Annotated in this window: 54 protein-coding genes, 2 other RNA genes and 2 pseudogenes (2 of these 58 cut by a window edge); 29 read left to right on the forward strand and 29 right to left on the reverse strand. The window is 57.8% G+C overall.

Features of this window, described 5'->3' with window-relative positions:
* Positions 1–74, reverse strand: partial view of a benzoate/H(+) symporter BenE family transporter gene (locus tag C9990_RS07790; RefSeq protein ID WP_106802952.1) — the start only. 1117 nt of this gene lie to the left of the window's left edge; 74 of the gene's 1191 nt are visible here — the first part of the coding sequence; its start codon is at positions 72–74; the stop codon falls past the left edge of the window.
* Positions 75–299: 225 nt separating this feature from the next.
* Between C9990_RS07790 and C9990_RS07795 the strand changes: the two genes are divergently transcribed.
* A complete protein-coding gene (locus C9990_RS07795) occupies positions 300–1064 on the forward strand; it encodes a GntR family transcriptional regulator (RefSeq protein ID WP_017477154.1) in 765 nt (254 codons plus the stop codon).
* 138 nt (positions 1065–1202) lie between these two features.
* On the opposite strand, the gene guaD is transcribed toward C9990_RS07795, so the two are convergent.
* The 4 genes from guaD to xdhA form a co-directional block, all read right to left on the reverse strand.
* Positions 1203–2507, reverse strand: coding sequence for a guanine deaminase (gene guaD, locus C9990_RS07800; protein WP_106805611.1), 1305 nt, complete (start codon positions 2505–2507; stop codon positions 1203–1205).
* A gap of 7 nt (positions 2508–2514) precedes the next feature.
* Positions 2515–3372 carry a xanthine dehydrogenase accessory protein XdhC gene (gene xdhC / locus C9990_RS07805; protein ID WP_065909550.1) on the reverse strand — a complete coding sequence of 286 codons (858 nt, stop codon included), beginning with the start codon at positions 3370–3372 and terminating at the stop codon, positions 2515–2517.
* A 123-nt stretch (positions 3373–3495) separates the two neighbouring features.
* Positions 3496–5895 (reverse strand): xanthine dehydrogenase molybdopterin binding subunit, encoded by a 2400-nt coding sequence (gene xdhB / locus C9990_RS07810; protein ID WP_065909552.1) that lies wholly within the window; start codon positions 5893–5895, stop codon positions 3496–3498.
* A complete protein-coding gene (gene xdhA / locus C9990_RS07815) occupies positions 5888–7336 on the reverse strand; it encodes a xanthine dehydrogenase small subunit (protein ID WP_106802953.1) in 1449 nt (482 codons plus the stop codon). The genes xdhB and xdhA overlap by 8 nt, the downstream gene beginning before the upstream one ends.
* A gap of 280 nt (positions 7337–7616) precedes the next feature.
* Here xdhA and C9990_RS07820 point away from each other — a divergent pair, with 280 nt between their 5' ends.
* The 10 genes from C9990_RS07820 (at position 7617) to C9990_RS07855 (ending at position 19426) form a co-directional block, all read left to right on the forward strand.
* On the forward strand, positions 7617–8276 hold the full coding sequence (locus C9990_RS07820) for a GntR family transcriptional regulator (protein ID WP_065909555.1): 660 nt from the start codon (positions 7617–7619) through the stop codon (positions 8274–8276).
* 2 nt (positions 8277–8278) lie between these two features.
* Positions 8279–11767 carry a chromosome segregation protein SMC gene (gene smc, locus C9990_RS07825; protein WP_106802954.1) on the forward strand — a complete coding sequence of 1163 codons (3489 nt, stop codon included), beginning with the start codon at positions 8279–8281 and terminating at the stop codon, positions 11765–11767.
* A 313-nt stretch (positions 11768–12080) separates the two neighbouring features.
* Positions 12081–12944 (forward strand): cell division protein ZipA, encoded by an 864-nt coding sequence (zipA, locus tag C9990_RS07830; protein WP_106802955.1) that lies wholly within the window; start codon positions 12081–12083, stop codon positions 12942–12944.
* Between the two features lie 87 nt (positions 12945–13031).
* Positions 13032–15401 carry an NAD-dependent DNA ligase LigA gene (ligA, locus tag C9990_RS07835; RefSeq protein ID WP_065909562.1) on the forward strand — a complete coding sequence of 790 codons (2370 nt, stop codon included), beginning with the start codon at positions 13032–13034 and terminating at the stop codon, positions 15399–15401.
* Positions 15402–15552: 151 nt separating this feature from the next.
* The gene (locus C9990_RS07840; protein ID WP_065909563.1) at positions 15553–16716 is read left to right on the forward strand and encodes a putative zinc-binding metallopeptidase; all 1164 of its coding nucleotides are present in this window, start codon (positions 15553–15555) and stop codon (positions 16714–16716) included.
* Positions 16717–16858: 142 nt separating this feature from the next.
* An RNA gene (gene ffs, locus C9990_RS07845) (signal recognition particle sRNA small type) lies at positions 16859–16955 on the forward strand.
* A gap of 143 nt (positions 16956–17098) precedes the next feature.
* On the forward strand, positions 17099–17506 hold the full coding sequence (locus tag C9990_RS33045) for a DUF6538 domain-containing protein (RefSeq protein WP_371920692.1): 408 nt from the start codon (positions 17099–17101) through the stop codon (positions 17504–17506).
* 56 nt (positions 17507–17562) lie between these two features.
* Positions 17563–17916 carry a hypothetical protein gene (locus C9990_RS32690; RefSeq protein WP_256595065.1) on the forward strand — a complete coding sequence of 118 codons (354 nt, stop codon included), beginning with the start codon at positions 17563–17565 and terminating at the stop codon, positions 17914–17916.
* Between the two features lie 69 nt (positions 17917–17985).
* Positions 17986–18441, forward strand: coding sequence for a hypothetical protein (locus tag C9990_RS32695; RefSeq protein WP_256595066.1), 456 nt, complete (start codon positions 17986–17988; stop codon positions 18439–18441).
* 220 nt (positions 18442–18661) lie between these two features.
* A complete protein-coding gene (locus tag C9990_RS07855) occupies positions 18662–19426 on the forward strand; it encodes a hypothetical protein (protein ID WP_157955052.1) in 765 nt (254 codons plus the stop codon).
* Between the two features lie 147 nt (positions 19427–19573).
* Here the strand turns inward: C9990_RS07855 and C9990_RS07860 are convergent.
* A pseudogene (locus C9990_RS07860) lies at positions 19574–19711 on the reverse strand (Bro-N domain-containing protein); the annotation flags it as partial.
* Positions 19712–19724: 13 nt separating this feature from the next.
* A complete protein-coding gene (locus tag C9990_RS07865; protein ID WP_371920693.1) occupies positions 19725–20249 on the reverse strand; it encodes a ribonuclease H in 525 nt (174 codons plus the stop codon).
* 243 nt (positions 20250–20492) lie between these two features.
* Between C9990_RS07865 and C9990_RS07870 the strand changes: the two genes are divergently transcribed.
* A complete protein-coding gene (locus C9990_RS07870; protein ID WP_106802958.1) occupies positions 20493–21266 on the forward strand; it encodes a DUF5677 domain-containing protein in 774 nt (257 codons plus the stop codon).
* An 84-nt stretch (positions 21267–21350) separates the two neighbouring features.
* Here C9990_RS07870 and C9990_RS07875 read toward each other — a convergent pair whose 3' ends face one another.
* From C9990_RS07875 to C9990_RS33050, 4 genes are all read right to left on the reverse strand, one after another.
* Positions 21351–22163 (reverse strand): competence protein CoiA family protein, encoded by an 813-nt coding sequence (locus C9990_RS07875; protein ID WP_106802959.1) that lies wholly within the window; start codon positions 22161–22163, stop codon positions 21351–21353.
* 494 nt (positions 22164–22657) lie between these two features.
* Positions 22658–23392, reverse strand: coding sequence for an IS21-like element helper ATPase IstB (gene istB / locus C9990_RS07880; protein ID WP_106802960.1), 735 nt, complete (start codon positions 23390–23392; stop codon positions 22658–22660).
* Positions 23386–24945, reverse strand: coding sequence for an IS21 family transposase (gene istA / locus C9990_RS07885; RefSeq protein ID WP_106802961.1), 1560 nt, complete (start codon positions 24943–24945; stop codon positions 23386–23388). The genes istB and istA overlap by 7 nt, the downstream gene beginning before the upstream one ends.
* A 224-nt stretch (positions 24946–25169) precedes the next feature.
* Positions 25170–25352 carry a helix-turn-helix domain-containing protein gene (locus C9990_RS33050; RefSeq protein ID WP_106802962.1) on the reverse strand — a complete coding sequence of 61 codons (183 nt, stop codon included), beginning with the start codon at positions 25350–25352 and terminating at the stop codon, positions 25170–25172.
* Positions 25353–25451: 99 nt separating this feature from the next.
* Here C9990_RS33050 and C9990_RS07895 point away from each other — a divergent pair, with 99 nt between their 5' ends.
* The gene (locus tag C9990_RS07895) at positions 25452–26465 is read left to right on the forward strand and encodes a hypothetical protein (protein WP_106802963.1); all 1014 of its coding nucleotides are present in this window, start codon (positions 25452–25454) and stop codon (positions 26463–26465) included.
* Positions 26466–26636: 171 nt separating this feature from the next.
* On the opposite strand, the pseudogene C9990_RS07900 reads toward C9990_RS07895, so the two are convergent.
* Positions 26637–26729: pseudogene (locus C9990_RS07900) on the reverse strand (integrase); the annotation flags it as partial.
* A gap of 17 nt (positions 26730–26746) precedes the next feature.
* A complete protein-coding gene (locus tag C9990_RS07905) occupies positions 26747–28681 on the reverse strand; it encodes a hypothetical protein (protein ID WP_106802964.1) in 1935 nt (644 codons plus the stop codon).
* Between the two features lie 677 nt (positions 28682–29358).
* Between C9990_RS07905 and C9990_RS32535 the strand changes: the two genes are divergently transcribed.
* From C9990_RS32535 to C9990_RS32250, 6 genes are all read left to right on the forward strand, one after another.
* On the forward strand, positions 29359–30051 hold the full coding sequence (locus tag C9990_RS32535) for a reverse transcriptase domain-containing protein (protein WP_218277271.1): 693 nt from the start codon (positions 29359–29361) through the stop codon (positions 30049–30051).
* Between the two features lie 18 nt (positions 30052–30069).
* Positions 30070–30843, forward strand: coding sequence for a hypothetical protein (locus tag C9990_RS32540; RefSeq protein ID WP_218277272.1), 774 nt, complete (start codon positions 30070–30072; stop codon positions 30841–30843).
* Positions 30844–31124: 281 nt separating this feature from the next.
* Positions 31125–31661, forward strand: a complete 537-nt coding sequence (locus tag C9990_RS32240) for a hypothetical protein (RefSeq protein WP_157955054.1) — start codon at positions 31125–31127, stop codon at positions 31659–31661.
* A 241-nt stretch (positions 31662–31902) separates the two neighbouring features.
* Positions 31903–32586 carry a hypothetical protein gene (locus tag C9990_RS32245; protein ID WP_157955055.1) on the forward strand — a complete coding sequence of 228 codons (684 nt, stop codon included), beginning with the start codon at positions 31903–31905 and terminating at the stop codon, positions 32584–32586.
* 402 nt (positions 32587–32988) lie between these two features.
* Positions 32989–33609 (forward strand): tyrosine-type recombinase/integrase, encoded by a 621-nt coding sequence (locus C9990_RS07915; protein WP_106802965.1) that lies wholly within the window; start codon positions 32989–32991, stop codon positions 33607–33609.
* Between the two features lie 298 nt (positions 33610–33907).
* Positions 33908–34342, forward strand: coding sequence for a hypothetical protein (locus C9990_RS32250; RefSeq protein ID WP_157955056.1), 435 nt, complete (start codon positions 33908–33910; stop codon positions 34340–34342).
* Positions 34343–34660: 318 nt separating this feature from the next.
* On the opposite strand, the gene C9990_RS32430 is transcribed toward C9990_RS32250, so the two are convergent.
* From C9990_RS32430 to C9990_RS07960, 6 genes are all read right to left on the reverse strand, one after another.
* Positions 34661–35437 (reverse strand): hypothetical protein, encoded by a 777-nt coding sequence (locus tag C9990_RS32430; RefSeq protein WP_162946111.1) that lies wholly within the window; start codon positions 35435–35437, stop codon positions 34661–34663.
* Positions 35438–36552: 1115 nt separating this feature from the next.
* Positions 36553–36780: a hypothetical protein gene (locus C9990_RS07945; protein WP_106802970.1), complete on the reverse strand. Its 228-nt coding sequence runs from the start codon at positions 36778–36780 to the stop codon at positions 36553–36555.
* Positions 36781–36843: 63 nt separating this feature from the next.
* Positions 36844–37065 (reverse strand): hypothetical protein, encoded by a 222-nt coding sequence (locus C9990_RS32255; protein ID WP_157955057.1) that lies wholly within the window; start codon positions 37063–37065, stop codon positions 36844–36846.
* Between the two features lie 160 nt (positions 37066–37225).
* Complete coding sequence (locus tag C9990_RS07950; RefSeq protein WP_106802971.1) at positions 37226–37609, reverse strand: hypothetical protein; 384 nt, start codon at positions 37607–37609, stop codon at positions 37226–37228.
* 184 nt (positions 37610–37793) lie between these two features.
* Positions 37794–38474 carry a serine protease gene (locus C9990_RS07955; protein WP_106802972.1) on the reverse strand — a complete coding sequence of 227 codons (681 nt, stop codon included), beginning with the start codon at positions 38472–38474 and terminating at the stop codon, positions 37794–37796.
* Between the two features lie 63 nt (positions 38475–38537).
* Positions 38538–39200, reverse strand: a complete 663-nt coding sequence (locus C9990_RS07960; protein WP_106802973.1) for a tyrosine-type recombinase/integrase — start codon at positions 39198–39200, stop codon at positions 38538–38540.
* A gap of 1091 nt (positions 39201–40291) precedes the next feature.
* Here C9990_RS07960 and ffs (C9990_RS07970) point away from each other — a divergent pair.
* An RNA gene (ffs, locus tag C9990_RS07970) (signal recognition particle sRNA small type) lies at positions 40292–40388 on the forward strand.
* A gap of 86 nt (positions 40389–40474) precedes the next feature.
* Here ffs (C9990_RS07970) and C9990_RS07975 read toward each other — a convergent pair.
* Positions 40475–41032 carry a hypothetical protein gene (locus tag C9990_RS07975; protein WP_065909565.1) on the reverse strand — a complete coding sequence of 186 codons (558 nt, stop codon included), beginning with the start codon at positions 41030–41032 and terminating at the stop codon, positions 40475–40477.
* 258 nt (positions 41033–41290) lie between these two features.
* Between C9990_RS07975 and C9990_RS07980 the strand changes: the two genes are divergently transcribed.
* Both C9990_RS07980 and C9990_RS07985 read left to right on the forward strand, forming a co-directional pair.
* On the forward strand, positions 41291–42337 hold the full coding sequence (locus tag C9990_RS07980) for an N-acetylmuramidase family protein (RefSeq protein ID WP_065909567.1): 1047 nt from the start codon (positions 41291–41293) through the stop codon (positions 42335–42337).
* A gap of 1 nt (position 42338) precedes the next feature.
* The gene (locus C9990_RS07985) at positions 42339–42926 is read left to right on the forward strand and encodes a hypothetical protein (protein WP_106802975.1); all 588 of its coding nucleotides are present in this window, start codon (positions 42339–42341) and stop codon (positions 42924–42926) included.
* A gap of 56 nt (positions 42927–42982) precedes the next feature.
* On the opposite strand, the gene C9990_RS07990 is transcribed toward C9990_RS07985, so the two are convergent.
* Together C9990_RS07990 and C9990_RS07995 are read right to left on the reverse strand one after the other, a co-directional pair.
* The gene (locus C9990_RS07990) at positions 42983–43885 is read right to left on the reverse strand and encodes a DUF2167 domain-containing protein (RefSeq protein ID WP_065909570.1); all 903 of its coding nucleotides are present in this window, start codon (positions 43883–43885) and stop codon (positions 42983–42985) included.
* 61 nt (positions 43886–43946) lie between these two features.
* The gene (locus tag C9990_RS07995) at positions 43947–44810 is read right to left on the reverse strand and encodes a LysR family transcriptional regulator (protein WP_065909572.1); all 864 of its coding nucleotides are present in this window, start codon (positions 44808–44810) and stop codon (positions 43947–43949) included.
* Positions 44811–44911: 101 nt separating this feature from the next.
* Between C9990_RS07995 and C9990_RS08000 the strand changes: the two genes are divergently transcribed.
* Positions 44912–45871 carry a DMT family transporter gene (locus C9990_RS08000; protein ID WP_106802976.1) on the forward strand — a complete coding sequence of 320 codons (960 nt, stop codon included), beginning with the start codon at positions 44912–44914 and terminating at the stop codon, positions 45869–45871.
* Here C9990_RS08000 and C9990_RS08005 read toward each other — a convergent pair.
* Positions 45785–46156, reverse strand: a complete 372-nt coding sequence (locus tag C9990_RS08005) for a VOC family protein (RefSeq protein WP_106802977.1) — start codon at positions 46154–46156, stop codon at positions 45785–45787. The two genes, C9990_RS08000 and C9990_RS08005, sit on opposite strands and share 87 nt — an antisense overlap.
* Before the next feature lie 54 nt (positions 46157–46210).
* Positions 46211–46978 (reverse strand): ABC transporter substrate-binding protein, encoded by a 768-nt coding sequence (locus C9990_RS08010; RefSeq protein WP_065909580.1) that lies wholly within the window; start codon positions 46976–46978, stop codon positions 46211–46213.
* Between the two features lie 133 nt (positions 46979–47111).
* Here C9990_RS08010 and dnaX point away from each other — a divergent pair, with 133 nt between their 5' ends.
* The 5 genes from dnaX (at position 47112) to C9990_RS08035 (ending at position 52782) form a co-directional block, all read left to right on the forward strand.
* Positions 47112–49166, forward strand: a complete 2055-nt coding sequence (gene dnaX, locus C9990_RS08015; protein WP_106802978.1) for a DNA polymerase III subunit gamma/tau — start codon at positions 47112–47114, stop codon at positions 49164–49166.
* A gap of 43 nt (positions 49167–49209) precedes the next feature.
* The gene (locus C9990_RS08020) at positions 49210–49548 is read left to right on the forward strand and encodes a YbaB/EbfC family nucleoid-associated protein (protein WP_003193199.1); all 339 of its coding nucleotides are present in this window, start codon (positions 49210–49212) and stop codon (positions 49546–49548) included.
* Between the two features lie 182 nt (positions 49549–49730).
* Positions 49731–50765: an NADP-dependent oxidoreductase gene (locus C9990_RS08025; protein ID WP_065909583.1), complete on the forward strand. Its 1035-nt coding sequence runs from the start codon at positions 49731–49733 to the stop codon at positions 50763–50765.
* Between the two features lie 66 nt (positions 50766–50831).
* The gene (recR, locus tag C9990_RS08030) at positions 50832–51434 is read left to right on the forward strand and encodes a recombination mediator RecR (RefSeq protein ID WP_015885312.1); all 603 of its coding nucleotides are present in this window, start codon (positions 50832–50834) and stop codon (positions 51432–51434) included.
* 199 nt (positions 51435–51633) lie between these two features.
* Positions 51634–52782 carry an acyl-CoA dehydrogenase family protein gene (locus C9990_RS08035; RefSeq protein WP_106802979.1) on the forward strand — a complete coding sequence of 383 codons (1149 nt, stop codon included), beginning with the start codon at positions 51634–51636 and terminating at the stop codon, positions 52780–52782.
* 235 nt (positions 52783–53017) lie between these two features.
* Here the strand turns inward: C9990_RS08035 and C9990_RS08040 are convergent, their stop codons facing one another.
* On the reverse strand, positions 53018–53566 hold the full coding sequence (locus tag C9990_RS08040; RefSeq protein WP_065909587.1) for an adenine phosphoribosyltransferase: 549 nt from the start codon (positions 53564–53566) through the stop codon (positions 53018–53020).
* Between the two features lie 81 nt (positions 53567–53647).
* Positions 53648–54382 carry a fumarate/nitrate reduction transcriptional regulator Fnr gene (fnr, locus tag C9990_RS08045; protein WP_065909589.1) on the reverse strand — a complete coding sequence of 245 codons (735 nt, stop codon included), beginning with the start codon at positions 54380–54382 and terminating at the stop codon, positions 53648–53650.
* 152 nt (positions 54383–54534) lie between these two features.
* Here fnr and C9990_RS08050 point away from each other — a divergent pair, with 152 nt between their 5' ends.
* The gene (locus tag C9990_RS08050; RefSeq protein ID WP_106802980.1) at positions 54535–54999 is read left to right on the forward strand and encodes a hypothetical protein; all 465 of its coding nucleotides are present in this window, start codon (positions 54535–54537) and stop codon (positions 54997–54999) included.
* Positions 55000–55006: 7 nt separating this feature from the next.
* On the opposite strand, the gene hemN is transcribed toward C9990_RS08050, so the two are convergent.
* From hemN to ccoS, 3 genes are all read right to left on the reverse strand, one after another.
* Positions 55007–56389 (reverse strand): oxygen-independent coproporphyrinogen III oxidase, encoded by a 1383-nt coding sequence (hemN, locus tag C9990_RS08055; protein ID WP_106802981.1) that lies wholly within the window; start codon positions 56387–56389, stop codon positions 55007–55009.
* A gap of 103 nt (positions 56390–56492) precedes the next feature.
* The gene (locus C9990_RS08060; protein WP_106802982.1) at positions 56493–57176 is read right to left on the reverse strand and encodes a sulfite exporter TauE/SafE family protein; all 684 of its coding nucleotides are present in this window, start codon (positions 57174–57176) and stop codon (positions 56493–56495) included.
* A protein-coding gene (ccoS, locus tag C9990_RS08065) for a cbb3-type cytochrome oxidase assembly protein CcoS (RefSeq protein ID WP_065909596.1) crosses the window boundary here: on the reverse strand, positions 57169–57369 show its 3' portion. 18 nt of this gene lie beyond the right edge of the window; 201 of the gene's 219 nt are visible here — the last part of the coding sequence; its start codon lies beyond the right edge, outside the window — the gene reads right to left on this strand; it ends in the stop codon at positions 57169–57171. The genes C9990_RS08060 and ccoS overlap by 8 nt, the downstream gene beginning before the upstream one ends.

Raw genomic sequence — 57369 nt, forward strand, 5'->3', positions numbered from 1 at the left:
ATGAAGCCGGCGACGACGGCCGACGCAGAAGTGTCGGCCAGCGGGCGCAAAGGCGCTTGGGTGGCGTCGTTCATGGAAAGGTGATCCTTTTACCTGGGTTTTGCCGGTAACGGCACGGTTTCAAGCCTAAACTCAAACGTGACGATTCATTGCAATACAGCCGTGACCGCAAACAGCCGTACAGTGTGTTGGCGCTGTGGGTTGTGTACAATGTGCCCTGTTTTTAGGTGATACTTGCCAGCGACCCGCTGTTGCCGTATTACCCTTAATTCGCCGCCGTTCTCCAAACCCGAGTGCCCATGAACGAACAGTTGCAACCTCTCAAGAAACAACCGCGAGCCGGCAAGGCCGGTCGCAGCGGAACCCAGGACGATATCGTCTACGCGCATATCTTCGAAGCGATCCTCGAACAACGCCTGGCGCCCGGAACCAAGTTGAGTGAAGAGGCACTGGGCGAAATCTTCGGCGTCAGCCGCACCATCATTCGCCGTGCACTCTCGCGCCTGGCCCATGAAGGCGTGGTGTTGCTGCGGCCCAATCGGGGTGCGGTGGTGGCCAGCCCCAGTGTCGAAGAAGCGCGCCAGGTGTTCCTGGCCCGGCGCCTGGTGGAGCGAGCGATTACCGAGCTGGCAGTGCAGCACGCCACGGCCGAACAATTGGCCGAGCTGCGTCAGATGGTCAACGACGAGCGCGACAGCTTCTCTCGTGGCGATCGCGGTGCCGGCATCCGCCTCTCCGGCGAATTCCACCTCAAGCTGGCCGAAGCGGCGAAGAATGCGCCACTGATCAGCTTCCAGCGCAGCCTGGTGTCCCAGACCTCGTTGATCATCGCCCAGTACGAAAGCGGCAACCGCTCGCACTGTTCCTACGATGAGCACACGCAGTTGATCGACGCGATCGAAGCGCGCGATGCAGGGTTGGCAGTGAATTTGATGATGCACCACATGGACCACATCGACAGCAAGCTCAACCTCGATGAGGAAAGCGCGTCGGATGATTTGCATGCGGTGTTTTCGCATTTGTTGCAGACCAAGAAGCCGGGGCGCTCTTCGGTCAAGCTCTGATGTGCCAAGCTCACCACTAACAAAATGTGGGAGCGGGCTTGCTCGCGAAAGCGGTGGATCAGTCAGCCTATCCAGGGACTGATACTCCGCCTTCGCGAGCAAGCCCGCTCCCACATTTGTTTTGCGGTGCGGTCAGGATCAGCGTTGATGCACGAGCTGGCCCGCCGCGTAGGTCTGTAGAACCGTCCGATCATCCCCCAGCGTCATCAGCACAAACAACGTCTCGGCAATGTTCTGGGCCTGCTTCAGGCGATAGCTCAGCAGCGGTGTGGCGTTGTAATCCAGCACCAGGAAATCCGCATCGGTGCCGGGCTGCAACGTGCCGATCTTGTCTTCCAGGCGCAGTGCCTTCGCGCCACCCAACGTGGCCAGGTACAGCGACTTGAACGGGCTCAAGCGTGCGCCCTGCAACTGCATGACCTTGTACGCTTCGTTCAAGGTCTGCAGCAGCGAAAAGCTGGTGCCGCCGCCCACGTCCGTGCCCAGGCCCACATTCAGGTTGTGCTTCTCCGCCATCGGCAGGTTGAACAGGCCACTGCCGAGGAAGAAGTTCGAGGTCGGGCAGAACGCGACCGCCGAGCCCGTCTCCGCCAGCCGCGCACACTCGTCGTCACACAAGTGCACGCCGTGGGCAAACACCGAGCGCTCGCCGAGCAATTTGTAATGGTCGTACACATCCAGGTAGCCGTTGCGCTCCGGGAACAGCGCCTTCACCCACTCGATTTCCTGCTTGTTCTCACTGATGTGAGTCTGCATGTAGAGGTCCGGGTATTCGCTCAGCAACTGCCCTGCGAGGGTCAGCTGTTGCGGTGTACTGGTCGGTGCGAAACGTGGCGTCACGGCGTAGTGCAAACGGCCCTTGCCATGCCAGCGCTCGATCAGCGCCTTGCTTTCCTGGTAACCGGACTCGGCGGTGTCGGTCAGGTAGTCCGGGGCGTTGCGGTCCATCATCACCTTGCCGGCGATCATGCGCAGGTCGAGTTTCTCGGCGGCTTCGAAAAATGCATTCACCGACTGCGGGTGCACACTGCCGAACACCAGCGCGGTGGTGGTGCCGTTGCGCAGCAATTCCTTGATAAAAATATCCGCGACTTCTTCGGCGTGGGCCTTGTCGGCGAACTGGCTTTCGCACGGGAACGTGTAGGTGTTGAGCCAGTCGAGCAATTGCTCGCCATAGGCGCCGACCATGCCGGTCTGCGGCAGGTGGATATGGGTGTCGATCAGGCCCGGGGTGATCAGCGCGTCCTGGTAATGGGTGATTTCGATATCGGCGGGCAATGTCGGCAGCACGTCGCTGGCATGGCCAACTGCACTGATCCGGCCGTTTTCAATTACCAGCAGGCCATCCTCGAAATACTCGTAGGAGGCTTCGATCCCAACGATAGCGGGGTCAGCGAGGCTGTGCAGAATGGCGGCACGGTAGGCTTTGCGAGTCAAAGGCATGGTCATCTCAATTCTTGGCAAAAGAAGTCAAAGCTTGGCTGCGGCGCGAGGCCGGCAGCAGTTTGGCAATGGGTTCGGCGCTCGCAGTGTGCTGGCCGAAATTGGCGTTATAGGTGGCGATGATTTCGCCGGCGATGGAGATCGCGATCTCCACTGGCAATTTGCCCTTCACCTCGGTGAGGCCCATCGGGCAATGCATACGCTGTAGTTGCGCGGTATCAAAACCGCGATCACGCAGGCGGTGTTCGAACTTGACGCGTTTGGTCTTCGAACCGATCAGGCCGAAGTAGGTGAAGTCATTGCGCTTGAGCAGGGCGGCGGTCAGTTCCAGGTCCAGCGCGTGATTGTGGGTCATGACGATGCAGTAACTGCCCACCGGCAGGTCGGCAATTTCGTCGACCGGCTCTTCGCTGACGATTTTACGCACGCCTTCGGGGATATGTTCCGGAAACTCCTGGTCACGGGAGTCGATCCAGCGCACCCGGCACGGCAGGCTCGCCAGCAGGGGCACCAGCGCGCGGCCGACATGGCCGGCGCCGAACACGGCGATCTGCGCCTGCACCTGGCCCATGGGTTCGAACAGCAGCACGGTCACGCCACCGCAGCACTGGCCGAGGCTTGCACCCAGACTGAAGCGTTCCAGATGGGTGTTCTGCTGGCCACGTACGAGCATGTCACGGGCGATCTGCATCGCCTTGTATTCCAGGTGGCCGCCGCCGATGGTGTCGAAGGTCTGTGCGGCGCTGATGACCATCTTCGAGCCGGCATTGCGCGGCGTGGAGCCGAGCTCTTCGATGATGGTCACCAGTACGCAGGGTTCACCGCGGTTCTGCAGGTCGGCGAGGGCGCTGATCCAGTAGTTCATGATTACCTCAACATCTCTGTTGTCAGTCCAACCGCTATCGCAGGCAAGCCAGCTCCCACATTTGATTGGGTTCACACATCAACATGTGGGAGCCGGGCTTGCCCGCGATGGCAGCGCCTGGGTCTAAAGCGAAGCCAGCTCGGTTTGCGTTTCCACAGCTTTTGCAGCAGTCAGTTGGCGCATTTGCTCACACCCCCACAACACGCGCTCCGGCGTCGCCGGCGCATCGATCTGCGGCTGATGGCGATAGTCACCCAGGCTCGCCACGGCGTCCTTGATCGCACACCACGAAGCAATCCCGAGCATGAACGGCGGCTCGCCCACGGCCTTGGAATGGAACACCGTGTCTTCCGGGTTCTTGCGGTTTTCCACCAGCTTCACGCGCAGGTCCAGCGGCATGTCGGCGACGGCCGGGATCTTGTAGCTGGCCGGGCCGTTGGTCATCAGCTTGCCCTTGTTGTTCCACACCAGCTCCTCCATGGTCAGCCAGCCCATGCCCTGGATAAAGCCGCCTTCGACCTGGCCGATGTCGATGGCCGGGTTCAGCGAGGCGCCCACGTCGTGGAGGATGTCGGTGCGCAGCATCTTGTACTCGCCGGTCAGGGTGTCGACGATCACTTCGCAGCACGCCGCGCCGAACGCGAAGTAGTAGAACGGCCGACCGCGCGCCTGGCTGCGGTCGTAGAAGATTTTCGGGGTCTTGTAGAAGCCGGTGCTCGACAGCGACACCTGGGCGAAATACGCCTGTTGGATCAGCGCCTCAAAGGTCAGGATCTGGTCACGCACGCGCACATGGCCGTTATGGAATTCCACGTCCGCTTCGCTCACGTCGTACTTGCGCGCGGCGAATTCCACCAGGCGCTGCTTGATGGTTTCGGCAGCGTTCTGCGCGGCCTTGCCGTTCAGGTCGGCACCGCTGGAGGCAGCGGTCGGCGAGGTGTTGGGCACTTTGTCGGTGTTGGTGGCGGTGATCTGCACACGGTCGATTTCGACCTGGAACACTTCGGCCACCACTTGCGCGACCTTGGTGTTCAAGCCCTGGCCCATCTCGGTGCCGCCGTGGTTGAGATGGATGCTGCCGTCGGTGTAGATATGGATCAACGCGCCGGCCTGGTTGAGGAAGCTTGCGGTAAACGAAATACCGAACTTGACCGGGGTCAGCGCCAGGCCTTTTTTCAGGATCGGGCTGTGGGCGTTGTACAGGCGAATCGCTTCGCGGCGCTCGGCGTATTGGCTGCTGGCTTCAAGCTCGGCGGTCATCTCTTCGAGCATGTTGTGCTCGACGGTCTGGTAGTAATGCGTGACGTTGCGCTCGGTCTTGCCGTAGTAGTTGGCTTTGCGCACGGCCAGCGGGTCCAGCGCCAGGTGACGGGCGATGGCGTCCATCACTTCCTCGATGGCGACCATCCCTTGCGGGCCGCCGAAACCGCGATAGGCGGTGTTGGACGCGGTGTTGGTCTTGCAGCGATGGCCGTTGACCGTGGCATCGCCCAGGTAGTACGAGTTGTCGGCGTGGAACATCGCGCGGTCGACGATCGAGTTCGACAGGTCCGGCGAGCAACCGCAGTTACCTGCCAGTTCCAGGTTGATCCCGTGCAGGCGTCCGCTGTCGTCGAAGCCCACGTCGTATTCGATATAGAACGGGTGGCGCTTGCCGGTCATCAGCATGTCTTCGACGCGCGGCAGGCGCATCTTGGTCGGCTGGCCGGTGAGGCGCGCGACTACGGCACACAGGCATGCCGGGCTGGCGGCCTGGGTTTCCTTGCCGCCGAAACCGCCGCCCATGCGGCGCATGTCGACGACGATTTTGTTCATCGACACGTCGAGCACTTCGGCCACCAGTTTCTGCACTTCGGTGGGGTTCTGCGTGGAGCAGTAGACGATCATGCCGCCGTCTTCGGTGGGCATCACCGAGGAGATCTGGGTTTCCAGGTAGAAGTGTTCCTGGCCGCCGATATGCAGGGTGCCCTGGATGCGGTTTTTGGCGGTCGCCAGGGCGCCCGTCGAATCACCGCGCTGGTGGGTGTGGCTGTCGAGCACGAAATGTTTTTTGCGAAAGGCTTCGACCACGTCCAGCACCGGTTCGAGGTCCTCGTATTCGATCACCGCCGCCATCGCCGCCTGGCGGGCGGTCTCCAGGTCACGCGCGGCCACGGCAAGTACTACCTGGCCGACGAACTGCACGGTGTCGATGGCCAGCAACGGGTCGCCGGGCATCAGCGGGCCGATGTCCTTCAGGCCGGGCACGTCTTCATGGGTGATGACTATGCGCACGCCGTCGAAGGCGTAGCAGGGCGCCGTATCGATGCTGACGATGCGGGCGTGGGCGCGGTCGGACATGCGTGCATACAGGTGCAACTGGTTGGGGAATTCCAGGCGGTCATCGATGTACTGCGCTTCACCGCTGACGTGCTTGGCGGCGCTGTCATGCTTGACGCTGCGGCCGACCCCGGACGTGAGGTCCTGGGCAAACAGCTCGGCGAGTTCGGCCTGGGTTTTGACCACGACGTGATGGTTAGACATAAGCGGTCACCCGAGTCTCGATATGCGGCGTTTGCAGTTCGATGAAGTATTTGCGCAGCAGGTTCTGGGCGCTGAGCAGGCGGTATTCCTTGCTGGCGCGAAAGTCCGACAGCGGGGTGAAATCCTCGGCCAGGGCGGCGCAGGCTTTCTCCACCGTGGCGGCATTCCAGGTCGCGCCGACCAACGCGGCTTCGCAGCTTTTCGCGCGTTTGGGCGTGGCGGCCATGCCCCCGAAGGCGGCACGTGCTTGGCTGATCACGCCGTTGTCGATCTTCAGATTGAAGGCGGCGCAGACGGCGGAAATATCATCGTCCAGGCGCTTGGACACCTTGTACGCGCGAAACAGTGCGTGGCCCTTGGGCACGATGATTTTCTCGATGAACTCACTGTCCTGGCGGGCGGTGACGCGGTAGTCGATGAAATAATCTTCCAGCGCCAGCGTGCGGCGCACATCGCCTTTGCACAACACGATCTGCGCGCCCAGCGCGATCAGCAGCGGCGGTGAATCACCAATCGGCGAGGCGTTGCCGATATTGCCGCCGAGGGTGCCCTGGTTGCGGATCTGCAACGAGGCGAAGCGGTGCAGCAGGTCGCCGAAATCCGGGTATTCGTGGTGCAGCGCGGTGTAGCAGTCGGAGAGGGCGGTGGCGGCGCCGATTTCCAGGCGATCGTCGAAGTCTTCGATGCGCTTCATCTCTTCGATGTTGCCGACGTAGATCATCACCGGCAGCGTGCGGTGGAACTGCGTGACTTCCAGCGCCAGGTCGGTGCCACCGGCCAGCAGGCGGGCTTGCGGGTAGGCGTCGTAGAGGTCGGCCAGGTCGGCGACGGTCAGGGGCACCAGGCAGCGTTTGTCGCCGCTGTTGAGTTCGCCGGTCTGAGTCGGCGCGATGGCTTTGAGGCGGGCGATGGTCTCGGCCTGGCGGCTGTCGAACTGGTCCACCGGCTTGTTGCAGCAGGCCTGTTCGGCGGCGGCCAGAATCGGCCGATAGCCGGTGCAGCGGCACAGATTGCCGGCCAGCGCTTCATGGGCTTTCTGACTGTCGGGCGCGTCGCTGTTTTTTTGCAGCGCAAACAGCGACATCACAAAGCCCGGGGTGCAAAAACCGCATTGCGAACCGTGGCACTCCACCATGGCTTTTTGCACGCTGTGCAGTTGGCCTTGATGCTTGAGGTCTTCGACGCTGATCAGTTGTTTGCCGTGCAGGGACGAGACGAAAGTCAGGCACGAGTTGAGGCTGCGATAGCGGATCTGCTCGGCACCCTGGGCATCCCGGTGCAGTTCGCCGACCACCACCGTGCACGCACCGCAGTCGCCGCTGGCGCAGCCTTCCTTGGTGCCGGATTTGCCCAGGTGCTCACGCAAGTAGTTGAGCACGGTCAGGTTGGGGTCCAGGGCGTGCTCGCTACGGAGTTCCTGGTTAAGTAAAAACTGGATCACGGAAGGCCTCGCAGACTCATTATTGTTGTTAACCGCTTTGCGCCGAATCTAGTCATGTCTGACTTTTCGGTCAACGATTTTCTGACCAGAAGGTCAAGAAATTGCGATCACAACACTTTCAATTATGGTCCAGTCTTCTGAAACCGGCGTTTTATGGGGCTTTTGCCTTTTCAGCGCTGCTTATTTCGTGCCAAATTCGCGCTTGTGGGCCCAGCGCCATCAGCCAGCATTTGCGCTACACTGCCGCGCTTGTACCGATAGAAGATTTTGAAGGGAAAACATGACGTTCAAGGCGCCGGACAGTCTCGCCGAGCAAATCGCTCACCACCTCGCCGAACGTATCATTCGCGGCGATCTCAAGCCTGGGGAACGGATCCAGGAACAGAAAGTCACGCTGGCGCTCAATGTCAGCCGTGGTTCCGTGCGTGAAGCCCTGCTGATCCTCGAGCGTCGCCACCTGATCGCGATCCTGCCGCGCCGGGGCGCCCACGTCACCGAACTCACTGCACACAAGGTCCAGAGCCTGTGCACGCTGATGGGCGAGCTGTACATCCTGCTCGGCAATGCAGTGGCCCAGGGCTGGCAGGTGCAGGCCGACATGGCGCCGTTCCTGCAGATCCAGCAACGCCTGATCTCCAGCTTCGAGCGCCAGGACATCCGCGCCTTCGTCGAAGAAAGCTTCAACGTCATGCGCGCCGCGTACCCCTTTGCCAACAACCCGTATCTGCAGGAAACCGTCGAGAACCTGCAGCCGGCGATGAACCGCGCCTATTACCTGGCGCTGGATCAACGCAAGGCCTCCATGAGTGAATACCTCGTGCTGTTCGAGCAGCTGCTCGCCGCCGTGCTCGCCCGTGACCTGGCGCAGATTCGCCTGGTGCTGTCGGCCTACGGCCAGCGCAGTTGCTCGTTGGTCATCGCTGCGTTGGCGGACGCCTAAGCGTGCGGCTCAAGTGCATCAAACTGGCGGGGTTCAAATCCTTCGTCGACCCGACCACGGTGAACTTCCCCAGTAACATGGCGGCGGTGGTCGGGCCCAATGGCTGCGGCAAGTCGAACATCATCGACGCCGTACGCTGGGTGATGGGCGAGAGCTCGGCCAAGAACCTGCGTGGCGAGTCGATGACCGACGTCATCTTCAACGGCTCCACCAGCCGCAAGCCGGTGAGCCAGGCCAGCATCGAACTGGTGTTCGATAACTCCGATGGCACCCTGATCGGCGAGTACGCGGCCTACGCGGAAATCTCGATCCGCCGCAAAGTGACGCGCGACAGCCAGAACAGCTACTTCCTCAACGGCACCAAGTGCCGTCGCCGCGACATTACCGACATCTTCCTCGGCACCGGCCTGGGCCCGCGCAGCTACTCGATCATCGAGCAGGGCATGATCTCCAAGCTGATCGAAGCCAAGCCCGAAGACCTGCGCAACTTTATCGAAGAGGCGGCCGGCATCTCCAAGTACAAGGAGCGCCGCCGCGAGACCGAAAACCGCATTCGCCGCACCCACGAGAACCTCGCCCGCCTGACCGACCTGCGCGAAGAGCTGGAGCGCCAGTTGGAGCGCCTGCACCGCCAGGCCCAGGCGGCCGAGAAGTATCAGGAATACAAGGGCGAGGAGCGTCAGCTCAAGGCGCAACTCTCGGCCCTGCGCTGGCAGGCGCTGAATGATCAGGTCGGCCAGCGCGAAGCGATCATCGGCACCCAGGAAATTAGCTTCGAAGCGCTGGTGGCCGAGCAGCGCAATGCCGATGCGAGCATCGAGCGCCTGCGCGATGGCCACCATGACCTGTCCGAACGCTTCAATCTGGTGCAGGGGCGCTTCTACTCGGTGGGGGGCGACATTGCACGCGTCGAGCAGAGCATCCAGCACGGGCAGCAGCGTCTGCGCCAATTGCAGGACGATCTGAAGGAAGCCGAACGCGCGCGCCTGGAAACCGAATCGCACCTGGGTCATGACCGCACGTTGCTGCTGACCCTCGGCGAAGAGCTGGACATGCTCACCCCCGAGCAGGAAATCACCAACGCCGCCGCCGAAGAAGCTGCCGCCGCGCTGGAAGACTCCGAAACCACCATGCACGGCTGGCAGGAGCAGTGGGACACGTTCAACCTGCAATCCGCCGAGCCGCGCCGCCAGGCAGAGGTGCAGCAGTCGCGTATCCAGCAGTTGGAAACCAGCATGGAGCGCCTGGCCGAGCGCCAGCGTCGCCTGCAGGAAGAGCGCGTGCTGCTCGCCGCTGATCCGGAAGACGCGGCGATCATGGAGCTCAGCGAACAACTCGCCGAAAGCGAGATGACCCTCGAGGAGCTGGAAGCCAGCGAAGAACAACAAGTGGAGCGCCTGGAGCAATTGCGTCAGCAACTGCAACAGGCGACCCAGGCCCAGCAGCAGGCCCAGGGCGATTTGCAGCGGCTCAACGGCCGGCTCGCCTCGCTCGAAGCCTTGCAGCAGGCCGCGCTGGACCCAGGCACCGGCACCGCCGAGTGGCTGCGCGACCAGCATCTGGCCGAGCGCCCGCGCCTGGCCGAAGGCTTGAAGGTCGAAGCCGGTTGGGAGCTGGCGGTGGAAACCGTGCTCGGTGCCGACCTGCAGGCGGTGCTGGTGGATGATTTTGGCGGTTTCGACCTGGCCGGGTTTGCCCAGGGGGATCTGCGCCTGCTCAGCCCCGCCGCCGATGGCACACGGGTGCCAGGCAGTTTGCTGGATAAGGTCGAGGCGGCGATTGATCTGTCGCCGTGGCTGGGGCAGGTCAAGCCGGTTGAATCCCTTGAGCAGGCCTTGGCGCAGCGCGGTCAACTGGCGGTCGGCGAAAGCCTGATCAGCCGCGACGGCTATTGGGTTGGCCGGCATTTTCTGCGTGTGCGCCGCGCCAGTGAAGCGGAAAGCGGCGTATTGGCCCGTGGCCAGGAAATCGTCAACCTGATCGCCGAGCGTGAAGAGCGCGAGGCCACCCTGGAAAGCCTCGAGACCGAACTGCAAACCCTGCGCGCCACCCAGCGCCAGCAAGAGACCGGCCGCGAACACCTGCGCCGGCTGCTGCAGGACGAAGCGCGCCAGCAGGGCGAATTGAAAGCCCAGCTGTCGGCGAGCAAGGCCAAGGTCGAACAACTGACCCTGCGCCGCACCCGCCTTGACGAAGAAGTCGCCGAGATGGGCGAGCAGCGCGCCCTCGAACACGAACAGATCGGCGAAGCGCGCCTGCAACTGCAGGAAGCCCTCGACAGCATGGCGCTGGACACCGAACAGCGCGAACTGCTGCTGGCCCAGCGCGACAGCCTGCGCGAGCGCCTTGACCGCGTCCGCCAGGAAGCCCGGCAGCACAAGGATCACGCGCATCAATTGGCGGTGCGCCTCGGCTCCCTGCGCGCCCAGCACGCGTCGACGGCCCAGGCCCTTGAGCGCCTGGAGATGCAGTCCGAACGCCTCACCGAAAAGCGCGAGCAACTGAGCCTCAACCTCGAAGAGGGCGAAGCGCCGCTGGAAGAGTTGCGGCTCAAGCTGGAAGAGTTGCTCGACAAGCGCATGACCGTCGACGAAGAGCTCAAGACCGCGCAGATCGCCCTCGAAGACGCCGACCGCGAACTGCGCGACGCCGAAAAGCGCCGGACCCAGGCCGAGCAGCAATCCCAGCTGATTCGCGGCCAACTCGAACAACAGCGCATGGAATGGCAAGCCCTGACCGTGCGCCGCAAGACCCTGCAAGACCAATTGCTCGAAGACGGCTATGACCTGCACGGCGTGCTCAACACCCTGACCGCCCAGGCCAACGAAAAAGAAGCCGAAGAGGAACTTGAACGCATTGCCGCGCGTATCCAGCGACTCGGCGCGATCAACCTAGCGGCCATCGACGAGTACCAGCAACAGTCCGAGCGCAAACGTTATCTGGATGCCCAGGATGCCGACTTGGTCGAAGCCCTGGACACTCTGGAAAACGTGATCCGCAAGATCGACAAGGAAACCCGTAATCGCTTCAAAGATACCTTTGATCAGATTAATGGCGGTTTACAGGCGTTATTCCCGAAAGTTTTCGGTGGTGGCAGCGCTTACTTGGAACTGACGGGCGAAGATCTACTCGATACAGGGGTAACGATCATGGCGCGGCCACCGGGCAAGAAGAACAGCACCATCCATTTGTTGTCCGGCGGCGAGAAAGCCCTGACCGCATTGGCCCTGGTATTTGCCATCTTCAAGTTGAATCCGGCGCCGTTCTGCATGCTCGATGAAGTTGACGCCCCGCTGGATGACGCTAACGTTGGACGTTACGCACGACTGGTCAAGGAAATGTCCCAGACGGTGCAGTTCATCTATATCACCCACAACAAGATCGCCATGGAAATGGCCGATCAGTTGATGGGCGTGACGATGCACGAACCCGGTTGTTCGCGATTGGTCGCGGTGGATGTGGAAGAGGCGATGGCGATGGTGGACGCCTAGCGGCGAGTTGCTAGTTGTCAGCGGCTGGCGGCAAGTACTTGAGGCTTGAGGCTTGAGGCTTATAGCGTGCAGCTTGTAGCTCACAGTTGGCGGCGGGTGTAAGAGGTCGATCAGCGTGTCGAAAGATGGCAAATCGACACATTTCGCGCCAACTGTGTAAAGTTATCTTTGGTCGTGCTAGTTTAATGTCAATTTTTCGTATGCGTGGGCAAAACGTCAGTCAGAACATAGAGTTGGCGCCACGTTTTAAAGCGGTTTGCACGGTGCTAAACCCCTTATTTTTCAGCATTTTTTATTAGAGGCACGGGATTACATGGAAATCGGTCTGCGCGAGTGGCTGATCGTCATCGGCATTATTGTCATTGCCGGTATTCTTTTTGATGGCTGGCGCCGCATGCGCGGTGGCAAGGGCAAGCTCAAATTCCGTCTGGATCGCAACCTGTCCAACTTGCCCGACGACGACGGCGGCGCCGAGCTGCTGGGGCCGCCCCGTGTGCTGGATACCCATAAAGAACCGCAACTGGACGAGCATGACTTGCCGTCGATGAGCGCGCCGGTGCGTGAAGCCCGCGAGCCGTCCTCCAAGCGTGGCAAGCGCGCCAACCCTGCCGTGGCCGAGCCACATCAGGGCGACCTCAACCTGGATGTGGACGAAGGCCCGAGCTTCAGCAGCCGCGACGACGACTTCCCGGACGAAAACGTCGGCAAGAATGCCGCGCGCCAATCGGTCAACGATCAGCCGGCCGCCGAAGAGGTGCTGGTGATCAGTGTTATCTGCCGCGACGCCGCTGGCTTCAAGGGGCCTGCGCTGCTGCAGAACATCCTCGAAAGCGGCCTGCGTTTCGGCGAGATGGACATCTTCCACCGTCACGAAAGCATGGCCGGCAACGGCGAAGTGCTGTTCTCCATGGCCAATGCGGTCAAGCCGGGCACCTTCGACCTGGATGATATCGACCTGTTCAGCACGCCGGCCGTGAGCTTCTTTCTCGGCCTGCCGGGTCCGCGTCACCCCAAACAGGCGTTCGATGTGATGGTGGCCGCCGCCCGCAAGCTGTCCCAGGAACTCAACGGCGAGCTCAAGGACGACCAGCGCAGCGTCCTGACCGCCCAGACCATCGAACACTACCGTCAGCGCATCGTCGAGTTCGAGCGTCGTGCACTGACACAGAAACGCTGAGGATTGGTCCTCAGCGTTGTCAGTAGAATAAGCGCACTAACATATTGAGCAGCTTCGGCTGCTCTTTTGCTTTCTGAGAGAACACCCATGACCGCCGCCCCTACCCGCATCCTCGAACTGCGCGCTGAACTGGATCAGCACAACTACCGCTACCACGTCCTCGACGAGCCGAGCATTCCGGACGCCGAATACGACCGGCTGTTCCACGAGCTCAAGGCCCTGGAGGCCGAGCACCCGGAGCTAGTCACGCGTGATTCGCCGACGCAGCGGGTCGGCAGCGCGGCACTCTCGGCCTTTACCCAGGTGCGCCACGAAATTCCGATGCTCAGCCTGGGCAACGCCTTCGATGAAACCACCATGCTCGAATTCGATCGGCGGGTCACCGAAGGGCTCGACCTGCCGGTGGGCGATCTGTTTGGGGGCGGCGCGGCGGTGGAGTACAGCTGCGAGCCGAAGCTGGACGGGCTGGCGGTCAGCCTGCTGTACCAGGATGGCGAGTTGGTGCGCGGCGCCACGCGCGGCGACGGTACGACCGGCGAGGACATCAGCGTCAACGTGCGCACCGTGCGCAATATCCCGCTGAAACTGCACGGCAGCGGCTGGCCGGCGACGCTCGAAGTGCGCGGTGAAGTGTTCATGTCCAAGGCCGGTTTCGAACGGCTCAATGCTTCGCAGCTGGAAGTCGGCGGCAAGACTTTCGCCAACCCGCGCAACGCCGCGGCCGGCAGCCTGCGCCAGCTGGACTCGAAGATCACCGCCAGTCGCCCGCTGGAATTCTGCTGCTATGGCATTGGCCAGGTGACGGCGGATATCAGCGACACCCATATCGGCAACCTCAAGCAGTTGCAGAAATGGGGCATGCCCATCAGCCATGAGTTGAAACTGGCCAAGGGTATCCAGGAATGCCTGGCGTACTACCACGACATTGGTGAGCGGCGTAACAGCCTGGCGTACGAAATCGACGGTGTGGTGTTCAAGGTCAACAGCATTGCTGCCCAGCGTGAACTGGGCTTTCGCGCGCGTGAGCCGCGTTGGGCGATCGCGCATAAATTCCCGGCCATGGAAGAGCTGACCGAGTTGCTCGATGTGGAATTCCAGGTCGGCCGCACCGGCGCCGTGACCCCGGTGGCGCGCTTGAAGCCGGTCAAGGTTGCGGGCGTCACTGTATCCAACGCCACCCTGCACAACATGGATGAGGTTGCGCGCCTGGGCCTGATGATCGGTGACACGGTGATCATCCGCCGCGCCGGTGACGTGATTCCGCAGGTGGTCTCGGTGGTGCCCGAGCGCCGCCCGGAAAACGCCCGTGCGGTGCAGATCCCCGAGAGTTGCCCGGTGTGTGGCTCGCATGTGGAGCGCACGCAGCTGGTCAAGCGCAGCAAAGGCAAGGAAACCGTCAGCGAAGGCGCGGTATACCGCTGCGTTGGGCGCTTGGCCTGTGGGGCGCAGCTCAAGCAGGCGATTATCCATTTTGTCTCGCGCCGCGCCATGGACATCGACGGTCTGGGCGACAAGACCATCGAGCAACTGGTGGATGAAAAACTCATCGGTTCGCCGGCTGATCTCTACAAGCTCAAATACGAGCAGATCATCGACCTGGAAGGCTTTGCCGATATCTCCAGCAAGAAGCTGATCACTGCTATCGAAAACAGCAAGTCGCCGACCCTGGCGCGCTTTATTTACGCGCTGGGCATTCCCGACGTGGGCGAGGAGACCGCCAAGGTGCTGGCACGCTCGCTGGCGTCCCTTGAGCGGGTGCAGAAGGCCTTGCCGGAAGTGCTGACGTACTTGCCGGACGTCGGCCTGGAAGTGGCGCACGAGATCCACAGCTTCTTCGAGGACAGCCACAACCAGGACGTGATCGGCGCGCTGCTGTCGCCGGATGAATGCGGCCTGCAACTGCAGGATCAGGGCGAGCTGAGCGCCGAGTTCGCCGCCAGCACCACGCTGGGTGGTCTGCTCGACAAGCTGCATGTGCCGAGTGTGGGCCCGGGCGCCGCGCAGAAACTCGCGGACAAGTTCGGCAGCCTCGAAGGCGTGATCAAGGCCGACTGGCTCGACATGCGCCAGGCGCTGCCCGAGAAGCAGGCCAAGGCGGTGCGCGAGTTCTTCGACAACGAAGACAACGCCAAACGCGCCCTGGCCATCGAGCAGCAGCTCAAGGACTTCGGCATGCACTGGCAGAGCGAGAAAAAGGTGGTCGAAGGCTTGCCTGAAGCCGGGCACACCTGGGTGCTCACCGGCTCCCTGGAGCTGATGAGCCGTGACGTGGCCAAGGACAAGCTCGAAAGCCTGGGCGCCAAGGTCGCCGGTTCCGTGTCGGCGAAAACCCACTGCGTGGTGGCAGGGCCGGGCGCCGGATCGAAACTGGCCAAGGCCAGCGAGCTGGGCCTGAAGGTCCTGGACGAAGAGGCCTTTGTAGCCTTCCTGGCCAAGCACAACATCACTGTCGACTGACACCCCTCCACTGCAGGAGGCCGGCTTGCCGGCGATAGCGCCTTCACGTGCGCCATCGCCGGCAGCCGGGCTCCCACAGGATATGGTTATATTTTCGGAACGTTCTTCGGCGCGAATTGATCTAGTCTTCGTCACCCAGGGAGAGACCGCCATGTTCCGCTACTTCGAGCAACTCAGTTCGCGCATCGCCGCGCCGTTCATGCCGGGCTCATCGCGCGATAGCAAGGTGTGGCAATGCCGTTGCGGGCAATCGCTGTTCTTTCGCAACAGCCAGTGCCTGGCCTGCCAGGCCGTGCTCGGCTACCAGCCGCAGCAAAGCCGCTTGTCCTCCCTGCAACCCGGCCCCGTCGCCGGCACGTGGCTGCAGGATGACAACCTTGACGCCGGCGCCTTCCGCCGCTGCGCCAACCTCGACACGCCGGCTGCCTGCAACTGGCTGATCCCTGCTCACAGCACCGCGCCACTGTGCGTGGCGTGCAGCCTCAACCGCACCATCCCGGACCTTTCTGTCGCGGAAAATCCCGAGCGCTGGCGCAAGGTCGAGACCGCCAAGCGCCGCCTGGTGGCGCAATTGATCAGCCTCGGCCTGCGCGTGGTGCCCAAGAGTGAGGATGAGGACAACGGCCTGGCCTTCGACTTCGTCGGCATCGACCTGGAAGGCAATGCGCCGATGACCGGCCATGCCAACGGCCTGATCACCCTCGACATCAAGGAGGCCGACGACGCCCATCGCGAGAAAATCCGCGTGCAGATGCGTGAGCCGTATCGCACGCTGCTCGGCCATTTTCGCCACGAGGTCGGCCATTATTATTGGGATCGCCTGATTGCCAATAGCCACTGGCTGGAGCCTTTTCGCCACCTGTTCGGCGACGAACGCGCCAGTTACGCGGATGCCCTCGACCAGCACTACCAGAACGGCCCGCGCCCCGACTGGCAGCAAACCTGCGTCAGTGCCTACGCCACCATGCATCCCTGGGAAGACTGGGCCGAAACCTGGGCTCACTACCTGCACATGATGGACGCCGTCGACACCGCCCTGGGCTTCGGCATGAGCGCCCGCGAGATGGACCTGGATTATCAGCCATTCCCGCTCTCCACCCTGTACGACCCCGAGCATCCCGGCGGTGTTGCGTTCCTGTCGTTCGTCAACGCCTGGATCGAACTGGCCGGCATGCTCAACGAACTGTCGCGCAGCATGGGGCAGCCGGATTTCTATCCCTTCGTGTTACCCCCCGCGGTAATCGCCAAGCTGCACTTCATTCACCTGGTCATCCAGGAAGAGGGCGGCCGCGCTGACGACGCGGTGATCCTGTAGGCGCCGGTAAGCCAGCTCCTACGGGTGGACACAAGTGCTTGAACCGTCGAATATTTTTAATCCGGCACCAACGGTTGTAACTTCCGATGAGATCGGTACAATGGCGCGGCTTGCCGAGAGGCAAGCGTCGTTATGGTGACCCCATCGGTCCCCCCGCAACGATTACCCGTGAACCTGGTCAGAGCCGGAAGGCAGCAGCCACAGCGGGAACATTGTGTGCCGGGGTGTGGCTGGTGGGGTTGCCTCCAATTATCCAAGCGATTGATTTTTAACGGTTTTTCACCCTTTGCCACGCGGTGGTACAAGAAGTGATACATCCGTGTCGACCATCCCGTCCTACCTTTTGCTGTCCCGCCACTCGGTCTACTACTTCCGAATCGTGGTGCCGGATGTCATTCGCCCGTTGTTCCCCCAAAAAGAAATTCGTCGCTCCCTGCAAACTCGTTGTAAGCGGGAGGCGATAATTCGTGGGCGTGACATTCTGGCCCAGGTTCAAGGTCTGTTCACGCAAGCGTTCCAGGGGAGTAGACCCTCTGTTGAGCTTCTGCGCGGTGCCTGGGAGGCTGGTGGTAAGCGCCTTGCGTGTTGGGCGTCGTGGCTGCGTCAGCAGCAGTTGCTTGGGGGTTATATACCCTCGCCCGAAATCTTGCGAGAGACGCCCCCAGTCGCCGTACAATCCCCTACAGCCCCGCCCTCGGTGATAGCAAAAGGGTCTGTACATCAATCGCATGGCTTTCTTGCGGTGGTCGACGAACAGCTTACCTACCAGCGCAGGGAGGAGTGGCGGTGAAGTTGTTGGATGACAAACGTGCCGTCGCCGTGCTGCTAACCTAAATCATTGGCGACATGCCCATCGATCAGATAACCCGGAAGGACGCCCACCTGTTCCGGGAAACTGCGTTGAAGTTGCCCCCGCGCTTGCACCAGTTGCCCGATCAACCCCTTGAACAGTCGATTGCGGAGGCGACTACAACCATCAGCGTGACGACCTTCAACAATTACGTGAAGAACCTGACGACCTTCTTTTCGTACGCGGTCAGGGAGAGCTATTGCAGTCGCAATCCGTTCGATGGTTTGCGTGTGCGTATACGGCGTAAGGTCAGTGAAGAGCGCAGTGCTTTCAGTGGTGATGACCTTGAAGCATTGTTTAACCCTGCAACGTATCCGCCAGCCTATGGCCCTAAGCTAAATCAATACTAGCTCCCCCTCCTGGGGCTTTACACGGGGGCTAAGCTCAACGAACTATGCCAGCTTTACGCTGATGACGTGGTGATCATCGACGGTATCGCCTGCATACACATACGGGCTACGAGACCAGACCAGAAGCTCAAGACGGCGCCATTCGAACGACTTGTGCCGATCCACTCCAAGCTTTTGACATTCGGCTTTCTAGGGTACGTGACCAAGGTGAAAGAAGCGGGCAACGAGCGCGTATTCCCGGGGTTAACTTGCCATAAGAAGCATGGGTACAGTGCTGCGCCGTCGAAGTGGTTTACTCGGGTACGCGAGCAGTTGGCCTTCCGCGATAAAGCAGCAAAGAAGGACTTTCACAGTTTTCGTCACACGTTAACTGACCATCTTAAACAGAAAGGCGTTTCTGAGTCGTTAGTTGGTGGAAGCTTGGGCTACCAGTCAGTCGGAATTAAATTTGGTCGTTACGGGAAGGACTTTAGACCGGACGTATTGGCGTCTGTAATTGAGTTGGTGGCCCTTGAGTCGTTCTAAAACATTTTTTTGTGCTTGCAACTCAAATGTACTAGTGTGTTTTTTAAATGCCCTTGCTGTTATCGACGAGCTTCCAGAGTAACGGCAACGGACGCGCTTTCGTTGGCAATGACTGAAGTAGTTGTCTATGATGGGTTTAAATTGTGTTATGCCTTTAGAAGATTTTGTGCCAGATGTATTTTCGGTTTTGACGTTGATTTTGGAATAAGGAGGAAGTGTCATGTTAATTAGCTTGATGTGCTCAAAGTGTATGGAAGAATCCATCGAAAATTCCGGAGTAGTACCAGAAGGCGGGCTTGAAATAAGAACAAGAGCTGTGCCGGTGCAAACTGTTGGGCTGTATCGAGGCATTTGTCCAAACGGTCATAATGTTTTGATGATGGCTGATTTTCAGCAGTTCGAACTTTTGTTTGAAAGCGCAATGGAAGCATTTGCTGATAGTTATTATCGCGAGTCCGTTAGCTCTTTTGCTGCAGCGTTAGAACGATTTTACGAGTTTTCGATTTATACATTGCTGATTTCAAATGGAGTGGAGATCGACAATATAAAGAAAATGTGGTCTTCGGTTTCCCGCCAGTCTGAACGACAGTTGGGACTGTATGTTGGCTTGTTTACATCGGTTTTTGGTGAGTGTCCAAAGCTTTTGTCTGAAAAGGATGCAGCTTTCAGAAATGGCGTTATTCATAAAGGGCATTTCCCGTCGCCTACAGATTGTTTTGATTTTGGAAGGGTGGTTTATGAACTTCTCAATTATAACATTCGAGTCCTTCGAGAACGTTTTGCGGATTCAATGTTTCGTGCCGGCGAAGTTAATCGTCATGAGGCCTCCAAGCAGCTCAAGGAAGGTGAAATCCCAATTGTCTTCAAAATGGCAACTACCGTATCGTTAATGACGCTTGATGAACCACTGCCTATGCATGAAGCCATGAATGCGGTGTCAAAGCGTTTGGCGCTTCAAAGAGGTCAGAGCCAGAGCCTCAAATAACCGCTGGTAGGGCGTGGGCATTCTCTATTTGGAGTGCCAACTTTTTCTGGCAATGTGTTCCATCTTGGCTTGCTCGATGCGGATGGGGTCGAGGGCGGACTCTTTTTTGGACAGCTCGCTGGTCGCTACCTTTTCTTCGCCCAGGACTTATGCACCGTCCTTGCGGATAGATGGGAGGACAATCCGTACTATCCAATCCTGGAAGGTTTTCGCCTCCGGCTTGTTACTCCGCATTACCAGCTTGTAGGGGCCGGATTCGATGATTAACTTCACCGTGCTAGTGCCTCGACTACTAGCTTTACGCTGCCTCGACCGCCACGGTCAGTTCATGAACGCACTCGCCGTTGGCTCCACGACAGGCCAGCGCGTCAGCTTCCTCGTTGCCCCGGTTGCCGGTGTGCCCCTCGACCCATACGAAAGTCACTTCCCGTTGCCCTATGAAATGGTCGATCTGTTCCCATAGGTCGCGGTGCGCAACAGACTTCTTGCCACTGTTCTTCCAGCCCTTGGCCTTCCAGTTGGGCAGCCATTTGTTTGCCCCTTTGACCACAAGCTGGGAGTCGCTGTAGAGGGTGATAGGCATTGGCTTGTTACAGCGCTTCAGTGCCTCCAGGGCTGCCAGCAGTTCGGCTCTATTGTTGGTCTGGGGCTGGTCATGGGGGACCGGAGCGGCAAGCTTCGGTGTCTTTCCTTCGGGGTGGTGATGTAGGCGCCCCAGCCGGCTTTGGCGTTGGGTTTTCCGTTGTTCGGGCAGGCGCCGTCGACGTAAGCAATGTACGTAGTCATGGATTGATGTCCTTTGATAATAGGGTTTAAGAGCGATCGGAGAGGTCGTTTGCTAAACGTGAGGGTTTATTGCATTGAGCGCCAAAGCGCACCGGACCAATTCCCGACATAGGTATGGTCTAGATAGAATCGAATACCCTCGCGGGCACCCTGCGATTGCAAATTGGTGTTATCAAGTAGCAATGTAGCTCTGGAGCACGCGCCCCTCCCACTGTTTCAAGCGCACGACGGCTATGCAGTGAGGGGCTTTTCCTATCAGCGATCCACACGGGGACATGGCATGACTTTGATTGAAGATGAAGGCTTTTTGAGCGAGGAGGCGCGCACCTCTATCCCGAGTATCCGCAGTAAGAATGACGCGCTATTCAAATTGGCCAGCGATGTGAATATCTCGTTCATGGCCCTTATTGCTTCTGCTACCGAGTCAGCGAAAGTCAACCTTCAGTCACCTCAGTCCGTCGCTGTTCGACTTGCCTTTCGCGCCATAAATTCGCTTCAAAGCGTAGTGCTTTTAGCTGAGCGCGGAATCGTGGCCGACTCTCGCACACTTGCCAGAGGCGTACTTGAAGATGCTTTTGCTTTAGGGGCATTGGTAGATGACCCAGTGAAGTTCATGGCCGATTATGAGCTCGACCATCAAAGGGCTACCCAGCGCCAGTTGACCTTTGTCGCGTCCCAGCAACTTTCCGACCCGAAGGTTCGTGAGAGAATTGAACAGAAGCTAAATCGGGCAGTGCAAGGCAAGCCTCTGCTCGGGGCATCTAAAAACGTCAAAGACCGTCCGCTTGAGAAGCTATATCTGTACTATCTGGTTCTGTCTAATGACTCTGCCCATCCATCGGCGACCTCGCTAGAGCATCATGTCTTCAGGGCTGAGGATGGTACCGGGTGGCTTTACAAATGGTGCATCGCCGACGCCGACGTCAACGCATCAACCTTGCATATTGCGCTTAGCGGCATTATTGCTGTAGCGATAGCCCTTCGGGAATATCTGGAGCTTGTCGATTTTAGTGAGGTAATTGATGGGCTCTGGGAGCGTCTGGAAGATCTTTGACCGTGCGAACGAAACGAATATTGCTGGCCGATTCTAAGGCGCGCCGCAGCGGGGGCAGGGGGAAGTGTTGGAGACCCTTACTATTTAAAGGCGCACAGATTTTTCATCCGAAATAAGGTCGTCGATAAGTGTTTGCTTCGATAGGAGCTTCAGGCACATAAACGTATCGGACCATGCTCCATATGGAGCCAGCAGGGCGACTAAGTCATTACCAATGTCCAAATAAGTAGGTTTAGACGTTTCATACCAAACATTCCGGGGCTTGATCCAGAGGTACAAGTGGTGCCCTTGGTAGGCTGAGGGGAAATGATCGCCGATTTCCCGCCCAGAATAGATTCGCTGCATGTTGCTTCGCTCGTCCCGTTCGGATCGCCGGAAAAACATGAGCGAGTTGAATCCGTCTTCCTGTACGTTGCTATGGCGCCATTGTGGGTGAGGGGGGACGAATGCTAGATCCGTAACCCAGGACTCCGTGGGGTCGGGTAGTGGGTTGAAAATTGTGATGTTTTTCCTGAATGGTCCGGCGTCAACAATCCATACCATATTGCGATAAAAGGTTTCACGGCTTCGCATCTCCTCTGCCGTCATTGCCGAATGCTGAAGCTCAATGACTAGCCCGTTGGGGAGTTTCACGTCAGCTATATGCTTCTCGCCGAGGCTGTCGTATTGCACCACCTCATGGTTGTCCTTATGGAAAAAGGTCTTCCAGGAACGGTGCCACTCACCCTCGTTTTCCCACCAAGGGTCACAAACACGTCGCCCTTTGTGTGCCCAGTGCCAAATGTTCTTCTCCCCACACTTAGCGGTCATAGCTGCCCCGCATGCTTGGCATTCCCCTTGCCCACCTGGAAACGGGGGGGAACGTATGCCATCTACCAAAGCTATTCCCATGCTCATGTTTTTGTTCCCCTCACTCTCCGAAAATCTGGCAGCGGGAGTTTGGTACACAACTCGGACTTTGGCTAATCGACGACCAGCCCATGGGTAGGCTAACCTCCAGTTAAACCTTTTGTTCGGTTAGTCGTGCCCTGACTTCTTGCACGCTCCCTAGCAAGTTGTTTTCGCCGTGATGGGGTAGTAGTCCGAGTTTTTCCCCGAATGCCTTCGATTCTTCATTTGCCGATTCGATCCCAATGTTGCTGCACCCATCGCCCTCTGCGCACTCCACTAGGAAAGTTATGAAGCGCTGTAGGGACTTGTGATTCTGACACTGTATTCCGAAGATGCTGACCCACTCGCGCTGGTGATTCTGACCCAGCCACTCCAGCGGTTGTGACCCACTACGCTGGCCATGCCGACCCACCAACCAAGCGCTAAACTGTCTGCTCCCAGTAGCGACAGGTCGCCGCAATTAAATGACGAAGGGGCCATCGCCCCTTCGTTATCGATGATTACGCCTTAGCAGCTTGCTTACGCAGGGACTCGCCCTTGAGCCCAATACGGTGTGATCGGTGGACGATGCGATCTAGGATGGCCTCGGCCAGCGTGGCGTCGTTGAACATGCTGTGCCAGTGCTCAGTAGGGCATTGGCTGGTGATGATCAGCGAGCCTGTCTGCATCCGCTGATCGACAATATCCAGCAAGGTATATCCCACTGTGGGCTCCACCGGTGTCAACCCGAAGTCATCGAGGATAAGCAGGTGAGCTCTGCTCAAGGCTGTTCGGTACTTGGGTAGAGAGCCATCACCAATGGCGATTTGCAGCTCTTCATAGAGTTTCGAGGCGCTTTTATAGATCACAGAGTAGCCCTGTCGGCAGGCCTGGCCGCCAAATGCGCAGGCGAGCCAACTCTTACCTGTGCCGGTGGGTCCGGTCAGCAGCAGGTTCTGTTTCTGAGCGATCCAGGAGCATCCCGCCAGACCGGCGATCACTTGCTTATCCAGGCCGCGACTGCTGCGGTAATCCAGATCCTCCAGGTGCGCGGCATAACGCAGTTTCGCCTGTTTCAGTAGCCGAGACAGTTTGCGGTTCTCGCGCTCGCTGAGTTCACGATCCACCATCAGGCCTAGGCGATCATCAAAGGGAAGTTCCTGCATGCGCGGCTGCTCAAGCTGATCGCGGTAGGCCTTGGCCATGCCGGACAGTTGCAGTTGCTGGAGCTTGCTTTGGGTCTGTTGATTCAGCATGTCGAGCGATCCTTTTCATCGGCGAAGTAATGGGCACCACGCAGATTTTCGTGAGCGAGTGTCGAGCTGGGCAGAGCTTTCAGACCTGGACGCTTGTCGGGCTGCTCGCGCAAGATGGATTGCAGGCTTTTCAGGGCGAAGGTATTGATGGTCAGCGCATAGGCACAGGCCTCCTCCAGCCGGGCATCGCCATGTAAACGAGCATCCTTTCGCAAAGCGCTGGCAGCCTTGTATCCGTTGGCCACATCGGTGCGTTCGGTCAGGTGATACTGCAGATGACGCAGCAGCGCAGGCCCGACCCTTTCGCCCCAGGCGAGCAATGCGGCGGGCTCACTCTCAGCGTAATACTGGTGGTTGGGCGGCCTGTGCTCCGGCTGCATGCTGATTCCAGAGACATACTGCCGGGGATGACTGCTGACACGCAGATGGTTGTGGAATATCTCCACGACCTCGCCCGTAGCGCGCACATCCACTTGCTGCTGCACCAATCGGCTCGGTACGGAATAGTGGTGGTTGTCGTACTCCACCAGATAATCACTGCGCACCCGCACCTTGAAGCGCCAATCGGCATGCTCATAGGCGTGGATCGGCAGTGGCTGGAGAGCAGGCTGTTCCACCTCGACGAACAGGCTGTGCCGACTGCAACCAGGCTGTCGCTTGAATGGGCGCTGATTGAATGCCGGTAGCAATTCCAAGATGGCCTGATTGAGTTCTGCCAAGCTGAAGAAGCGACGGTGACGCAGGGCTGCCAGCAGCCAGCGCTGAACCAGTTTCACCCCGGCCTCCACCTTGCCCTTGTCTTTAGGCTTACGCGGGCGAGCCGGCAAAATGATGGTCTGGTAATGCTGGGCCAGTTGCTGGTAGATCAGGTTGAGCTGAACCTCATCCCTGCCATGCTTGATCACGGCCGCTTTGAGATTGTCGGGAACAAGCAGGCGGGGTACGCCTACGAAGAAATTGAAGGCCTGCACATGGCAGTGCATCCAGTCTTCAATCCGTTGACTCCAGACGGCACAGGCGAAGGTGTAGCTGGAGTAGCCCAGCACCCCGACAAAGATTTGCGCCATCCGAGGTTCTGATTGACCGTCCAGATAGACTGGCATGGTCTTGCCGGAGAAATCCAAAAAGAGCTTGTCGCCAGGCTGATGCAGCTGACGCATTGCCAATGGCTGCTGCTGTAGGAAGCGGCGATAGCTGGACGTGAACTGCGAATAGGCTATGCCGCCTGGCTCGGTGGCCCGCCATTCACGCCATAGTAGTTCCAAGGTGACGCTGGGGTTGCGCATCTCCGCATGCACCCAGTTCCAGTCGGGGCAAGCTTTCAAGCGAAAGCCACTGAATGGCTTGATCCCCAAATGATCATAAAGCTGTTCATCACTCCACCCGGCAAGCTGGCCTAAGTCGAGATCAATGCGTTCCAAGTGGCGTTGTAAGCGCTTGAGGCTGTTGCGCGAAAGCCCAGTGCTATGAGCAATTTCGCGCGTTGATAAACGTGTGCCATAGTGCAAGCGCACGGCTTCGCGCAGGAGGCGCGGTTCAATCCGGACTCTCATCCATACTCCTTCGTACCCCGTGAGTGGGGCGCTGAACGGCAGGCAGTACCTGCCCCTCGGCCTTGACAGCCGATAGAAGGACGCTGAGAATTCACAAGCGTTGAAGATGCTTATGTCATCTAGAAAAAGGCTCGGAGTTGCTGCTCCGGGCCTTTTTTGCGTCCACAGTTTTGTTTGCCTGTACGATCTAATCGATAACCTGACTCCCTATAGCTCTGTGAGACTCAACTGCTGTGGTGGCTCGATACGCCAGCCTGGGCTGCAAGCCACCGCTCTACCTCCGGCTTGAGAAATAATCGGCGGCGACCGACACGGAACGATGGAGGCATCGGCAAGCCCATGCTCAGCCGGTTGCGCGCTGTATGCTCAGAAATTCTGAGAATCTGGCTCACCTCCATGAGTGTCATCGTTTCCACCGTTATCCCCTTGCCTGAGCTGCAATATCCCGATGCCGCATGCTAGGCACTAGGCAGATGTTTAACTACTAGCCAGATTGGACACTTGATTTGCCTCTTCACCTAGACGATGAATTTCTCAGCTCGCTCGCTTACGAGGAGGTAGCGGTTGCCCTCTGGGCGATTCGGCTGCACGCTGCTGATGAAGCAGTGACGCCTACTATCGCGCTGCGCCTGATCAGGCAGTATTTGCAGCCGCTGATCCCCCCCGAGCATTGCCATTTGCTTTATAAGCAGCGGGTGGCGAGTTGGGACGGCATTTGGGGGATCTACGCGTCACTGGGGTTTGCTGTTTGCGAGACCAGAGACCATCGCTTGCTTGAGGTGATGAAGGCTGTGCAGTTAATACATGCCAACACCACCCTTCCTCCAAGGGAATACACCTTCCCTACAGTCGTCGAGGTGACGTACTTCCTCAGCATGTGTGCCCAACTGCAAATCCCTGTCCAGGATCGGATATGCATGGAGGATGGTTACCGACTTGACCCGTTCAGCTTCTGTACGTTGTGCTGGCGGCAACCACTGCCAGGAAGAAAGCTCTGTGCACACCATGCACCTAATGCACCGCTTCAGGACGAAGTCGGAGCGCAGGCCGCTGCTGCACGCTACAAGTCAGGAGTTCGTCAGAAAGAACGGTTCGATAAGGAAGTAAATCGCATTCTGACCAAGGAGGTGACCGAGTTCCATGAAGGGCTCTTCACGCCCGCCGTGCTGTTCCCTGAACAGGATATAGCTATCTGGCTGACTGAGCGCCGCCCTCTACTGTGGCAATTGCTTGGTGAATGGCAGCAGGAACTCAACGATGGAAACGCGGTTAGCATGCTGCTGGATCTACTGCACTGCTCTGACGGACTCCCGCCCAAGGCCTATCAGATTTATCGACAAATCAACCGACACCTGCAGAGGCATCCACATCTGATTTGGCCAATGCTCATACGGGCTGAGGGGTGGTACCGATGTCGAGAAGAAGTGCGGGGGCAATGGGGCGGTAAGCGCTCTGGTGCAGGGCGTCCCTTGCAGCTAGCCGCAGAGCCTCCAGCTACTTCCCCAGATGCCGGTCCATAACTGGATGCAGGTCACGGTTGCGCGACCATGAACCCTGATGAAGTGCTGGTAGGCCTCTACATATGATCAGTCCTAGTGAGACTGTTCGCTTTTGGTCGAAATCTCTCGCTCGCGACGGGCAGAAACCGGCCATAAGCAGTCAGTAGGATATGTCCACGGCCCCATGGGTGATTCAGTGTGGCCGAGAAGGATCTGTACTGATCTGGTGTTTTCCCTTCTCCGATAGATCAATGAAGCATTGGTCCGACGCATCGTATGAACTCCAATGCTTTAGCAATTACTTAGACATTTAAGTGAAGAAGGTTTAGTGGCTTTGCTCTCAAGCTTTGAGCGCTCAAAATTGTCGCAATTCGCTCCTGATGCGTATCCGGAAAGTAGATTTTTCCAGACGATCTTGTGATCGCGGTGTATAGCAATGCGAGCTTTTTGGACAGCTCAGTTTTACTTCGAAGATTAGAAAAATAGTACAAGTCCTCAGAAACTGCCATTCTCGGAAACTCGTAGTTTTTCACCGTAAATACGTCGGCCAACAAGGGACGTAACGGTTTTCCGTCAGCGAGTTCAGCCAATTTTGCGCATTGGTAAAGCCCGGAAACACCAAATTTGGTACCCACAATTTCAAGCCATTGCTCTACCCTGAGAAAAGCGTCGTTCCACCTCATTTCCGCATGTAATTGTTCCCAGCTTCGAAAACGAGCAATCGCCCCGTGGCTCGGGCGCTTGTCATGCATATATAAATCAAGGCACCCCTCTAGGAATGGTTCGAACTGATTGGTCCAGTCAATGACCGCGGCACCATGGTTCAAATCGCGATTGCGAATTAACCAGTCGAAAATACCCCATTCATCGGCCACCAGAATTACTGATGGTTCAGGAGGGAATGAGTCCGCTCGGTATTCAGCCACCACCGTGTCTTTCGCTTTATCAGCTACAAACGGTAACGCGCTTGCGTCTGGGAACTCAGCTAAAAGTGGGTTGATGTAATCGACCAATGCTGGGCCTGCTCGTAACGAAACAGCCATTTCGCGATGGCGAATCCTCGCGTTGTGCGGCATGTATCGTCCTTGTAGATTTTGGAACTGGTCCCCCAAAGTAATTACAGTTTGAGGTGACCTGTCTAGGATGTCGACCATTGGCCCGCTCAAGTCATGGCCTTCGTCGACGATCACCGTATCAATAGATTCAGGTAGATGAAGTCTCGATAAAGCCAGTTGTTTCACGCGGTGGTAGCCACGGACCGGAAGGGGATCCGCCTCTTCCTCAAAACTTGTCATCTTGAACCAAAGCTTTCCGGCCGCTGCCGCTACTATTTCTTGTTCAGAAGTCGAGAGCCAGCGGACCTGGTCGGAAGGTATATGACTGATGCTAATCCGAGCATCGTTTGAAAAACTAAATTTGGCGATTACCGACCAGCAAAGAGCCGCCACACGGGCAGCATTCCGGTTACCGATGGAGCTGATCCCTGCCTTCTCTGCGAGCGCTGAATACGAGAGTGGCAATCTGGAAATCGTGTCCAACCTTGTCTCAAGAGCCCTATTCCCACCTGCCAGAAGTCTTGTAGCCATCCACCGAAATGTTACAGCCCAAACCTGATCCTCAGAGAATCGAGCCCGTATGGGTTTGAGCTTCGGCTCCACATCGGCGAGGAACAGGATTCTGCGTTCTGGCATAAGAGCCAATATCTCATCCAGCACAAAGGACTTCCCTGTGCCTGCGTGAGCTTGGGCATCGATGGAGTCCTCCAAGTTTGCCCGAATGTTCTGAACTAACCGAAGCTGGTGATCGCTAAGTTTTACGACTAAACCACTTCGGCGAACATGCTCATGTTTGATAGCACCTAATGAAGCCGTATGCTGCTTCGCATAATCGAAATTCCAGGTGCCCTCGGGACGAATGTACTGACGGCGAGCAACCGATTCTTTGTCCATCAGACCGATCTCGACCGCAGATGCTTGGAGAAGTCCCGCTTCAAAATCAACCTGGCTGTAAGCGCCGGCCAAAGCCGATCTCAGCTTATCAGAGTGATGAGTCAGCAGATTTGCAAACACCCGCTCCATCTCCAGAGGCGAGCGCACGGGCAGCTTGGGTAGCTGGAGCACGTATAGAATCGCCGCAACCTCATAGCGAGACAGACGAACCACATCTGGAACAGTCCCGATTGAAAGCGAAGCGCTGAGGTTTTCACTGAGAGGCAGGTACCAGCGAGGTTTCTTCATGAAGATCTATATCCCTTAAATTTAGCGCCGAACTTACCAGAGCTTTAGGCTACCCCAAGACGCGTGCGATATAGCAATAATCAACTCAAATAAATGCTTTCAGGGCCGGATGAACGCTCATGGTTCGCTCAAACAGCTCCGGGTCACCTGAGTGTTTCGATGCGATGCTCCAGAAGAGTCGCTGCAAAGTATTGCGGAAAATTCTACCGCCCTCGTATCACTGATATGGACGCATGGTTGAGCATGGGCAGCCCTAATTGGAGCCTCCCTTTCACCCCGATTACTGCCTTCCTTTTAGGGCAGCAATTGGCCAACAGCTGCCATCGCGAGGGTCATAGGTCGACCCAATGCAGCCGTTAAGCGTCCGTACTAGCCTTGCGTAGTGGCCGGTTGCTGAATGAGGTCACAAGTGTCGTTGACTTTTCGATGTTATCTAGTAACTGTAAAAATAAAAGTTTTGCAAGACGCAGGCCAATCGCTATCATACGCAGATTCCCCTATGGGGATAACGGTGTTGCCTTCTACCGACTAGCCATAGCCGGTCTTCAGCTGCGAGGACTCGCACTGACGGGGGGAAGGCGTCACAGCCTTCCCAACCATGTGATAACTTACTTTTACTTGGGTTGATACCGTGGAAAAGCCTGAGTCTAACTCAGGCTTTTTTGTTTGGAGGGAGTATGCGCTTAGAGAAACAACTGGAAAGCATAATTCGTGAGGAGGCTGAGAAATTAATTACTCGGTATCACGAATACCATAATAGAGTGCATCTTGAAGCTAAAAGGAATGCAAGACGTCTTGGAGATGCCGCACCTCCCAAAAAAATTTATACGCCGGACTATTGGGATGTTGATAAAAAATATAACCCGTTTTATGTGAAGAGCAAGTACAAAAGCATTGCTCGGTCAATTGCAAAAAAAATAGAAGATCGTACGTACACCCCAAATAGTCCGTATATAAAATCTGTCCCTAAGCCTGATGGCGGAATAAGAAAAGTAGCGATTTACCAAATCCCCGACGCGGCTATATCAAAGCTGTTCTTCAATAGGCTTCTGGCTAAAAATCGACATCGTTTTAGCTCATTTTCTTATGCCTATCGCAACGATAGGAACGTTCATTTTGCGATACAAGACATCTCCGTTGATCTTCGAAGGAACGAAAGGACTTTCTTAGCTGAATTTGATTTTTCAGATTTCTTTGGCTCTATCTCTCATTCTTTCCTTAAAGATCAGTTCCTGGAGAATGGTTTTTTTATAAGTCCGGAAGAAAAATTCATAGTTAATTCGTTTCTGAAAGAGAGGAAGGTTGGAGTTCCCCAAGGCACATCGATTAGCTTGTTTCTGGCAAATCTAACCTGCTGGAAGTTCGACTAAGATTTGGAGCGGGAAGGCGTGAAGTTTTCACGCTATGCCGACGATACAATTGTGTGGTCACCAGATTATTCTAAGATATGCAATGCATTTGGATTTATCAATAGTTTTTCCAAGCAAGCTGGTGTTAAAATTAATGCCGCCAAATCCGAAGGGATATCAATCTTAACAAAAGATGGTTTGCCATCTGAGATTGTTGCAAAAACAAGTCTAAATTTCTTAGGATACTCTCTTTCAGTTGATAAGGTTTCAATTAAAGATAAGTCGCTAAAGAAAATTCAAAAACAAATATCATATATTTTGTATCGTAATCTAATTCAACCTCTCAAGCAGCAAAATCTCGCAGGTCAACGCATACCGGCCAATAATAGAGATATCAATCTGTTGTCGGCCATGTTAGAAGTGCGCAGGTACATGTATGGGGGCCTCAGCAATAAACAAATTAAAGATTATTTGTCCGGTAGAGCCAAAAGGATATATTTTAAAGGGGTTATGAGTTTTTATCCCTTGGTTGACGACGTCATTCAGCTAACGATGCTTGATGGGTGGCTCCTCTCCGTAATTCATCGGGCTTTGAAGTTGCGATCAAAGCTGTTGATATGTCACGGCCACAACAGATCGAATCGTTTTCCGTTTAATGCATCTCGAATACAGCTGCTAAATACTTGTTCAAAAACTCATTTGCTTGAAATCCCTAGTTTTTTACTAATACACATGGCTTTGAAAAAAGGATTGATTGAGAGTGGCATTGAAAGGGTTATGAATCCCGATTCTTTAAACTATGACTATCGTTGATGGGCGTTCGACTAATTTTAATCATTTATAAAATTCCGATAGATCGAAAGATCTGCTTTTGGCCGTATTCTGCCAGTCACGAGAAGGTAGAAAAGGACTCAGAGCCGCCCTTCGCGGAAGACAGCCCACGGCCAAGAGCTGACTCTGGGAAAGCCCATAAAACTTCAACGCACGCATCGTGTGTGCAAGGGCTCCCGTCGTTCGCGCCGTAGAATATGTCGATTGCTGTAGTTGCACCCCGAGACTCTATTTAAGAACGCTAGAACCACTAAGGAAAAGATATGGGGTATAAAGAATTAAATACATTTGCGTTTCTTAATGCGTCCGCCAAAAGATACTTGCGCATCGCCGAAAAAGAAGACCCGGGTTTCGCTTTTGATTTGATAAGTGTCATGGTTATGAGCGCGTTTTCGGTAGAGGCATACTTGAATCATTTAGGCGAAAAAATAATTCCGGATTGGTTCCCTTCAAAAGAGAGCAAATCTGTTTGGGCTAAATACAGGATATTGCGTGACGCAGTAGGATTTCCTGTGCTTAGTCTCGAGCAAGCACATCCGGGAGTTGCTGCCGTTCTTAAGTTCAGAAATAATATGGCTCATGGGCGAACGGAAAGGCATGAACTGACCCTCGCCATAGACTCAGAGTCGCAGGATAACCCTGTTGGCTGGCAAACTCATTTAGATTTATCGATAGTCCGCGCCCGTTTTGAAGCGTGTCAGGAACTTATAAAAGAGTTGCATAGCGCTGCTGGGTTTGGAGAACATCCATTTTTTGCACTATCAAGCTCGGCAACATTTGAACCGATAAAAGAGTTGTGAAATAGCTAAGTCGCTACTTGGTTGTGGAAGCGGATGGTAGTACAGCCTAATTCGATTATAATGCGACACATCAATCCAGCGAGAGTTCGGGTAAATAGCAGCTAGTATATTTCTGGAAGTGCTTCTTTGGATGACGGGTATCACACTCTTTGCCGGCAGGTCGGAAATCGGTACAGATAAATAGATAGATAAAAATTGGAGCAGTCTTTTGAGACGGGATTGGGTAGTCTGGTGCGTTTGTTTGGGGTTATTTCTGTCAGGTTGCATTTTTGCAAACTTGTGGTCGCTTGGATCTTGGAATCTGAACCTGCTTTATAGTTGGTTGAATAACTCAGCCGGCCTGGCATCTTGGGCCCAAGCATTCGGAGCTGTAGCTGCAATACTTGGGGCTGCCCATCTAGGCACTCAACAGATTAGAAATAGTCAACAAGCTATTGAGAGAGAAAAGGCACTTAGGTCAGGAGCGTTATTGGCTGTTTATGCAAGCGCTTCAAAAAACTCTAGACATCTATCGGAACTTCTTGAGTCGTTTCCTGCGCTGAATATTTTGTCATTACGCTGGAAGACGCATATAAAAGGAATGTTTGAAAGCAATCTGCATATAATAGAAGATATTTCATATCAGGATTTAGTTAGGTATGAATTTGTAGTTTCCCATACCGTAATATATTCCTACATGAGGGCTATAAAAAATATAGTATGCGAGCTGGTAGAACTTTGTGAATCTGGTGAAGACCTAGCTTCACACAAACCAGTATCTGAGGAGGTAAAAATAAAATCAAGTATTGCTCATATGTATGGCCAGATTAGTGAGCATAATAAGCTGGTGCAAGAAGCGTGGCGTATATATAAAGACACTTATGAAGAATATGTGCGGGATTTAGGTGTTGACTCAGAGCTTGAGAAAATTGAGCGCTACCGATAGCGATGGCCTGCCATTTATATGATCCTCAGGTCGCTGGAACATAGTTTTGTGTTTACGCAAACCAATGATCGCGGTCAAAGTGGCCGGTGATGGGGGGTGTTGGAGTCAGTAAAAAAGCTGGAGGACGATCAGACCCTTCCGCGCCGAGCGCATGATAGCTCAGAATCAGGTTCTGAATCGCCTTGTTCACGTCCCCGATATCGTTCCAAGCCATCGGGTGATCACGCTTCTTGTCGTGTGCCGAGCTAAGTGAGTTTAGATTCTCCTACTAATAGGAACCAGGGTGCATTTCTCATGTAGCTGAGTCGCGATGATAGCTATTCGTAACTGACTGCTTCTGGCCGGTTAGCGACCGTTGCTCTGATTAGCCATTCTTGTCCTTCCCCTCGTGGAGGACTTCTCATGAACATCATTTCTACCTGCAGCCGTCAGCCCTGGAACAAAGGAAAATTAGTCGGGCAGAAAACCCCACTCCGAATGAGAGATATCTGGGCCATCCGAGTAAGGCTTCAAATTGCGGAAAGAACCCGAGACCTGGCTCTTTTCGATCTGGCCATCGACAGCAAGCTTCGAGCCTGCGACTTAACCAACCTCCGCGTGCGCGATGTTGCTCATGGCGAGCACGTATCATCACGAGTCATGGTGATGCAGCAGAAAACGCAGCGGCATGTGCAGTTTGAGATCACTGAGCAAACACGGTCTGCTCTCGCAGCCTGGATACATCGGGCCCAGCTACGCAACGAGGACTACCTTTTTCCTAGCCGGTTGCATACTTCGAACCATCTATCTACTCGTCAATACGCACGTATCGTCAAAAGCTGGGTGAAGGCCGTTGGCCTTGATCCAGCCATGTATGGCACCCACACAATGCGACGTACGAAGGCGTCACTGATCAATCGCAGGACGAAGAACCTGCGAGCAGTTCAGTTGCTGCTCGGCCATACGAAGCTGGAGAGCACTGTTCGATACCTGGGGATTGAGGTCGATGACGCCCTGGAGATGGCGGAACAGACTGAGGTTTGACCATGTATAGCGACGGTCGTAGTCAGACCGTCGCTAACCGGCCAAAAGCCGCCGATCGGGTCAGGCGACTTCCGACCCGCTTCCATCATTCAGAACTGGTTAATTGGCAAAAGTCAGACAATTGAGCGCGTCTATGAAATCAGGGGAGATTCACTCTGCTGTCCTGCTCAGGCCTCAAAGTTTCCTGCACAGCGTAAGCGTGGTCTAGCACCATTCGGAACAACTCGGAATCCACCAGTCGAGGATGTTGCCCCACATCTGAGTTAACCCGATACCACTGAGCCAGGCTCTTCGAGAAATGACCAGTCGCCAATGGGTGATAGCCAATAATCAACGCCGTCGCCTCAACCAGTGCCTGCTCTTGGAACTCCACGGTTTGCCCAGTCTTCACTTGCATGGCTTTGAAGATGCCGGTTACATGATCAACCAGATTACGATCTACAAGCCCCTGAGCGTACAAGCCTTGAACCGCGATGCGCCTGGCATACGCATAAGCCATCTGGGCGAGCAGCGGCTGCGTCTCTGCCGTTTTGCTCCATTCGCCCAGATCATTATTGATGTCTGCGAAAAGGTAACCGGTGTTGAAAACGCGCAGAACGGTGCGCCACTTCGTCTCTCCTGGATGTCCTCGATCTTAAAGGCTGCGCTTTTTATTGCGAAGCCCCGCATTCCGCATCAACCCAAGCGAGCAAACCCGCTACCAGTGACTCGCGGGCCGTCTTGGCTTTTTTGAGTTCATCTACGGTGTGCATCGGGTAATAGTTCTCTGGCGGATATTTCGCAGAGTACGTCGCACGACGGTACTCATTGAGATTACGCAGAAGCTCAGCGTCCAGGGGGATACTGATCGGCCCGCTCAGCGGCATCGGCGGCGCGGGGCGATTACGCGCATGTTTCGGGGTGGTAGTCATGGGTGGGTTTCCTTTCCGGGTTAAACACTAAATATTGTGTTCGAGCAGCTGCTGAACGGCACCAGATGTAGTGCCACCCGATTTCCTCGAATTATCTGGTTAGCGTCTCAAGTGCCTTTGAGAGCCTAATACGGAAGTGGTCAGGCCTTGCGTGGTGCCATGCTTTTCAGGTCCGAGCTTAAAGCAATGCCATAAGCATCCGCGATGTTCACAATCTGCAACGCGATCGCTTTCCTTAGACTTGCAAGTGCATCGCTGAACTGTCGCCACTCGGGGTTGCCCCCGTCACAGCGCAAAATCCTCATGTCTATAGACTCAACCGTGTTGAAAAACGTCAGGATGGTCTTGGTGAGCGACAGCAAAATCTGATCTAGGGGGGTTCCATCCACTAGATCGCCGCGAATGGCGAAGAATCGTGATCGGAGTTCATCCAACGATTGTCGAACACGGTCGGGAAACTCTGCATCAAACGTTACCCACAGAGACCTACGGTCCTCCAGGGAGGCGATGATTTTCTTTGCAATTTGAGGTTCCATCCGATTGGCTTGGAGCAAGGCTAGACTGCGCGAATACCCTTCAGTGCGGACCTCGGTAACCATTGCTTCATGATCTGCCTTCCATCTCCTAAGCTCATCGGCGGAGTACCCATGATGATCGTTATCGATGATGACGCCACACTCCCTACATAGCCATATTCCGTTTTCAAACGACTTGCGCTCTTCAGGGGTTTGAGATGAGCTGTACCGGGGGCCGTGCTCGGATGCCGCATGAATATGCGCAGCATGACCCGTCTTCACCGCTTCGGTCGAAACAGAAGAGGGTCCAATTGTGAGTTTCAAACAATGCGGATTGGAACAAAAGTACGCTGCTCGGCTAGCAAGCGCTTTTTTGATGGTTTCGGAGAAATTATCTCTCATATTACTGCCAACTCCCTGTGCGCTACCCGTCGATTCCGGGCCAAGTACGCCCTGCTCGTACGTCCTCGGCCCCCATAGGGCGGGCTTTATAGTGCAGCGATTTTTCCGTTGTTCGTGGGGCTGGTGGACTGGGCGACTTGTAGCTCTGGATGACAGCAGTCAGCAAACCCACGGGCGCTAGCCAATTTTCCTAAGCCTTCGTAGCGCTTCGTTTCACGCTCGAATGGACCAGTTGCGCTGCCTTAGACCAAAGTGAGTCAACCTCCCTTACCCACTCACGTACGTTGTATTGACCGCCCCCTGCCCCGTGAGAAAACTCCCACACAGTGACATGCGGAGAAGTGCCAAATGCTGCTCCAGCGTCCACGGATGGATGTAGGTCGTCGTACGGGGATTCAATGCCGTAGCAATGACTCAAAGATGGGTGATCACCAAACGCTGCGATGCTTGAGAAAGGCAGAACAGCAACCAAAAGCGTGTGAGTTTCATTGCATTCACTATGCCCGCAAGGAAATTCCACTCGAAAATCAGGAGCCCAATTCCCAACTGACGCTGGGTTTGTATGCCAAGTCCAACCAGCAAGGTCAAAGAAGGCCGCCCACTGAGCTTCTAGAGGTGTTTTAAAATCCAAACCGTCGTAAATCGCTGCCATTTTGGAAAACCTCGATTTCGCGGGTGCGTAATTGCGCCCTGGTACTGAGTAATGCCCAGTCAAGTGCCTTGGTGTGCAGCGAACGCTGTCCTACCTATTGTCAGTCACACCAGCCGCGACCAGTAGGTTCGCGTCAGTTAAACTGATCACTGCCTTGGCCGCTCCCAAGCAAAATACGGGGCCGTTTGGGTGTCCTCCCTCTATCCTTGCATCCGAAAAGCTTTTAGGGCAGAACGACACTTCGTCGATCTTGATGATCCCCGCGCTCTTGTAGATCGTTACTGTGCTTACCATAAATACCTCTTTTCCATATCCACTTCGGCTTGCATGGGGGTTACTGTTTAGAGCCGGCTAGCGGCTCCCTTCGCTGTATTTCACGTTTCACTCCTTGAACTCAAGCATACGAACCGTATGACTCTACTGTAGCGCCAGGCCGGGGCTTGGGTGTATCTGGTGCGGTCTCCTATAGGAACTCGTTCTTTTCTTTGGTATCACGACGTTCTTTGAGCAACCGTACGGCCTTCTCTGCTTCGCTGACAACCTTGCCCATCACGTAGCAGGTGAAGCCCTGACCATTGATAGGGTCGAATCCTGGGACGATGGCCAATAGGGTCCATCCTTCGGCGAAACGCTTGTTAACCGACGCCGGATCGCGCTCTTCAAGAACCTGTTCAACATTTTCGAACGGCATAATTTTGTCCCTCATTGTCGTGAGGCCCGAACAGGACGGGCTGATGGTGCTGCGGATTTTCCCTCAACGCTCGGGTTTAGATTCTGGCCTGCAGTAGAACATCACCGACTCTCCCTTTAACGCCAAGTGTTGCGCTTTTTCGGTCAACACAGCACTGGCTGTTTCGCAGTTCTCGACTGCATACACACCGTAAAAATCTGCTTGTTTCACGTCTTCACCGCATGCCCCTAAATGTGGAAGGCAGGAATGCCCCCACAAGCCGACCACTATCGCTAACGCACTCATATTTTCCTCTTTGAACCCTATGCTTTGTGGTAGTGAGTGCATGCCTGTAGTTTCGTTGAAAGGGCTAGCACCTCTCGCTTTCCGACGCTCGCAGGCCCTATCGGAGTAGTCCTGCACCCACGCCTCAAAGCACCATGGCCCGTTTTCCTGGGATGGGAGGCTAGCCGGCGAACTGCTCCCATTTTCGAATTGCCGCTCTTGCCTCTTTCTCGCCGACACCACTTACCAACGAATCAGCAAATGCCAAGTGAGCATCCATGTAGCGATCAAAATCTTTCTCCGGAGCGCCATTTGAAAGTGCTCGGCTCCACCAAGAGAACGCTACAACAAGCTTGCCAAGTTCAGGGTCGTAATTATCCTTTAATCGTTCGAGCCCCCCATCGTTAAATGCTACAGCCCAACCAAACGCCTTTGAAAAGTCACGAACCTTGATTGGTTGGGAGCCTCGCGCAAACTTCTTATGAATAACCGCGTGGACTTTTTGATCCTCTTCATCCGAAGGGTCGTGGAGAAACTCACAGATTCGGCAGGTTTCTACGCTCATAGCTCTATTCCATCAAAATGGGGCGGCGAAGTACCCCCTCCTACGACCTTGGCCCCGGTTTTCAGGCCAGGGCTTGAGGGCGCAGCTGAGCGTTTTCCCTCAGCATGGCAGAGTTATATATTTGCGCCAGATCCTGGCAATAAACGGCTGGCCCCAATGACTCGCGCTTGAGCAATGTTACGTATCATGAGATGAGCGCCCCGCTCTTGGCCGCCCTAGCCTGAACTACAAGCTCGTCGATTCCCCAACCTATGACCAATCCTGTATTGGCCCGATAGGTCAAACCCGTATCGGCTCCGTTCAACATCACGGGATCTTCGTTGTAGCGATAGCCCGAAACCACGCCAATGACGAGGACCTGGTTCTGGGGCGTATTCACCACGATAGGTCCCCCGGAAAATCCTGGGTTGTTGTAGCCGTCGCAGTAAATTAGTTGGCTGCCCCCACTCTTCGGGCTAAAGCTTGAGATGATCCCAGTTTTGACAAAAGGAACCGGGAAGCCATTGTTTATCTGAGCCGCTTCCATGTGCAGGCCGAATGGAAAACCTAAGAAATATATTTGCTGAGATAAATAATAGGATGCGCTCGTCCCGAGTCCTATCGGTTCCGATGGGGAGAGTGGTTCTTTCAAACTTAGCAGTGAAACGTCGGCGCCTGTAGTTGAATGCCAAACCTCACCGATCGCAACCGCTTGCCATGAGCCGTTGCGGTGAACGGAAATGCTCGACCCAGATGCGAGCCCTTTGACCACATGCTCTGCCGTCGCGAGATACTGACGACCATCAACATCAATTGTGAATGCCGTGCCTATGCCGCCGCAGTGCAATACGTGGAAGGTACGAGTCAGTATGCTTCTAGGGACCATCAAAAGCTCCTTATGGATTAAGCGACCTGAAGCGAGCGAGATGCAGTCATGACACCACTTCCATCAAATGATTCTCCGAACTATGTCGCCCAGGCGAGCTGGATCGCCCGCGCAGAGCTTTTTGACCGCTTCCAGACTCTCGATGCCCAGTATCGCGCTGATGTGCCGCAGATCAATGCCGCGACGCTTGAGTTTGACCGCCAATGTCCGCCGCCCTGACTGCGAGCTGGCTCCTTCGATGCCGGCCATCGCAAACAGACGGGTATAGAGCCGTGTAAGCTGGTTCGCGCTGTAGTACGTCTTCCCGTCGCGTACCTGGGCGCTAATCTTCAACCCTTCGCCTGTACGACCGGACACGAACAACGGCGAGTCTGGATCTAGGCCACGAAAAGCCATCACCCTGGTAGTGACTCCGTGGCCGCGCTCAAGCCTTTCCGCGAGGTGCGTGTCTATTGCGTTGATCACCTTCCTGTTAGTCCAGCACAGCGGCCTCGAACGGTGGTTATAGGCAATCTCTGCCCTCACTTGGGAATCAACCAAAACCGGGCCCGTCTCTGTGAGGTAGTCACTCACAAGCAACCTACAAATTTCTGTCACGGTCATCCCGGTTCCAAAGCAAGTCAGCAACAAGGCGGCATCCCGGTTGCCGTTCTCAACGCTGCTGACTCTGGCAACCTTAACCGCATGTTCAAGCTGTTCATCTTCAACAACGATGGCTTTAGGCATGCGTAACTCAAGGCAATAAATATCCATCAATCCTAACATAGTCGAACAACAAAAAAGGCCGAGGAATGCCCCGGCCTTATGGTGTTTCTGCTGTTCACGGAAAATGAGAGGGGGCCTATAGGGATATAGGTGCAAGCAATAAGCCAGAATGACTTTAGATATGCAGTCGCGTGCTGTGAGCCTTGACTATCGGGCTGAACGAGAACCGCGCCGGCGGTCCGCTTTTGGCCGATTGCAGCCGATGACGCCAGTCTGCTATCAGCCAGAAGCGATTCTCTCGCCAATAGAGGTGTAAAGAAATTTCGACGTCCGCTGCCTATGGCTTGGTGGGTAGGATCGTCGTTGCAGTGGATCACAACCACTGGATTGACTAGGCAAAACCTGTGGCACGGATGGCGCACAATCACTGGAATCGGTTGTCGCCATCACTGGAATACACAGCGCCGTCCATGGCCTTTATGACTGGGTGTGAACGCCATCCGGGTGATGACCAGACACTTAGTCTCCGTCCATGGACCTCTTGGCGGAGTAATTCGGAGGTAGAGGTCATATATGAGCGTCCTGGCGTTTACCGTAGGCCCAAGTCCCAAAGTCACATAGTTGCGCTTGTAACCGAATTGGGCAGCAAGGGAGGAAGCCAGCAGTTCCGCGAAATCCTCCACTCTTGCACGGTCCTCCTTGCTCTCTAATTTCTCTCGCTTTTCTTTTTCGAGATCTCGCTCTTCGTGTATTAGGGGTTCCATGGCTTACTCCTAATCAGTCGAACTTGTGGAGCGCGGTTGGGAGGCGAGCCGTTGGTTGATGGTGGTTTACGCCATTCATAGCTAACAATTAGGTTTGCAGAAAAAAAGTTATAGATGAATGTTCTCAGTGTTAGAAATGAGTATATAGCCGAATGGGGGGAATTTTGCGTTGTTCGCATCCTCTGTTGGTACAAAAGGGAGGCAAACGGGTGGTACAGATAGCTTGCGTAGAGCCTCCGGATTGCTAGTAACATGACGCCAAATTCGCATCCGCGTGATGGTGGTGAGCGTAAGAGTATTCGATTGGAGGCCCCGCTTGCCGAGAGGCAAGCGTCGTTATGGTGACCCCATCGGTCCCCCCGCAACGATTACCCGTGAACCTGGTCAGAGCCGGAAGGCAGCAGCCACAGCGGGAACATTGTGTGCCGGGGTGTGGCTGGTGGGGTTGCCTCCATAACGCTCTTCCGCAACACCCCTCAAAAATCCTTTCAGTTCCAATCGCCATTGGCGAATCGATGTCTGCTGCGCGCTTTATGGCCGATACAGTGGAAAGGCCTTGAACGTCGGCACCAATTCCGCGCCCATCTTTTGCGTGCTCTCTACCGGGTCATCCGGTGTGGGAATATTCCGGGCGAAGTGAAAGATGATGATCTGGTCGGTGGCGCTGTCCTTGTAGTACTTGAAGAAGCTGATTTCAGAGAACTGCCCATCCTTGCGCAGTGACTTGGGGAAGAACAGCATCAGGTACAAGACCCCGGTCCTGTTGTCCGTCGTCAGGATCGCCGGCATGTTCGGGTTTTCCTGCTGGTGGAGTTGCACGGTGCGTTTGCCCAGGTCGAGCGGCTCGAAGCGGTTCTGATCGCGTGGGACGACGGTGAAGTCGAGCATTTCACTCCAGGCATCGACGCTTTCCTGCGGCGGGAAAAACTCCCACAGCCCCGGTTTGCGGAATTTGAGTACAAACGTCTTGCCGGCGAACTGCACCGACTGCGTGTCGGCGATGGAGGGGCGTGACAGGTCGGGCGTCGGTGTGGAGGCGCAGCCGGCCAGCAGGGCTACGAGCGACACGATAAGCAGGGTGGCTTTCATTTCAATCCTTGAATGTTTTCAGTTGCGAGCGTCATGCGCCCGTGACAGTAGCCGAATGCGCCGGCAAATACCTCGCTTAATGGTCATTGCACGGTTTAACGGCACCCTGGTGAGGGCTCTTTCACAGGTTTTAATACTCACTCTGGACAACCCAAAACCACCTTGCTAGTTTGCGCCGGCTACTTGTTTCAGATTATGACAAGAGCACGCAATGATATTGAAGTGCTATCACTTCTTTAACTCACAAGGATGTCTGTGATGAAAAGCCTGCAAGGGTTGCCCCGTCTTATCAGTGCTTCGGTAGGTGCTCCCGGTAAAGCCCGTAACTTGCCCGCCGATGTTCAGTGCATCCAGTATCTATTCAACTTGATCATTCCCAAGATGGGCTTTCCACTGGCCGAAAACGGCAAGTGTGACGGCCAGTTGGTGCAGTGCATCAGCCAGTATCAGTTTCGCCACCTTAAATATGCCCACCCCGATGGCGTGATCGACCCCACCGGCCGGACCTTCAACAGTCTGATCGAAGAGGCGGTGAAGGTGCCGGTCAAAGCCTTCCCGACCCTGCGCATCCCCAGCTTCTTGAATGCGTTCGGCAATAACCAGGGCGATGCCGTGCAGGCGACGGTCAATGTGTATCTGGACCGCGTTCGCGCGACGATCGAGGCCGAGCGACGTAACCGGCAACTGATGATGCAGGCCACGTGCGACGGGGGCATGACGCTCAGCGATACAGACTTCCAGAACGCCGCCACGCAGTTGGGCAACGGTATTTCGGTGAATGTGATCAAGGCTTTCGCGACCATCGAGTCTGGCGGGCGCTTTGGGTTCGGGCCGGCCAAGTTGCCGATCATCGCCTTCGAAGGGCACCACTTTCGCAAGTACACCAATCATATCTACGACCAGGCGCACCCGCTGCTGTCTTACCGCTACAAGAGAAAAGCCGGGCCGCAGTGGCAGGTCAACAACAAGGACCAGGTCAAGGCCTGGGAAACCATGGCGACCGCCTTCGCCCTCGATCAGGAAGCGGCGTTGATGTCGGCGTCCTGGGGGATGTTTCAGGTCATGGGCTTCAACTTCGGATCGTGCGGTTACAAGACCGTGTTTGAATTCGTCGCGGCATTAAAGGTGAATGCCGGTAACCAACTTAAAGCGTACTTGAGTTTTTGCAGCAAGAGCCCGGCGCTGATGAAGGCAATGAAGGCCAAGGATTTTACCGCCATGGCCTACAACTATAACGGCGAGGACTACGGCAACTATGACGTCCTTATGAAAAAAGCCTACGAAGAATTTGAAAGGAAGAAATAAGATGATCCGTTTTCTTGCTGTCGGCGTGTTGTCATTGTGCGCGGTTGCCCCTGCGTTTGCTGGCACCCCTGCGTTGCATTCGGGCAAGTACGAGGGCCTGATGTTGGCAGTGACGCCTGACCATCAAGTCGAAGGTTTCTACGCCGAGGAACTGGGCGAGGGCGTGACCCGTAGTTGCGCGTTTTACCTGCAAGGCCAGCCCGGCGCACTGACCACCTGGCACGACGAAGCCTACCCCGGCAGCGTGGCCCCGTCGTCCGACGGCGTTACCCTGACGGTGGAGCAGGGCCGCCAGCATCCCGGCTGCATGAACGTGCTGATGCCGGAGATTGCCACCGGCCTGGAGCTGACCCGGACCGCCAGCAAAAACTGGATCGGCCTGGTCACGGTGGCCGCCGACAAGGCGTATTTGCAGAAAACCCCTGGCGCCAAGGCCGCCAAGCGCCCGTATATCGTCAAGGGTGATGTGGTGGGCGTGCTGGCCGTCAAGGATGGCTGGGCCCAGGTCGAGTTCATCAATGCCCAGGACCGTTCGTTCAGCGGCTGGATCAGCCAGGGCCAATACAGCCGTCTCGCGCCGCCGCGCTGAGACCTCCCGAACGCCGCTGCGTGCCTGGCACGCAGCGGCGTTTTTGTGTCCGGGTTTCAGGCCTTGTTGCGGTTGAACAGCTTGCGCACCCCGGCGAGCAGCGCCACGACGCCGATCACCAGAAACTTCTTCGCCGCCAGCAGGAAGATGCCGATCTTGGCGAACAAGCCGGCCTTGGCGGCAATCCCGCCGGCTACCAATGCCGCGAGGCCGTAAGTGGCCAGCTTGTCGGTTTTCGGGTTGAAGTCGGTGTAGAGGTTGCCGTCGGTGAAGTTGGTGAAGGCCAGGACCTTGGGCATTTCCTGCTTGATCGTGGACAGGTCGGCCATCGCGGCGACGGCGTTGAGTTCCAGCACGCCTTCACGGCCCAGCACACGGATGCTGTAGTTGAGGGTGGTTTGCTCGGCGTCGTCGGCCTTCAGTTCGCGGGCCCAGTACATCTTGTGGGTGGTGTCGTCGTAGCGCGGCGGCTCGGCCCAGCCCAGCAGGTGCAGGCCCGCGTAGCCTTGTTTCTGGCGTTCCTGGTTCTCGGCTTCGTCTTCTTCCTGCATTTGCTTGAGCAGGTCGGCGTAGTCGATTTTCGCGGCATCCTCGTCGGAAATGTGCCCGTCGGCCTTGTAGCTGACGATCACGCCCCAGCCGCGCTCCGACAGCGGGCTGACGGCTTTCGGCACGATCATGCCCAGGGTCTTGAAGCCCGGCGGGTTGCCCCAGCCATCGGTCAGCAGGCGCTCGGTGTCGGCCGGGTCGAGGTAGTAGAACTCGTCGTTGAGCTTGAGCGTGGCGATGCCGCTGGGCAGGCTGATGGTGCCGGTCTTCTGCTTGAGTGATGCAAGAAAGTGCTCAGCCGTTTCCGCGGGGGCGCTGGCTTCTACGGGGGCAGGTGGGGCGGCTGCGAAAGCGGGGGCGACAGGCAGGCTCAGGGCGGCCGCCGCCAGTAACAGGCGGAAGTAATTCATGGTAGTCCCTTACATTTTGAATTAATTTCGCGGGAGGATAATACGAAATAGCTGCTAAGGGTTAGCCAAACGTCTCGCGCAGCAGCCCGGCGAAGGCGTCCCGTGCCAAGTGCCGCTGGGTGTCCTTATGCCAGAACAGCAGGTTGTCCACGGCCTGCAGTTCCTCGAATCGGTACGACGCCAACTGGTTGGCCTGCTCATAGCGGGCCAGGATGCCTTCGGGCGCGAGTGCTACGCCAATCCCGGCGCTGACGCAGCCGATGATCGTGCCCCAGCTGGCGTAACTGGCGATGGTCGGCTTGAAGTCATGGGGCTTGACCCAGTTTTCGAGTGCCGCGCGGTAGGGGCAGCCGGGTGGCCAGACCAGCAAGGTGCGGCCGGCCAGGTCCTGGGCGCTCTGGATGGGGGCGCTGGAGGCACTGGCGATCAGCACCAGGCGCTCGCTGTAGACCACGCTGTGTTCCAGCTTCGCGCGTTTATTGCCCGAGGCCACCAGTGCCACGTCCAGGCGGTGGTGCTGCAGGTCATCGAGCAGCTGGCCCCAGGCACCGGTCACCAGTTCTAGGCTGACCTCCGGGTAGCGTCGATGATATTCCGCCAGCAGCGGCGGCAAGCGGCCGCTGGCGCTGGACTCCACCGCCCCGATCCGCAAGGTCCCGCGCGGGATGGCATTCGCGTCCACGGCGCGTTTGGACTCATCCACCAGGGCGAGGATGCGCTCGCAGTAATCGAGGAAGATCTCACCGGCCGCGCTGATCGCCAGCCCCCGCCCGGCGCGGATGAACAGCGGGGTGCCCAGCTCGCTCTCCAGTTGCTTGATGCGCGTGGTGATATTGGACGGCACGCAGTGCAATTGCAGGGCGGCCTGGGCCACGCTGCCGGTTTGCGCCACGGCTCGCACCATTTTCAGTTGGGCCAGTTCCATCGCTCAGTTCCAGTGATTTCAGAAGTCAGAAACGGTTAATTGTCCTGCGCCTTGGCCGGGCCAAGACTGACGGCATTCCTTCTCAGTTCCGGACGCCGTCGATGAATACCCCGTCACCCGTAAAGCTTACGCTAGTCATCGCCAGCGTCATCCTCTGTTGGGCCTATTCGCCGATTGGCGTGCACATGGGGCTGCACAGCTACAGCCCCGGCCAGTTGGCATTGCTGCGGTTCTTGATTGCCTCGGTGTTCATGGGCGCTGTAGCCCTGGTGCTGGGCATTGGCCGGCCGCGCCTGCGGGATGTGCCGTGGTTGCTGGTGCTGGGGTTCTTCGGGGTGTTCCTGCACCACACCAGCCTCAATTATGGGCAGCAATGGGTGACGGCGGCAGCCTCCAGTGTGCTGGCGCAGTCGGCGCCATTGTTCAGCGTGCTGATCGCGTTTGTCTGTCTCAAGGAGCGGGTCAGCCTGTGGCGTTGGAGCTGCGTCTTGCTGGGATTGCTGGGTGTGCTGGTGGTGATCTGGGGTGACCAGGGCGTGAGCGATATCGACCCGCGAGGCTTGCTGATACTGCTCGCGGCAGTGTCGTGGAGCGTGTATTTCGCCATCCAGAAACACTATGCCCACCGCTACAGCCCGCTGACCATGGCGTGCTACATGGTGTGGGCCGGCACGCTGATGCTCTGCGTGAACCTGCCGGGCCTGCCCGCCGCCGTGGCGCAGGCACCGTTGGCGGAAAACCTGGCGGTGCTGGTCCTGGGTATCTTCCCCAGCGCCCTGGCCTACCTGGCCTGGGGCTACGTGTTGAAGCATGTCGAGGTCAGCCGTGCGTCGGTGGCGATGTACCTGATTCCACCGGTCGCCATGGTGATGGCCGCGACGCTGCTGGGCGAGCACATTGCCGTGCAAGTGATGCTCGGCGCGGTGATCGTGCTGGCCAGTGTCGCGGCCATCAGCCTGGAAGGGCGCTGGCGCTCAGTCGTTCAGGCTGAACGCACGCAGGCGGTGGCCGTCGAGGTCCTGGGCGACAAAGGTGTAGCCGAAATCCACGGCGGTCGGTGATTGAATGATCGTCGCGCCACGTTCGACCCACAGGTCGTGCAACGCGTCCACGGCGCCGGTGTCGGGCAGCGAGAAGCCCACTTCACCACCGCCGCCGGTCAACTGCGCTGCCGGCGCCACGGTATGACGCGACCACAGCCCAAGTTTCACGCCATTGCCCAGAATGAACAGGGCAAACGTCGGGTTGAGTTCCACCGGCGGCTGGTCCAGCAGGCGGCTATAGAAGTTGGCGCTGGTGGCCGGGCTGTCGACGTACAGCAGGAAGTAATGAGCGACGGTGTGCATGCTGGCTCCTTGAGGACGGGCGTTTGAGTGGGGCCAGTCTATAAGGCGGTACTGTCAGTTCCTGTCAGGAGTGTGCAGGGGCTGCGCGCCTTCCCCGGTGTACAGCTGGATGATGTCATCGATCTCGCCCGACATCTTCATCCGCAGCAGCGTGCGCAGGATGCGCTGCACCGGCACGTCCGGGTCATTGCGCACGGTGCAGCCGAGGTTCTGCTCATCGATCACCGCGACCTTGTGCAGCTTTTGGCCGATCGGCATGCGCTGGTTGAAACGGTCGAGAATCCATTCGTTGATCACCGCAAACTTGAAGCGCCCGGCCACCAGTTTGTGCAGCACCTGTTCTTCGCTGCGCGCATCGTCGCGGGTGAGTTGGCCGCTGGCAAACAGCGGGTCGAGCGTGGCATAGCGATAGTTGAGCACCGTGCCGATCGATTGCGCCGGCAATTGCTTCACATGGACCGGTTGCGCGGGCACCTGGGTGCTGACCAACAGGTTGCGCTGCACCATCAGCGGGATACTCCAGGTGTAATCACCGGACAGGTTGTCGAACCAGGCCTGGGTGACATAACAGCGCACGTCGATCTCGCCGTGTTCCATGGCCGCCGAGATACGCGCCCGTGCCAGCACATGGAATTGCGCCGGCCGACCGACCTGGGTGGCCAGGCTCAACATCAAGTCATACAAAATCCCCTGGGTGGGCCGGCCGTCCTCCAGTTGCACCATGGGCATCGCCCAGCTGTCGGAAACCGAGAAGCGCAGCGGTGCGGGCGCCGCCAGGCTGGCCGAGGCAATCATCCATAAAGCGCCCAGGACTACGCGCATAGACTCTCCGGGTTCAGGCCTTTTCGGGGCCAATCAGCAGAGCTTAGTCAGATTAGACGAGCGTGCCGGATGCAATTTCCCCCTTGCTCCGCTAGCATTACCGGCTCCCGCTTCCCAGTTGCGACGGTTTTCGATGAGTTATCAGGTTCTTGCACGTAAATGGCGTCCGCGCTCGTTCCGCGAAATGGTCGGCCAGACCCATGTGCTCAAGGCTCTGATCAATGCCTTGGACAGCCAACGGCTGCACCACGCCTACCTGTTCACCGGTACTCGCGGGGTGGGCAAGACCACCATTGCGCGCATCATCGCCAAATGCCTGAACTGTGAAACCGGTATCACTTCCACGCCCTGTGGCACGTGTTCGGTGTGCCGGGAAATCGACGAAGGGCGTTTTGTCGACCTGATCGAGATCGACGCCGCGAGCCGCACCAAGGTCGAAGACACCCGCGAGCTGCTCGACAACGTGCAGTACGCGCCGAGCCGTGGTCGCTTCAAGGTCTACCTGATCGACGAAGTGCACATGCTTTCCAGCCACTCTTTCAATGCCCTGTTGAAGACGCTGGAAGAGCCGCCGCCCTACGTCAAGTTCATCCTGGCCACCACCGATCCGCAGAAACTCCCTGCAACGATTCTGTCGCGGTGCCTGCAGTTCTCGCTGAAAAACATGACCCCCGAGCGCGTGGTCGAGCATCTGACCCACGTGCTGGGCGTCGAGAACGTGCCGTTCGAAGACGCCGCACTGTGGCTGCTCGGCCGTGCGGCGGATGGTTCGATGCGCGACGCCATGAGCCTCACCGACCAGGCCATCGCCTTTGGTGAAGGCAAGGTCATGGCCGCCGATGTGCGCGCCATGCTCGGTACCCTGGACCACGGCCAGGTGTTCGACGTGCTGCACGCGCTGATCGAAGGCGACGCCAAGGCGTTGCTCGAAGCTGTGCGCCACTTGTCGGAGCAAGGCCCGGACTGGAACGGCGTGCTCTCGGAAATCCTCAATGTGCTGCACCGCGTCGCCATCGCCCAGGCCTTGCCGGAAGGTGTCGACAACGGCCATGGCGACCGCGACCGCGTGTTGGCCCTGGCCCAGGCGCTGCCGGCCGAAGACGTGCAGTTCTACTACCAGATGGGCCTGATCGGGCGCCGCGACCTGCCGCTGGCGCCGGACCCGCGAGGTGGCTTCGAGATGGTCATGCTGCGAATGCTGGCCTTCCGGCCCGCTGACTCGGCGGACGCACCGAGACAGCCGCTAAAGCCAGTGGGGATCAGCCAGGCCACAGTTGATTCCGCCAAATCAGTGGCTGGCGCGGCGGTGGTTGCGCCAGTGGTTGCCGCACCTGTTGCGCCGGCGCCTGAGCCTGCGCCCGTGGTGGCAGCGCCGGTGGTCACGCCGCCTCCGGTGGTCGAGCCCGAGCCTGCGCCTGTTGTCGACCTGCCCTGGAATGATCCGGTAGAGCCTGAAGTCGAGCCCGAACTGCAGCCTGCGGTGGAGCCCGTGCTGGAAACGGCCGGCGAGCAGCCGGAGCTGACCCCGATGCCCACGCCGACCCCTGACAGCGTGGTGCCGGATGCGCCGGAGTGGGTCGCCGCGCCTGTGCCGGAACCGACCGTCGCTCAGGTCGAGGCCGCCGTTCCAGGGATCGACCTGGATGACGAGCCGCCGCTGGACGAAGACTACATCGAGCCGGACATGGATTCGGCCTACAGCTACCTGGATGACCTGGCCAGCGAGCACACCGCCGAGCCGGCCCCGGAGCCCGAGGCCGAGCCTGCTGCGGCGCCGGCCACCGGCCTGGCCCTGCAATGGCTGGAGCTGTTCCCGAAGTTGCCGATCTCCGGCATGACCGGCAGTATTGCCGCCAACTGCACTCTGATTTCCATCGAGGGCGACCACTGGCTGTTGCACCTGGACCCGGCCCACAGCGCCCTGTTCAACGCGACCCAGCAACGTCGCCTCAACGATGCCCTGAACCAGTACCATGAGCGCACGCTGACCGTCGCCATCGAGCTGATCAAGCCTGAGCAGGAAACCCCAGCCCAGGCCGCGACCCGCCGGCGCATCAACCGCCAGCGCGAAGCCGAGGACTCGATCCAGGCTGATCCGCTCATCCAGCAAATGATGCAACAGTTCGGCGCCGTCGTTCGCCACGATACAATTGAACCTGTCGAAGCCCCGGTGCCCCAGGCGTCCTGATACCGGGCTACTAAATTGATCCACGTACTTTGAGGTGATTCCCATGATGAAAGGTGGCATGGCCGGCCTGATGAAGCAGGCGCAGCAGATGCAGGAAAAGATGGCCAAGATGCAGGAAGAACTGGCCAACGCCGAAGTCACCGGTAAAGCCGGTGGCGATATGGTCAGCGTGGTGATGACCGGTCGTCACGACATCAAGCGCGTGAGCATCGACCCAAGCGTGTTGCCAGGCGTGGGCGAAGATGACCTGGAAATGCTCGAGGCGCTGTTCGCCGCGGCCGTCAACGACGCCGTGCGCAAGATCGAAGCCAACAGCCAGGACAAAATGTCCGGCGTGACCGCTGGCATGCAATTGCCACCGGGCATGAAGCTGCCGTTCTGATCGGCGAGCTTTAGCTAGACTCCAGTGCCAGGCCTCGTGCCTGGCATTTTTTTTGGGTGTGGCGTCGGTTTGCCACGCCGCTGCGATGCACACGCGGCGGGGCGATAGACGAAACATCGAACCGCAAGCGCTCTACCATGGTCTGCACCCTATACCGATGAATTCGATAAAGGAGCCCCCTGATGCCTCAAGAACCGATTCTTAACCAGCGCATCGTCCTGGTCTCACGCCCGCAGGGCGCCCCGACCCCGGAAAATTTCCGCCTGGAACGCGTGAACCTGCCGGAGTTGGCAGACGGCCAGGTTCTCCTGAAAACCCTGTACCTGTCCCTCGACCCCTACATGCGTGGCCGCATGAGCGATGCACCGTCCTACGCCGCGCCGGTGGAAATCGACGAGGTGATGACCGGTGGCGCTGTCAGCCGTGTCGAGCAGTCGCGTAATCCGAAATTTGAAGTGGGCGACCTCGTCGTTGGTTCCACCGGCTGGCAGAGCCACAGCATTTCCGATGGCCGCAACCTGATGCCGGTGCCCAAGGGCCTGGCCAGCCCGTCCATGGCCCTTGGGGTGCTGGGCATGCCGGGCATGACCGCGTACATGGGTCTCACGGACATTGGCCAGCCACAGGCCGGCGAAACCCTGGTGGTGGCGGCAGCGTCCGGCGCCGTGGGCTCGGTGGTGGGGCAGGTGGCCAAGCTCAAGGGCTTGCGTGTGGTAGGTGTGGCGGGAGGCGCGGACAAGTGCCGCTACGTGGTCGAGGAGTTGGGTTTTGACGCCTGCATTGACCACAAGAGCGCGGATTTTGCCAACGAGTTGGCCCTGGCGTGCTTCAAAGGCGTGGACATCTATTTCGAGAACGTCGGCGGCAAGGTGTTTGACGCGGTCGTGCCGCTGCTCAACCCCAAGGCGCGGATTCCGCTGTGTGGGCTGATTGCCGGTTATAACGCGCATGAACTGCCGAGTGGTCCTGACCGTCTGCCGGCGCTGCAGCGGACCTTGCTGACCAAGCGGGTGCGTATCCAGGGCTTTATCGTGTTCGACGACTACGGTGATCGCCATCCGGAGTTCATCAGTGCCATGGCGCCATGGGTGCGCGAGGGCAAAGTGAAATTTCGCGAAGACGTGGTCGATGGCCTGGAGCAGGCGCCCGAAGCGTTTATCGGTTTGCTGGAGGGACGTAACTTCGGCAAGTTGGTGGTACGTGTCGCGCAGGATTGAGGATTTGACGCTTATCCGGGGCGCGGGTATAAACCGCGTCTCGTTGTTTTGTCGGACCATTGCCCCATGAGCTTCAGCCCTCTGATTCGCCAACTGATCGACGCCTTGCGCACATTGCCGGGCGTTGGCCAGAAAACCGCCCAACGCATGGCGCTGCAGCTGCTGGAGCGTGACCGCAGCGGCGGCACCCGGCTGGCCCAGGCCCTGAGCCAGGCCATGACTGGCGTGGGCCATTGCCGCCAGTGCCGCACTCTCACTGAAGAAGAACTCTGCCCGCAATGCGCCGACCCGCGCCGCGACGACACCCTGCTGTGCGTGGTGGAAGGGCCGATGGATGTGTACGCGGTGGAACAGACCGGCTATCGCGGGCGCTACTTTGTGCTCAAGGGCCATCTGTCGCCGCTGGACGGCCTGGGCCCGGAGGCTATCGGCATTCCGCAACTGGTGGCGCGCATTGAAGAGCAGGGCACCTTTACCGAGGTGATCCTGGCCACCAACCCTACGGTGGAAGGTGAAGCGACGGCGCATTACATCGCGCAGCTGTTGACCAACAAAGGCCTGATCACCTCGCGCATCGCCCACGGCGTGCCGCTGGGTGGCGAGCTGGAGCTGGTGGATGGCGGGACGCTGGCTCACTCGTTCGCAGGTCGCAAGCCGATCGCGCTGTAAAAAACACCGCAGCTCAAAATGTGGGAGCGGGCTTGCTCGCGAAAGCGGTCTGTCAGTGCCGAATGCACTGACTGTTCCACTGCTTTCGCGAGCAAGCCCGCTCCCACATTGGTTTTGTATTGTCAGCAGAATGTGCGCATAACTTGATAACCAAGCAAGCGCTTGGTAAGTTCGCTCCACTTCACCGTGGAGCTTGCCGATGTCTGCCTACCAGGACTACTTCGACCCCAGCCACCAGTTGGTCCGCGACAGCGTGCGCCGTTTTGTCGAGCGCGAAATGCTGCCGGACATCGAGCAATGGGAGGAGGCCCACAGCTTTCCCCGTGAGCTGTACCTCAAGGCCGGTGCGGCGGGAATCCTGGGGATTGGTTATCCCGAGGCCCTTGGCGGTAGCCATGAAGGTGACCTGTTCGCCAAGGTGGCCGCCAGTGAGGAGCTGATGCGCTGCGGTTCCGGCGGGGTGGTGGCGGGCTTGGGGTCGTTGGATATCGGCTTGCCGCCGATAGTCAAATGGGCGTTGCCATCGGTGCGCGACCGGGTGGCACCCCAGGTGCTGTCGGGCGAGAAGATCATCGCCCTGGCGGTGACCGAGCCGGGCGGCGGCTCCGATGTGGCCAGCCTGCAGACCCGCGCCATTCGGGAGGGCGAGCATTACCGCGTCAGCGGCAGCAAGACCTTTATCACCAGCGGCAGCCGTGCCGACTTCTACACTGTTGCCGTGCGCACCGGCGGGCCGGGCTTTGCCGGTATCAGCCTGGTGCTGATCGAGAAAAACACCGCCGGTTTCACCGTTGGCCAGCCCCTGAAGAAAATGGGCTGGTGGGCGTCGGACACCGCTGAATTATTCTTCGACGATTGCCGCGTGCCCGTAGGCAACCTGATTGGCGCCGAGAACATGGGCTTCGCCTGCATCATGGGCAACTTTCAGAGCGAACGCCTGGCGCTGGCATTGATGGCCAACATGACTGCGCAGATGGCGCTGGAGGAAAGCCTCAAGTGGGCTTCCCAGCGCGAAGCATTCGGCAAACCCATCGGCAAGTTCCAGGTGCTCAAGCATCGCCTGGCGGAAATGGCTACCGCTGTGGAGGTGTCCCGCGAGTTCACCTACCGCCAGGCAGCGAAGATGGCGGCCGGCAAAAGTGTGATCAAGGAAATCTCCATGGCCAAGAACCTCGCCACCGACACCGCCGACCGCGTCACCTATGACGCTGTGCAAATCCTCGGCGGCCAGGGCTACATGCGCGGCAACCTGGTGGAGCGGCTGTACCGCGACAACCGCATCCTGTCCATCGGCGGGGGCACCCGCGAGGTGATGAATGAGATCATCAGCAAGCAGATGGGGTTGTGATCATGGGTACTCTCTCGAGCGCTATCGCTGGCAAGCCAGCGCCTACGGGTAGGCGCATGCCAACGTGGGAGCCGGGCTTGCCCGCGAGGTGATGAATGAGATCATCAGCAAGCAGATGGGGTTGTGATCATGGGTGCTCTTTCGAGCGCTATCGCTGGCAAGCCAGCGCCTACGGGTAGGCGCATGTCAGGGTGGGAGCCGGGCTTGCCCGCGATGGGGCCGGTGCAGGCAGCGATTAACGTTCGTTCAACGCGAACTGCGTCAGGCAGAAGGTCGGGATACCCATGTCTTCCAGGCGTTGCGACCCACCCAGCTCCGGCAGGTCGATGATCGCCGCCGCTTCGAAGATCTTCGCCCCCATGCGCCGCACCAGGTTGGCCGCCGCAATCAGGGTGCCACCGGTGGCGATCAGGTCATCGAACATCAGTACCGAGTCGCCCTCGCAGAGGCTGTCGGCGTGGACTTCCAGGAACGCTTCGCCGTATTCCGTCTGGTAACCCTCGGCCAGGACGTCAGCCGGCAGCTTGCCCTGCTTGCGGAACAGGATCAGCGGTTTGTTCAGTTGATAGGCGATGATCGAACCGATCAGGAAGCCCCGCGCATCCATCGCGCCGATATGGCTGAAATCGGCCTCGACGTAACGGTGAGCAAAGGTGTCGGCCACCAGGCGCAGGGCCTTGGGCGATTGGAACAAGGGCGTGATGTCACGAAAGATCACCCCAGGCTTGGGGAAGTCGATGACGGGACGGATCAGGGATTTGATGTCGAACGAATCGAAGGTCATCGGCGCAGAGTCCTGGGCGTGGAAAACGGACGCCAAGTATACCTGCGGCCTTGCCAATTGGCGCGGCCGCAGGCGTCTGCCTCAGGTCTCCAGGGAGCCACCGGCGAGTGCGCACAGCTGGATCGGATCGAGGATATGCACTTCCTTGCCTTCGGCGGCGATCAGCTCGTTCTGCTGGAAGCGGGTAAACACGCGGGACACGGTTTCCACGGCGAGGCCCAGGTAGTTGCCGATTTCATTGCGCGACATGCTCAGGCGGAACTGGTTGGCCGAGAAACCCCTGGCGCGAAAACGTGCCGACAGGTTGACCAGGAATGTAGCGATACGCTCGTCGGCGGTTTTCTTCGACAACAGCAGCATCATTTGCTGGTCGTCGCGAATCTCGCGGCTCATCACGCGCATCAACTGGCGGCGCAGTTGCGGTAACTGCAGGGCCAATTCGTCGAGGCGCTCGAAGGGAATTTCGCACACCGACGTCGTCTCCAGCGCCTGGGCCGACACCGGGTGAATCTCGGTGTCCATGCCCGACAAGCCGACCAGTTCGCTGGGCAGGTGGAAACCGGTGATCTGTTCCTCGCCGCCGTCGCTCAAGCTGAACGTCTTCAGGGCGCCCGACCGTACTGCATAGACGGAGTCGAACTTGTCGCCCTGGCGAAACAGAAACTCGCCTTTTTTCAGTGGGCGACCGCGTTTAACGATCTCGTCCAGCGCATCCATGTCTTCCAGATTCAGCGAAAGTGGCAGGCAGAGGGGGGCCAGGCTGCAATCCTTGCAATGAGCCTGGCTGTGAGCGCGCAGTTTAACTGGCTCGGACATTTCTTAAATCCTTGTGGGAAAACACACATAAGACGTAAGGGTAACGCACTGGGGGGCGCCGAGGCCAGCCTGTACAAAAACCGGCAACGGTATAAAGGTTTTTGTAACAGGGTCGATACAGTGGTGTACCTCCATGAGCCGGAGCTCAGAACATGTCCGTTATCGCTGCCAACAACCCTGCCATCCGCCTGCCGATCGTGCCGGATACGAAACCTGCCGCAGGGGCCGATGAAAAGGCCGAAGTCCCCGCGCCTGCTGCTGAAACCAAGGCGGTCGAGGGTGTGGCGGTGAAGATTTCCAGTGCCGGTTTCCAGGCTGCCAAAGCCGATTCCAACAAGGACATCGACGACAGCAACCTGAAGGACAGCATCAAGCAATTGCTGAAAATGATTCGTGAGCTGAAGAAGCAGATTGCCGACAAGATGGCCGAAATCGCGGCGGCTTCGGCGGATAACTCCTTGACCCCCGAGGCGCGCCAGGCGCGGGTGGGTAACCTGCAGGCCTCGCTGGCGGCCTTGCAAAGCGGCCTGACGATGGCCCAGATGCAACTGGGCAAGGCCTTGAAGGACGAGCCAGCCGACGCACAGATGCAAGCCATGAGCCTGGCATCGAAGTAGCGCCCGCTCAGATCACCCGCGAAAATCGCTGCCTGTTCTGATGTTCCAGATAGGCATCGAACACCATGCACACTGAGCGTACCAACAGCCTGCCAGCCGGCAGCACACGGATGCCCTGCGCGTCCAGTTCGATCAGGCCGTCCTGCGCCATGGTCTCGAGTTGGGGCCAGACGTCGTCAAAATACCCGCGAAAATCAATGTTGAAAGCCTGCTCGACCCGATCGAAGGCCAGGCTGAAATTGCAGATCAATTGCTGAATCACCTCGCGTCGCAGCCGATCATCGGTGGTGCACAGCAAGCCACGGCTGGTGGCCAGTTGAGCGCCGGCGAGGGTGTTCTGGTAGCCATTGAGGTCGCTGGTGTTCTGGCAGTACAGGTCACCGATCTGGCTGATGGCGGACACGCCGAGCCCGATCAGGTCGCAGTGCCCATGGGTGGTGTAGCCCTGGAAGTTGCGCTGCAGGGTGCCTTCTTCCTGGGCGACGGCGAGTTCGTCGTCCGGCAGGGCGAAGTGGTCCATGCCGATGTAGCGATAGCCGGCCTGGGTCAGTTGTTCGATGGTGGTTTGCAGCATCAGCAACTTGGACGCCGGTGACGGCAGTTCCTCGGTGTTGATCCGCCGCTGGGGCATGAAGCGCTCAGGCAGGTGGGCATAGTTGAATACCGACAGGCGGTCCGGTTGCAGCCTGATCACTTCCTCCACGGTGCGCGCGAAATTGATCGGCGTCTGCTTGGGCAGGCCGTAGATCAGGTCGATATTGATCGAGCGAAACTGCAGGGTGCGCGCCGCATCGATCACCGCGCGGGTCTCTTCCAGGCTTTGCAGGCGGTTGACCGCACGCTGCACGTCCGGGTCGAGGTCCTGCACGCCGATGCTGACGCGGTTGAAGCCCAGTTCGCGCAGCAGGCCCATGGTCGCCCAGTCGGCCTCGCGCGGGTCGATCTCGATGCCGTAGTCGCCGGAGTCATCGTCGAGCAGATTGAAGTGCTGGCGCAGGCTGCCCATGACCTGGCGCAGTTCGTCGTGGCTGAGAAAGGTCGGCGTGCCGCCGCCCAGGTGCAGTTGTTCCACCGGCTGCTTGGGGTCGAGGTGGCAGGCCACCAGTTGGATCTCCTGCTCCAGGCGCTGCAGGTACGCCTGGGCGCGGCCACGGTCCTTGGTGATCACCTTGTTGCAGGCGCAGTAGTAGCAAATGTTCGCGCAGAACGGCACATGCACATACAGCGACAGCGGGCGCACGGCCTTGCGGCTGTCGCGCAGGGCGTGGAGCAGGTCGAAAGTGCCGACCTGGCTGTCGAATTGTACGGCGGTGGGGTAGGACGTGTAGCGCGGTCCCGCCAGGTCGTAACGGTGAATCAGATCGGTGTCCCAACGAATGGCGTCGAGCATGCGGGCGTTCCCCCGGATAGGCTAGTGGGCCGAGTCTAGGGGCGTGACCTGGAGGGCATGTTGATTTGCATCAACGGGGAGCGGCGCTATGCCACATGGCCTTTTAATGGCCCATTAGCCAGTGCTGATGCGGACCGGGCAATGTCCAGACGCCGAACAGGATCACCAGCAAGCCGCCGGCCATGCGCACACTGCGTTTGCGCAATAACGCCGTGACCCGTTCCGCTGCCAGGCCGGTGGCCAGCAGCACTGGCCAGGTGCCCAAGCCGAATGCCAGCATCAGCAACGCGCTGTCCAGCGCATTGCCCTGGCTCGCCGCCCACAGCAGGGTGCTGTAGACCAACCCGCACGGCAACCAGCCCCACAGCGCGCCCAGCAGCAATGCGCGGGGCAGGCTGGACACCGGCAGCAAACGGTTCGCCACCGGCTGTATATAGCGCCACAGGCCGCGTCCGAGGCTTTCGATGCGCGTCAGGCCGCTCCACCAGCCGGCCAGGTACAAACCCATGCTGATCAACAGCAACCCGGCGAGTACACGCATGAACATCGCCGCCGGGCTGTTGGCCACGGCCCAGCCGGCCAGGCCGATCAACAACCCCGCCGTGGCATAGCTGAGAATGCGCCCCAGGTTGTACGCCAGCAGCAGGCGAAAGCGGCGGCTGCGTTGCTCCTTGGGAATCGCCAGGGTCAGCGCGCCCATCAGCCCGCCGCACATGCCCAGGCAGTGGCCACCGCCCAGCAGGCCGAGAATCAGCGCGGAGACCAGCAGCGGCGCGAGTTCAAGCATGGGGCGGATCTTTGGGTGCGGGCGGCTGCTCGGGGCCGTTGGCTTCGTCGATGGCGGCCAGGTGGTTGGGGTCCTGATCGTCGAACAGCACGCTGTGGGCCGGGCCGTCGAGGTCATCGTACTGGCCGCTGTCCACCGCCCAGAAGAAGATGTAGATAGCGACACCGACTAACAGCAGCGCCGCCGGAATCAT

The sequence above is a fragment of the Pseudomonas sp. S5D5 genome, assembly GCF_003013355.1.
In the GTDB taxonomy this organism is placed as follows: Bacteria; Pseudomonadota; Gammaproteobacteria; order Pseudomonadales; family Pseudomonadaceae; genus Aquipseudomonas; species Aquipseudomonas aylmerensis.

Coding starts and splice junctions, on each gene's coding strand:
- C9990_RS07795 (WP_017477154.1), top strand. CDS start 300: ATGAACGAACAGTTGCAACCTCTCAAGAAACAACCGCGAGCCGGCAAG.
- C9990_RS07820 (WP_065909555.1), top strand. CDS start 7,617: ATGACGTTCAAGGCGCCGGACAGTCTCGCCGAGCAAATCGCTCACCAC.
- C9990_RS08060 (WP_106802982.1), bottom strand. CDS start 57,176: ATGCTTGAACTCGCGCCGCTGCTGGTCTCCGCGCTGATTCTCGGCCTG.
- C9990_RS32250 (WP_157955056.1), top strand. CDS start 33,908: ATGACCAGTCGCCAATGGGTGATAGCCAATAATCAACGCCGTCGCCTC.
- C9990_RS07960 (WP_106802973.1), bottom strand. CDS start 39,200: ATGCCTAAAGCCATCGTTGTTGAAGATGAACAGCTTGAACATGCGGTT.
- C9990_RS07950 (WP_106802971.1), bottom strand. CDS start 37,609: ATGAGCGTAGAAACCTGCCGAATCTGTGAGTTTCTCCACGACCCTTCG.
- C9990_RS08005 (WP_106802977.1), bottom strand. CDS start 46,156: ATGCACACCGTCGCTCATTACTTCCTGCTGTACGTCGACAGCCCGGCC.
- C9990_RS07905 (WP_106802964.1), bottom strand. CDS start 28,681: ATGAAGAAACCTCGCTGGTACCTGCCTCTCAGTGAAAACCTCAGCGCT.
- xdhB (WP_065909552.1), bottom strand. CDS start 5,895: ATGTCTAACCATCACGTCGTGGTCAAAACCCAGGCCGAACTCGCCGAG.
- C9990_RS07875 (WP_106802959.1), bottom strand. CDS start 22,163: ATGAGCATGGGAATAGCTTTGGTAGATGGCATACGTTCCCCCCCGTTT.
- C9990_RS07975 (WP_065909565.1), bottom strand. CDS start 41,032: ATGAAAGCCACCCTGCTTATCGTGTCGCTCGTAGCCCTGCTGGCCGGC.
- C9990_RS08025 (WP_065909583.1), top strand. CDS start 49,731: ATGCCTCAAGAACCGATTCTTAACCAGCGCATCGTCCTGGTCTCACGC.
- C9990_RS07990 (WP_065909570.1), bottom strand. CDS start 43,885: ATGAATTACTTCCGCCTGTTACTGGCGGCGGCCGCCCTGAGCCTGCCT.
- C9990_RS32535 (WP_218277271.1), top strand. CDS start 29,359: ATGCGCTTAGAGAAACAACTGGAAAGCATAATTCGTGAGGAGGCTGAG.
- C9990_RS07955 (WP_106802972.1), bottom strand. CDS start 38,474: ATGGTCCCTAGAAGCATACTGACTCGTACCTTCCACGTATTGCACTGC.
- hemN (WP_106802981.1), bottom strand. CDS start 56,389: ATGCTCGACGCCATTCGTTGGGACACCGATCTGATTCACCGTTACGAC.
- C9990_RS08050 (WP_106802980.1), top strand. CDS start 54,535: ATGTCCGTTATCGCTGCCAACAACCCTGCCATCCGCCTGCCGATCGTG.
- C9990_RS07915 (WP_106802965.1), top strand. CDS start 32,989: ATGAACATCATTTCTACCTGCAGCCGTCAGCCCTGGAACAAAGGAAAA.
- ligA (WP_065909562.1), top strand. CDS start 13,032: ATGACCGCCGCCCCTACCCGCATCCTCGAACTGCGCGCTGAACTGGAT.
- C9990_RS08010 (WP_065909580.1), bottom strand. CDS start 46,978: ATGCGCGTAGTCCTGGGCGCTTTATGGATGATTGCCTCGGCCAGCCTG.
- C9990_RS08020 (WP_003193199.1), top strand. CDS start 49,210: ATGATGAAAGGTGGCATGGCCGGCCTGATGAAGCAGGCGCAGCAGATG.
- C9990_RS07980 (WP_065909567.1), top strand. CDS start 41,291: ATGAAAAGCCTGCAAGGGTTGCCCCGTCTTATCAGTGCTTCGGTAGGT.
- C9990_RS32690 (WP_256595065.1), top strand. CDS start 17,563: ATGCCCATCGATCAGATAACCCGGAAGGACGCCCACCTGTTCCGGGAA.
- C9990_RS07945 (WP_106802970.1), bottom strand. CDS start 36,780: ATGCCGTTCGAAAATGTTGAACAGGTTCTTGAAGAGCGCGATCCGGCG.
- C9990_RS07995 (WP_065909572.1), bottom strand. CDS start 44,810: ATGGAACTGGCCCAACTGAAAATGGTGCGAGCCGTGGCGCAAACCGGC.
- C9990_RS32255 (WP_157955057.1), bottom strand. CDS start 37,065: ATGAGTGCGTTAGCGATAGTGGTCGGCTTGTGGGGGCATTCCTGCCTT.
- zipA (WP_106802955.1), top strand. CDS start 12,081: ATGGAAATCGGTCTGCGCGAGTGGCTGATCGTCATCGGCATTATTGTC.
- guaD (WP_106805611.1), bottom strand. CDS start 2,507: ATGCCTTTGACTCGCAAAGCCTACCGTGCCGCCATTCTGCACAGCCTC.
- C9990_RS08040 (WP_065909587.1), bottom strand. CDS start 53,566: ATGACCTTCGATTCGTTCGACATCAAATCCCTGATCCGTCCCGTCATC.
- recR (WP_015885312.1), top strand. CDS start 50,832: ATGAGCTTCAGCCCTCTGATTCGCCAACTGATCGACGCCTTGCGCACA.
- C9990_RS08000 (WP_106802976.1), top strand. CDS start 44,912: ATGAATACCCCGTCACCCGTAAAGCTTACGCTAGTCATCGCCAGCGTC.
- istB (WP_106802960.1), bottom strand. CDS start 23,392: ATGCTGAATCAACAGACCCAAAGCAAGCTCCAGCAACTGCAACTGTCC.
- dnaX (WP_106802978.1), top strand. CDS start 47,112: ATGAGTTATCAGGTTCTTGCACGTAAATGGCGTCCGCGCTCGTTCCGC.
- C9990_RS33050 (WP_106802962.1), bottom strand. CDS start 25,352: ATGACACTCATGGAGGTGAGCCAGATTCTCAGAATTTCTGAGCATACA.
- C9990_RS07870 (WP_106802958.1), top strand. CDS start 20,493: ATGACTTTGATTGAAGATGAAGGCTTTTTGAGCGAGGAGGCGCGCACC.
- C9990_RS32240 (WP_157955054.1), top strand. CDS start 31,125: ATGGGGTATAAAGAATTAAATACATTTGCGTTTCTTAATGCGTCCGCC.
- C9990_RS08035 (WP_106802979.1), top strand. CDS start 51,634: ATGTCTGCCTACCAGGACTACTTCGACCCCAGCCACCAGTTGGTCCGC.
- istA (WP_106802961.1), bottom strand. CDS start 24,945: ATGAGAGTCCGGATTGAACCGCGCCTCCTGCGCGAAGCCGTGCGCTTG.
- C9990_RS07985 (WP_106802975.1), top strand. CDS start 42,339: ATGATCCGTTTTCTTGCTGTCGGCGTGTTGTCATTGTGCGCGGTTGCC.
- C9990_RS32430 (WP_162946111.1), bottom strand. CDS start 35,437: ATGAGAGATAATTTCTCCGAAACCATCAAAAAAGCGCTTGCTAGCCGA.
- fnr (WP_065909589.1), bottom strand. CDS start 54,382: ATGTCCGAGCCAGTTAAACTGCGCGCTCACAGCCAGGCTCATTGCAAG.
- C9990_RS07855 (WP_157955052.1), top strand. CDS start 18,662: ATGTTAATTAGCTTGATGTGCTCAAAGTGTATGGAAGAATCCATCGAA.
- xdhC (WP_065909550.1), bottom strand. CDS start 3,372: ATGAACTACTGGATCAGCGCCCTCGCCGACCTGCAGAACCGCGGTGAA.
- C9990_RS07840 (WP_065909563.1), top strand. CDS start 15,553: ATGTTCCGCTACTTCGAGCAACTCAGTTCGCGCATCGCCGCGCCGTTC.